Origin of the sequence: Leifsonia sp. TF02-11 (assembly GCF_017565305.1) — a bacterium.
Classification (GTDB): Bacteria; Actinomycetota; Actinomycetes; order Actinomycetales; family Microbacteriaceae; genus Leifsonia.
The window spans coordinates 54,928-110,707 of the sequence record NZ_JAGEKP010000013.1 but is presented as its reverse complement, the minus strand read 5'-3'; the positions used below and the strand labels follow the sequence as shown (position 1 = coordinate 110,707).

52 protein-coding genes (2 of these 52 running past the window's edge) are annotated in these 55,780 nt (G+C 71.3%); 30 read left to right on the top strand and 22 right to left on the bottom strand.

Translation table 11 applies throughout. The annotated features are described in order from the left end of the window. Window positions 1-179, bottom strand: the beginning of a protein-coding gene (locus tag JNB50_RS16240) for an NUDIX hydrolase family protein (protein ID WP_208041225.1). Its footprint begins 403 nt before the window's first position; only the first 179 of its 582 coding nucleotides appear in the window; its start codon is at window positions 177-179; its stop codon lies beyond the left edge, outside the window. 111 nt (window positions 180-290) lie between these two features. Here JNB50_RS16240 and JNB50_RS16235 point away from each other — a divergent pair, with 111 nt between their 5' ends. The 3 genes from JNB50_RS16235 to JNB50_RS16225 all read left to right on the top strand — a co-directional run bounded on the left by JNB50_RS16235 (window position 291) and on the right by JNB50_RS16225 (window position 6,521). Further along, on the top strand, window positions 291-947 hold the full coding sequence (locus JNB50_RS16235; protein ID WP_208041224.1) for an alpha/beta hydrolase: 657 nt from the start codon (window positions 291-293) through the stop codon (window positions 945-947). A gap of 86 nt (window positions 948-1,033) precedes the next feature. After that, window positions 1,034-5,737 (top strand): DEAD/DEAH box helicase, encoded by a 4,704-nt coding sequence (locus JNB50_RS16230; protein ID WP_208041223.1) that lies wholly within the window; start codon window positions 1,034-1,036, stop codon window positions 5,735-5,737. 7 nt (window positions 5,738-5,744) lie between these two features. Beyond that, on the top strand, window positions 5,745-6,521 hold the full coding sequence (locus tag JNB50_RS16225; protein WP_208041222.1) for an Fpg/Nei family DNA glycosylase: 777 nt from the start codon (window positions 5,745-5,747) through the stop codon (window positions 6,519-6,521). Window positions 6,522-6,609: 88 nt separating this feature from the next. On the opposite strand, the gene JNB50_RS16220 is transcribed toward JNB50_RS16225, so the two are convergent. Continuing rightward, window positions 6,610-7,191 carry an NADPH-dependent FMN reductase gene (locus JNB50_RS16220; RefSeq protein WP_208041221.1) on the bottom strand — a complete coding sequence of 194 codons (582 nt, stop codon included), beginning with the start codon at window positions 7,189-7,191 and terminating at the stop codon, window positions 6,610-6,612. A gap of 99 nt (window positions 7,192-7,290) precedes the next feature. Here JNB50_RS16220 and JNB50_RS16215 point away from each other — a divergent pair, with 99 nt between their 5' ends. The 3 genes from JNB50_RS16215 to JNB50_RS25815 all read left to right on the top strand — a co-directional run bounded on the left by JNB50_RS16215 (window position 7,291) and on the right by JNB50_RS25815 (window position 10,262). Continuing rightward, a complete protein-coding gene (locus JNB50_RS16215; RefSeq protein ID WP_208041220.1) occupies window positions 7,291-7,845 on the top strand; it encodes a hypothetical protein in 555 nt (184 codons plus the stop codon). A 26-nt stretch (window positions 7,846-7,871) separates the two neighbouring features. Further along, a complete protein-coding gene (locus tag JNB50_RS16210; protein ID WP_208041219.1) occupies window positions 7,872-8,366 on the top strand; it encodes a MarR family winged helix-turn-helix transcriptional regulator in 495 nt (164 codons plus the stop codon). Window positions 8,367-8,495: 129 nt separating this feature from the next. Beyond that, entirely contained in the window at window positions 8,496-10,262 is a 1,767-nt protein-coding gene (locus tag JNB50_RS25815) for an LCP family protein (RefSeq protein WP_208041218.1), read from the top strand. Window positions 10,263-10,350: 88 nt separating this feature from the next. Here the strand turns inward: JNB50_RS25815 and poxB are convergent, their stop codons facing one another. Beyond that, complete coding sequence (gene poxB / locus JNB50_RS16200) at window positions 10,351-12,084, bottom strand: ubiquinone-dependent pyruvate dehydrogenase (protein ID WP_208041217.1); 1,734 nt, start codon at window positions 12,082-12,084, stop codon at window positions 10,351-10,353. A gap of 146 nt (window positions 12,085-12,230) precedes the next feature. On the opposite strand from poxB, the gene JNB50_RS16195 reads away from it, so the two are divergent. Together JNB50_RS16195 and JNB50_RS16190 are read left to right on the top strand one after the other, a co-directional pair. Next, window positions 12,231-12,863, top strand: a complete 633-nt coding sequence (locus JNB50_RS16195) for a ScbR family autoregulator-binding transcription factor (protein ID WP_208041216.1) — start codon at window positions 12,231-12,233, stop codon at window positions 12,861-12,863. Between the two features lie 229 nt (window positions 12,864-13,092). After that, a complete protein-coding gene (locus JNB50_RS16190) occupies window positions 13,093-13,470 on the top strand; it encodes a DUF3566 domain-containing protein (RefSeq protein ID WP_208041215.1) in 378 nt (125 codons plus the stop codon). On the opposite strand, the gene JNB50_RS16185 is transcribed toward JNB50_RS16190, so the two are convergent. Next, window positions 13,451-14,125 (bottom strand): TetR/AcrR family transcriptional regulator C-terminal domain-containing protein, encoded by a 675-nt coding sequence (locus tag JNB50_RS16185; RefSeq protein WP_208041214.1) that lies wholly within the window; start codon window positions 14,123-14,125, stop codon window positions 13,451-13,453. The two genes, JNB50_RS16190 and JNB50_RS16185, sit on opposite strands and share 20 nt — an antisense overlap. A 72-nt stretch (window positions 14,126-14,197) precedes the next feature. On the opposite strand from JNB50_RS16185, the gene JNB50_RS16180 reads away from it, so the two are divergent. The 6 genes from JNB50_RS16180 (at window position 14,198) to JNB50_RS16155 (ending at window position 19,256) form a co-directional block, all read left to right on the top strand. Beyond that, window positions 14,198-14,845 carry a biotin transporter BioY gene (locus JNB50_RS16180; protein WP_208041213.1) on the top strand — a complete coding sequence of 216 codons (648 nt, stop codon included), beginning with the start codon at window positions 14,198-14,200 and terminating at the stop codon, window positions 14,843-14,845. Beyond that, window positions 14,842-15,942: a class I adenylate-forming enzyme family protein gene (locus JNB50_RS16175; protein ID WP_208041212.1), complete on the top strand. Its 1,101-nt coding sequence runs from the start codon at window positions 14,842-14,844 to the stop codon at window positions 15,940-15,942. Before JNB50_RS16180 ends, JNB50_RS16175 begins: the two co-directional genes overlap by 4 nt. Before the next feature lie 249 nt (window positions 15,943-16,191). After that, a complete protein-coding gene (locus JNB50_RS16170) occupies window positions 16,192-17,310 on the top strand; it encodes a thiolase family protein (RefSeq protein WP_208041211.1) in 1,119 nt (372 codons plus the stop codon). 313 nt (window positions 17,311-17,623) lie between these two features. Beyond that, window positions 17,624-18,325 (top strand): energy-coupling factor ABC transporter ATP-binding protein, encoded by a 702-nt coding sequence (locus JNB50_RS16165; RefSeq protein WP_208041210.1) that lies wholly within the window; start codon window positions 17,624-17,626, stop codon window positions 18,323-18,325. After that, entirely contained in the window at window positions 18,319-18,930 is a 612-nt protein-coding gene (locus JNB50_RS16160) for an energy-coupling factor transporter transmembrane protein EcfT (protein WP_208041209.1), read from the top strand. Before JNB50_RS16165 ends, JNB50_RS16160 begins: the two co-directional genes overlap by 7 nt. Next, window positions 18,927-19,256, top strand: coding sequence for a CHY zinc finger protein (locus tag JNB50_RS16155; protein WP_208041208.1), 330 nt, complete (start codon window positions 18,927-18,929; stop codon window positions 19,254-19,256). The genes JNB50_RS16160 and JNB50_RS16155 overlap by 4 nt, the downstream gene beginning before the upstream one ends. Before the next feature lie 66 nt (window positions 19,257-19,322). Here the strand turns inward: JNB50_RS16155 and JNB50_RS16150 are convergent, their stop codons facing one another. The 6 genes from JNB50_RS16150 to JNB50_RS16125 form a co-directional block, all read right to left on the bottom strand. After that, on the bottom strand, window positions 19,323-20,291 hold the full coding sequence (locus JNB50_RS16150) for an NAD(P)-dependent alcohol dehydrogenase (protein WP_208041207.1): 969 nt from the start codon (window positions 20,289-20,291) through the stop codon (window positions 19,323-19,325). An 8-nt stretch (window positions 20,292-20,299) separates the two neighbouring features. Further along, the gene (locus JNB50_RS16145; protein WP_208041206.1) at window positions 20,300-20,518 is read right to left on the bottom strand and encodes a helix-turn-helix transcriptional regulator; all 219 of its coding nucleotides are present in this window, start codon (window positions 20,516-20,518) and stop codon (window positions 20,300-20,302) included. Beyond that, window positions 20,512-20,928, bottom strand: coding sequence for a hypothetical protein (locus JNB50_RS16140; protein WP_208041205.1), 417 nt, complete (start codon window positions 20,926-20,928; stop codon window positions 20,512-20,514). The genes JNB50_RS16145 and JNB50_RS16140 overlap by 7 nt, the downstream gene beginning before the upstream one ends. Before the next feature lie 491 nt (window positions 20,929-21,419). Continuing rightward, window positions 21,420-21,908, bottom strand: a complete 489-nt coding sequence (locus JNB50_RS16135; protein WP_243768558.1) for a DUF2087 domain-containing protein — start codon at window positions 21,906-21,908, stop codon at window positions 21,420-21,422. A 292-nt stretch (window positions 21,909-22,200) separates the two neighbouring features. Next, entirely contained in the window at window positions 22,201-26,988 is a 4,788-nt protein-coding gene (locus JNB50_RS16130; protein ID WP_208041204.1) for an ExeM/NucH family extracellular endonuclease, read from the bottom strand. Between the two features lie 147 nt (window positions 26,989-27,135). Next, complete coding sequence (locus tag JNB50_RS16125; protein ID WP_208041203.1) at window positions 27,136-29,214, bottom strand: VWA domain-containing protein; 2,079 nt, start codon at window positions 29,212-29,214, stop codon at window positions 27,136-27,138. Between the two features lie 73 nt (window positions 29,215-29,287). On the opposite strand from JNB50_RS16125, the gene JNB50_RS16120 reads away from it, so the two are divergent. Further along, on the top strand, window positions 29,288-30,160 hold the full coding sequence (locus JNB50_RS16120; RefSeq protein ID WP_208041202.1) for a LysR family transcriptional regulator: 873 nt from the start codon (window positions 29,288-29,290) through the stop codon (window positions 30,158-30,160). Window positions 30,161-30,284: 124 nt separating this feature from the next. On the opposite strand, the gene JNB50_RS16115 is transcribed toward JNB50_RS16120, so the two are convergent. Together JNB50_RS16115 and JNB50_RS16110 are read right to left on the bottom strand one after the other, a co-directional pair. Continuing rightward, window positions 30,285-30,869 (bottom strand): TetR/AcrR family transcriptional regulator, encoded by a 585-nt coding sequence (locus JNB50_RS16115; RefSeq protein ID WP_208041201.1) that lies wholly within the window; start codon window positions 30,867-30,869, stop codon window positions 30,285-30,287. Between the two features lie 96 nt (window positions 30,870-30,965). Further along, on the bottom strand, window positions 30,966-31,445 hold the full coding sequence (locus JNB50_RS16110; protein ID WP_208041200.1) for a hypothetical protein: 480 nt from the start codon (window positions 31,443-31,445) through the stop codon (window positions 30,966-30,968). Between the two features lie 147 nt (window positions 31,446-31,592). Between JNB50_RS16110 and JNB50_RS25570 the strand changes: the two genes are divergently transcribed. The 3 genes from JNB50_RS25570 to JNB50_RS16100 all read left to right on the top strand — a co-directional run bounded on the left by JNB50_RS25570 (window position 31,593) and on the right by JNB50_RS16100 (window position 33,555). After that, a complete protein-coding gene (locus tag JNB50_RS25570; protein ID WP_279554827.1) occupies window positions 31,593-31,721 on the top strand; it encodes a hypothetical protein in 129 nt (42 codons plus the stop codon). Beyond that, window positions 31,718-33,052: a glycosyltransferase gene (locus JNB50_RS16105; RefSeq protein ID WP_208041199.1), complete on the top strand. Its 1,335-nt coding sequence runs from the start codon at window positions 31,718-31,720 to the stop codon at window positions 33,050-33,052. The genes JNB50_RS25570 and JNB50_RS16105 overlap by 4 nt, the downstream gene beginning before the upstream one ends. Window positions 33,053-33,141: 89 nt before the next feature. Further along, complete coding sequence (locus JNB50_RS16100; RefSeq protein ID WP_208041198.1) at window positions 33,142-33,555, top strand: NUDIX domain-containing protein; 414 nt, start codon at window positions 33,142-33,144, stop codon at window positions 33,553-33,555. A gap of 41 nt (window positions 33,556-33,596) precedes the next feature. Here the strand turns inward: JNB50_RS16100 and JNB50_RS16095 are convergent, their stop codons facing one another. Further along, window positions 33,597-34,085, bottom strand: a complete 489-nt coding sequence (locus tag JNB50_RS16095) for a helix-turn-helix domain-containing protein (protein WP_208041197.1) — start codon at window positions 34,083-34,085, stop codon at window positions 33,597-33,599. Window positions 34,086-34,207: 122 nt separating this feature from the next. Between JNB50_RS16095 and JNB50_RS16090 the strand changes: the two genes are divergently transcribed. Together JNB50_RS16090 and JNB50_RS16085 are read left to right on the top strand one after the other, a co-directional pair. After that, window positions 34,208-34,699, top strand: coding sequence for an SRPBCC domain-containing protein (locus JNB50_RS16090; RefSeq protein ID WP_208041196.1), 492 nt, complete (start codon window positions 34,208-34,210; stop codon window positions 34,697-34,699). 86 nt (window positions 34,700-34,785) lie between these two features. Continuing rightward, window positions 34,786-35,967: a toxic anion resistance protein gene (locus JNB50_RS16085; RefSeq protein ID WP_208041195.1), complete on the top strand. Its 1,182-nt coding sequence runs from the start codon at window positions 34,786-34,788 to the stop codon at window positions 35,965-35,967. Here JNB50_RS16085 and JNB50_RS16080 read toward each other — a convergent pair whose 3' ends face one another. The 3 genes from JNB50_RS16080 to fdhD form a co-directional block, all read right to left on the bottom strand. Then, window positions 35,968-36,213 carry a hypothetical protein gene (locus JNB50_RS16080; protein WP_208041194.1) on the bottom strand — a complete coding sequence of 82 codons (246 nt, stop codon included), beginning with the start codon at window positions 36,211-36,213 and terminating at the stop codon, window positions 35,968-35,970. It lies immediately after the preceding gene. 62 nt (window positions 36,214-36,275) lie between these two features. Then, the gene (locus JNB50_RS16075; protein ID WP_208041193.1) at window positions 36,276-38,567 is read right to left on the bottom strand and encodes an FdhF/YdeP family oxidoreductase; all 2,292 of its coding nucleotides are present in this window, start codon (window positions 38,565-38,567) and stop codon (window positions 36,276-36,278) included. Then, entirely contained in the window at window positions 38,567-39,481 is a 915-nt protein-coding gene (gene fdhD / locus JNB50_RS16070; protein ID WP_208041192.1) for a formate dehydrogenase accessory sulfurtransferase FdhD, read from the bottom strand. The genes JNB50_RS16075 and fdhD overlap by 1 nt, the downstream gene beginning before the upstream one ends. 78 nt (window positions 39,482-39,559) lie before the next feature. Between fdhD and JNB50_RS16065 the strand changes: the two genes are divergently transcribed. From JNB50_RS16065 to JNB50_RS16045, 5 genes are all read left to right on the top strand, one after another. Beyond that, window positions 39,560-40,750 carry a molybdopterin molybdotransferase MoeA gene (locus JNB50_RS16065; protein ID WP_208041191.1) on the top strand — a complete coding sequence of 397 codons (1,191 nt, stop codon included), beginning with the start codon at window positions 39,560-39,562 and terminating at the stop codon, window positions 40,748-40,750. 81 nt (window positions 40,751-40,831) lie between these two features. Beyond that, on the top strand, window positions 40,832-43,171 hold the full coding sequence (treS, locus tag JNB50_RS16060) for a maltose alpha-D-glucosyltransferase (protein WP_208041190.1): 2,340 nt from the start codon (window positions 40,832-40,834) through the stop codon (window positions 43,169-43,171). A gap of 72 nt (window positions 43,172-43,243) precedes the next feature. Then, window positions 43,244-43,642, top strand: coding sequence for a metalloregulator ArsR/SmtB family transcription factor (locus JNB50_RS16055; protein WP_208041189.1), 399 nt, complete (start codon window positions 43,244-43,246; stop codon window positions 43,640-43,642). Next, the gene (locus JNB50_RS16050) at window positions 43,639-44,751 is read left to right on the top strand and encodes a cation diffusion facilitator family transporter (RefSeq protein WP_307794756.1); all 1,113 of its coding nucleotides are present in this window, start codon (window positions 43,639-43,641) and stop codon (window positions 44,749-44,751) included. The genes JNB50_RS16055 and JNB50_RS16050 overlap by 4 nt, the downstream gene beginning before the upstream one ends. Then, window positions 44,748-45,356 carry a cation transporter gene (locus JNB50_RS16045; RefSeq protein WP_208041188.1) on the top strand — a complete coding sequence of 203 codons (609 nt, stop codon included), beginning with the start codon at window positions 44,748-44,750 and terminating at the stop codon, window positions 45,354-45,356. The genes JNB50_RS16050 and JNB50_RS16045 overlap by 4 nt, the downstream gene beginning before the upstream one ends. Before the next feature lie 58 nt (window positions 45,357-45,414). Here the strand turns inward: JNB50_RS16045 and JNB50_RS16040 are convergent, their stop codons facing one another. Continuing rightward, window positions 45,415-46,485: an alcohol dehydrogenase catalytic domain-containing protein gene (locus JNB50_RS16040; protein ID WP_208041187.1), complete on the bottom strand. Its 1,071-nt coding sequence runs from the start codon at window positions 46,483-46,485 to the stop codon at window positions 45,415-45,417. Between the two features lie 171 nt (window positions 46,486-46,656). On the opposite strand from JNB50_RS16040, the gene JNB50_RS16035 reads away from it, so the two are divergent. Both JNB50_RS16035 and JNB50_RS16030 read left to right on the top strand, forming a co-directional pair. Then, the gene (locus tag JNB50_RS16035) at window positions 46,657-47,082 is read left to right on the top strand and encodes a hypothetical protein (protein ID WP_208041186.1); all 426 of its coding nucleotides are present in this window, start codon (window positions 46,657-46,659) and stop codon (window positions 47,080-47,082) included. Continuing rightward, window positions 47,079-48,473 carry an MBL fold metallo-hydrolase RNA specificity domain-containing protein gene (locus tag JNB50_RS16030; RefSeq protein WP_208041185.1) on the top strand — a complete coding sequence of 465 codons (1,395 nt, stop codon included), beginning with the start codon at window positions 47,079-47,081 and terminating at the stop codon, window positions 48,471-48,473. Before JNB50_RS16035 ends, JNB50_RS16030 begins: the two co-directional genes overlap by 4 nt. Here the strand turns inward: JNB50_RS16030 and mgtA are convergent. Beyond that, a complete protein-coding gene (mgtA, locus tag JNB50_RS16025) occupies window positions 48,445-51,081 on the bottom strand; it encodes a magnesium-translocating P-type ATPase (RefSeq protein ID WP_208041184.1) in 2,637 nt (878 codons plus the stop codon). The two genes, JNB50_RS16030 and mgtA, sit on opposite strands and share 29 nt — an antisense overlap. Beyond that, on the bottom strand, window positions 51,078-51,986 hold the full coding sequence (locus JNB50_RS16020; RefSeq protein ID WP_208041183.1) for a universal stress protein: 909 nt from the start codon (window positions 51,984-51,986) through the stop codon (window positions 51,078-51,080). Before JNB50_RS16020 ends, mgtA begins: the two co-directional genes overlap by 4 nt. A 122-nt stretch (window positions 51,987-52,108) precedes the next feature. Here JNB50_RS16020 and JNB50_RS16015 point away from each other — a divergent pair, with 122 nt between their 5' ends. Then, window positions 52,109-52,663, top strand: coding sequence for a flavodoxin domain-containing protein (locus tag JNB50_RS16015; RefSeq protein WP_208041182.1), 555 nt, complete (start codon window positions 52,109-52,111; stop codon window positions 52,661-52,663). Window positions 52,664-52,671: 8 nt separating this feature from the next. Here JNB50_RS16015 and JNB50_RS16010 read toward each other — a convergent pair whose 3' ends face one another. From JNB50_RS16010 to JNB50_RS16000, 3 genes are read right to left on the bottom strand one after another with little or no spacing between them, the layout of a single operon-like run. Continuing rightward, window positions 52,672-53,160, bottom strand: a complete 489-nt coding sequence (locus tag JNB50_RS16010; protein ID WP_208041181.1) for a universal stress protein — start codon at window positions 53,158-53,160, stop codon at window positions 52,672-52,674. Between the two features lie 25 nt (window positions 53,161-53,185). Further along, window positions 53,186-53,605, bottom strand: coding sequence for a pyridoxamine 5'-phosphate oxidase family protein (locus JNB50_RS16005; protein ID WP_208041180.1), 420 nt, complete (start codon window positions 53,603-53,605; stop codon window positions 53,186-53,188). Beyond that, window positions 53,592-54,554 carry a universal stress protein gene (locus JNB50_RS16000; RefSeq protein WP_307794755.1) on the bottom strand — a complete coding sequence of 321 codons (963 nt, stop codon included), beginning with the start codon at window positions 54,552-54,554 and terminating at the stop codon, window positions 53,592-53,594. The genes JNB50_RS16005 and JNB50_RS16000 overlap by 14 nt, the downstream gene beginning before the upstream one ends. Before the next feature lie 106 nt (window positions 54,555-54,660). Between JNB50_RS16000 and JNB50_RS15995 the strand changes: the two genes are divergently transcribed. Then, window positions 54,661-55,653 carry a zinc-binding alcohol dehydrogenase family protein gene (locus JNB50_RS15995; protein ID WP_208041179.1) on the top strand — a complete coding sequence of 331 codons (993 nt, stop codon included), beginning with the start codon at window positions 54,661-54,663 and terminating at the stop codon, window positions 55,651-55,653. Between the two features lie 12 nt (window positions 55,654-55,665). Beyond that, window positions 55,666-55,780 carry the 5' portion of a universal stress protein gene (locus JNB50_RS15990; protein ID WP_208041178.1) on the top strand. Its footprint extends 785 nt past the window's final position, so 115 of the gene's 900 nt are visible here — the first part of the coding sequence; it begins with the start codon at window positions 55,666-55,668; its stop codon lies off the right edge, out of view.

The window sequence follows — 55,780 nt, the reverse complement described above, 5'->3', positions numbered from 1 at the left end:
ACCTCGGTGACCTGGCCCAGACCGTCGACCCGCACAGGCACGGCCTCCACGTAGAGCAGCGGAAGGCGGCGACGGATCTGCTCCAGCTCGATGTCACTCAACCAGGCAGGGCCGGGCCGGGCCCCTGAGCCGTCGAGCGGGTCGGGAGTCGGGTCCGGGTCGGGGGTGCGCACGCTCATGCACCGATCCTACGGATGCCGACGCCCGGGTTCACGCAGACAGACGGATCTGTGGACTGCGCCGCGATCTGGGGACTGTGGAGGACGGTCGGGCCGTGCACACAATGGAACATGCCGTTCCCCGCCCCCGAGCTCCGCCTCGACCGCGACGCCGTGCTGTGGTCCGCTGGAGAGGCCGACCGGGTCGGCCGCCCCCGGCTCATTCTGCTGCACGGATACGCGTCCGACGAGGCCGATCTCTTCGGCATCTCGGCCTACCTTCCGCTGGAGCCGGTGATCGCGTCGCTGCGCGCGCCGATCCCCGAGGGGCCGGGCTTCGCGTGGTTCTCGCGGTTCACCAACGTCTCCGGCGACCCGCTCGCGGCGAACGCCAACGCCGCGGCCGGCGCGGTGCTCGACTGGATCGACGAGCAGGACGACGTGCCGACCGGCCTCCTCGGTTTCTCGCAGGGCGGCGCGATGGCACTGCAACTGATGCGCCTGGCGCCCGAGCGCTTCGACTTCGCCGTGGTGCTGTCCGGCTTCGCGGTGCAGGGCGCGGAGGACGGCGATGCGGTCCTCGCCGCGCGTCGGCCGCCGGTGTTCTGGGGTCGCGGCACGCACGACGACACCATCCCCTCCACCTCCATCGCGCGGGCCGAGGAGTGGCTGCCCGGCCACAGCAGCCTCGACGCCCGCATCTACGAGGGTCTCGGACACGGGATCTCGCCGCTCGAGCTGGGCGACATCTCCTCGTTCATCCGGGCGAACCTCCCCCGCGGCCGCTGACCGGGGAGGCACGACCGCCGCGGGCGAGCCCTCCCGCTGGCCCCTCCCGCTGGCCCCTGTCGGTGGCCGGGGGCAGGATGGAGTCGATGAGCGACGTGCTCGACAGGTTCTCCCCCGCGACCCGTGAATGGTTCCGCGGGGCCTTCGCTGCGCCCACCGACGCGCAGGCCGGGGCGTGGGAGGCCATCTCGCACGGCAGGCACGCGCTCGTCATCGCGCCGACCGGCTCGGGCAAGACCCTCGCGTCCTTCCTCTGGGCGATCGACCGGCTGGCGACGCGCGAGCCCAGACCCGACGACCGCAAAGGCACCCGGGTCCTGTACATCTCGCCGCTGAAGGCGCTCGGCGTGGACGTCGAGCGCAACCTGCGCGCACCCCTGGTCGGCGTCACCCAGACCGCGAGGAGACTGGGCGCCGAGCCTCCGCACGTCAGCGTCGGCGTGCGCTCCGGCGACACCACGTCGGCCGACCGCCGGGCGCTCGTCGCGTCCCCTCCCGACATCCTGATCACGACGCCGGAGTCGCTGTTCCTCATGCTCACCTCGCAGGCGCGCGAGACGCTCGCGACCGTCGAGACGGTGATCGTCGACGAAGTGCACGCCGTCGCCGCCACCAAGCGCGGCGCCCACCTCGCGCTCTCGCTGGAGCGCCTCGACGCGCTGCTGCCCACTCCCGCCCAACGCATCGGGCTGTCCGCGACCGTGCGACCGGCGGAGGAAGTGGCGCGCTTCCTCGGCGGCCGGGCACCGGTGGAGGTCGTGGCCCCGCCCGCGGGCAAGCGCTTCGACCTCCGCGTCGTCGTGCCCGTCGAAGACATGAGCGAGCTCGGCACCTCGACGTTCGCGAGCGGCAACGACGACGGCTCCGCACCGCAGGCCGGCTCGATCTGGCCGCACGTGGAGGAGGCGATCGTCGACCGCGTGCTCGAGCATCGCTCCTCCATCGTCTTCGCCAACTCGCGGCGGCTGGCCGAGCGGCTCACCGCCCGGCTCAACGAGATCTACGAGGAGCGGGTGCTCGGCGGCGAGGCCGGCGTCGCCCCGCCGGCGCGACCTCCCGCCGAGCTGATGGGCGGCTCCGGTCAGACCAAGGGTTCCGCCGCCGTCGCCGATCCGGAATCGCTCGTGCTCGCCCGCGCGCACCACGGGTCGGTGAGCAAGGAGCAGCGCGCTCTCATCGAAGACGACCTCAAGTCGGGGAGGCTGCGCTGCGTTGTGGCGACCTCCAGCCTCGAACTCGGCATCGACATGGGCGCCGTCGACCTCGTGGTGCAGGTCGAAGCCCCGCCCTCCGTCGCGAGCGGGCTGCAGCGCGTCGGCCGCGCCGGCCACCAGGTGGGCGAGGTCTCGCGGGGCGTGGTCTTCCCCAAGCACCGGGCCGACCTCATCCACTCGGCGGTCGCCACCGAGCGGATGGTCGGCGGTCTCATCGAGACGCTGAAGGTCCCGACGAATCCGCTCGACATCCTCGCGCAGCAGACCGTCGCAGCGACAGCGCTGGAGCCCCTGGACGCCGATGAGTGGTTCGACGCCGTGCGCCGCAGTGCGCCGTTCGCCACGCTTCCGCGAAGCGCGTACGACGCCACCCTCGACCTCCTCGCCGGCCGCTACCCGTCCGACGAGTTCGCCGAGCTGCGTCCGCGCATCGTCTGGGATCGCGACGCCGGAACCCTCACCGGCCGGCCGGGCGCGCAGCGGCTGGCGGTGACCAGCGGCGGCACCATCCCCGACCGCGGCATGTTCGGCGTGTTCATGGTCGGCGAGCGAGCGAGCCGCGTCGGCGAGCTCGACGAGGAGATGGTCTACGAGTCGCGGGTCGGCGACGTGTTCGCGCTCGGCTCGACCAGCTGGCGCATCCAGGAGATCACGCACGACCGGGTGCTGGTGACGCCGGCCTTCGGGGAGCCGGGGCGCCTGCCGTTCTGGAAGGGCGACGGCCTCGGCAGGCCGGCCGAGCTGGGCGCCGCCGTCGGCGCGTTCGTACGCGAGCTGAGCGCCGCCTCCCCCGCCGATGCCGAGCTGCGCTGCGTGGAGGCCGGGCTCGACGCCTTCGCCACGGCCAACCTGCTGGCGTTCCTGCGCGAGCAGAAGGAGGCGACCGGCCACGTGCCCACCGACCGGACGCTGGTGGTCGAACGGTTCCGCGACGAACTCGGCGACTGGCGGGTCGTCTTGCATTCCCCGTACGGAATGCAGGTGCACTCGCCGTGGGCGCTGGCGGTGCAGGCGCGGGTGCGGGAGCGGTATGGGATCGACGCCGGAGCCATGGCGGCCGACGACGGCATCATCGTGCGTATTCCCGACACGGAATCCACACCTCCCGGCGGCGAGCTGTTCGTCTTCGAGCCGGCCGAACTCGACGAGCTGGTGACGCTGGAGGTCGGCGGCTCCGCGCTCTTCGCGTCGCGGTTCCGGGAGTGCGCGGCCCGTGCGCTGCTGCTGCCCAAGTACAACCCGGGCAAGCGGTCGCCACTTTGGCAGCAGCGGCAGAAGGCCTCGCAGCTGCTCGACGTCGCGCGCAAGTACCCGAGCTTCCCGATCATCCTGGAGACGGTGCGCGAGTGCCTGCAGGACGTCTACGATCTGCCCGCCCTCGACGAGGTCGCGCAGAGCATCGCGCGGAGGAGCATCACCATCGTGGAAGCCGCGACCGAGACCGCGTCGCCCTTCGCCCGTTCGCTGCTGTTCGGGTATGTCGCCGCGTTCATGTACGAGGGCGACAGCCCGATCGCGGAGCGGAGGGCGGCGGCGCTGTCGCTCGACGCCGGGCTTCTCGCCGAGCTGCTCGGCCGCGCCGAACTGCGTGAGCTGCTCGACCCCGCGGTCATCGAGCGCGTGGAGTTGCAGCTGCAGCGTCTCGACCCTGACCGGCGGGTGCGCGGCGAGGAGGGCGTGGCCGACCTCCTGCGGCTGCTCGGGCCGCTGACGGTCGAGGAGGTCGCGCAGCGGTTGCAGGGCAGCGCGGAGGCGACCGAGGCCGAGACCGAGCCCGAGACCGAGCCCGAGCCCGACGCAACCGAGGACACCGACGCCGCTCCCCCACCCGCCACCACGCAGACGGCGGCCGCCCACCTCACCTCGCTGGTCGCCGCCAAGCGGGCACTCGCGGTCACGTACGCCGGTACCGAGCGCTATGCGGCCATCGAAGACGCGAGCCGCCTGCGCGACGCCCTCGGCGTCCCGCTCCCGATCGGCGTTCCCGTCGCGTTCATCGAGCCGGTCGACGACCCGCTCGGCGACCTCGTGAGCCGCTACGCCCGCACGCACGGCCCGTTCGAGATCGGCGAGCTCGCCACGACGTTCGGACTGGGCCCGGCGATCGTGCAGGACGCGCTCCGGCGCCTCTCGTACGACGGCAGGGTCGTGGAGGGCGAGTTCCGTCCTCACGCGCACGGCTCGGAGTGGTGCGATGCAGAGGTGCTGCGGCGTTTGCGCCGGATGTCGCTCGCGGCACTCCGCCAGGAGGTCGAGCCGGTCGAGACCGCGACCTTCGCCCGGTTCCTCGGCGACTGGCAGCACCTGGGCTCCACCCTGCGCGGGGTCGACGCGGTCGCGTCGGTCATCGAGCAGCTCGCCGGCGCCCGCATCCCCGCCTCCGCCTGGGAGTCGCTGGTGCTGCCCACCCGGGTCTCCGACTACAGCCCGGCGATGCTCGACGAGCTCACCGCGACCGGAGAGGTCATCTGGTCGGGCGACGGCGCCCTCCCCGGCAACGACGGATGGATCAGCTTCCACCTCGCCGACGCGGCGCCGCTCACTCTTGCCCCGCCCGCCGAGCGCGAGCCGGACGAGCTGCAGCGCGGCATCCTGGCCGCGCTGGCCCGCGGCGGCGGCTACTTCTTCCGCCAGCTGTCCGACGCGCTGGGCGCCGAGCGAGGAGAGGCGATCGACGACGCGGAGCTGGTGACGGCGCTGTGGGACCTGGTCTGGTCCGGGCTCGTGACCAACGACACGCTGGCGCCGCTGCGGACCCTCACCGGCGGCGGGGGCGCGCACAAGCGTCCGCGGCAGCCGACCCGATCGCGCATGTACCGGGGCCGGGTTGGGGCGCCGCGCCAGTCGGCGATGGTCACCAGGATGGGCCCGCCGACCGTGGCCGGCCGCTGGTCGCTGCTCCCCGAGCGCGACCTCGAATCCACCGTGCGCGCACATGGCCAGGCCGAGACGCTGCTCGACCGCTACGGCGTCGTGACCCGCGGCTCCGTCATGAACGAGGGCACGCCGGGCGGCTTCGCCCTCGCCTACAAGGTGCTCAGCGGCTTCGAAGACACCGGGAGGGCACGGCGCGGCTACTTCGTCGAGACGCTCGGCGCCGCCCAGTTCGCCAGCGGCCCGACGGTGGACCGCCTCCGCACCTTCGCGCGCGACCACACGCAGCCCCGGCCGTTCGACGGACTCGCGATCGCCGCAACCGACCCGGCGAACGCCTACGGCGCCGCGCTGCCGTGGCCACCCGTCCCCGTGTCAAGCGGTGGCGTGGAGGGCGGCACCGGGCACCGGCCCGGCCGCAAGGCGGGGGCGCTGGTCGCCCTCGTCGACGGCGAGCTCACGCTGTACGTGGAGCGCGGCGGCAAGAGCCTGCTGTGCTTCGTCGACCAGGCGGACGAGGCCGAGCGGCCGGCGCTGCTCGCGGCGTCACGTGCCCTGGCCGGGTTGGTGACCTCCCGGCGCGTCGACAAGCTCGCCGTCGAGACGGTCAACGGTGCGCCCGTGCTCGGCTCTCCGCTCGGCTCGGCCCTGGGCGACGCCGGGTTCCTCGCGACGCCGCGCGGTCTGCGCCTGCGCGGGTGATCGGCGGATGCCCGAGGGTGACACCGTCTTCCAGACCGCCGCGCGCCTGCGGCGTGCGTTGGCGGGGCACGTGCTCACGCAGACGGACTTCCGGGTTCCCGCGTATGCGACGGTCGATCTCAGCGGGCAGCGCGTCGACGAGGTCGTCAGCCGCGGCAAGCACCTGCTGATCCGAGTCGGCGGCCACAGCATCCACAGCCACCTGAAGATGGAGGGATCGTGGGAGGTCTACCCGCCCGGCGGTCGGTGGCGCCATCCCGCCTTCCAGGCACGGGCGGTGCTGCGGACGGCGGAGGCGCAGGTCGTCGGATTCCTGCTCGGTGTGCTGGAGGTGGTCCCCCGTTCGCAGGAGGACTCCGTCGTCGGGCATCTCGGACCGGACCTCCTCGGGGCCGACTGGGATGCCGCGGAGGCCGTGCGACGGGTGGAGGCGCATCCCGAGACGCCGATCGCGGTCGCGCTGCTCGACCAGCGCAACCTCGCCGGGGTCGGCAACGTCTACGCCAACGAGATCTGCTTCGTGCGGGGGATGCTGCCGACGCGGCCGGTCGGTGAGGTCGACGTCCCCGCGGCGGTCGAGCTGGCGCGGCGCATGCTGGTCGCGAACCGCGACCGTCCCGTGCGGGTCACGACCGGCGACACCCGCCGTGGCCGCAACACGTGGGTGTACGGCCGCGAGGGCCGCCGGTGCCTGCGCTGCGGCACAATGATCCGGCGTTCCGAGCTCGGCCGCACCGAGCTGGAGGAACGCGTCACCTACTTCTGCCCCACCTGCCAGACCTGACCGCGGACCCGACGAGCGAGGGGCACGTTGTTGTCCCCTTCGGCGCGCGAAGGGGACAACAACGTGCCCCTCGGGAGGGCGTGCCGGGTTACGCGGCGACGTCCTCCTCGGCGGAGGTGTCGCGCACCGTCGCGAGCGCGGCCGACCACGACTCGAGCTGGTCGAAGAGCGGGGTGAGGCCGGCCTCCGCAGCGGCGGTCGGCTTGAGCGACCAGTTCTCGAAGTCGTGCTGGAGGCTCAGCCCGACGAACGCGCTGACGGTCGCGACCTGCAGCTGCGACAGCACCAGGCGCAGGTGCTCCACCGCACGGGCACCGCCGTAGACGCCGTAGCTGACGAAGCCGGCCGCCTTGTTGTACCACTCGGAACCCACGAAGTCGATCGCGTTCTTGAGGGCGCCGGAGGTGCTGTGGTTGTACTCCGGGGTGACGAACAGATAACCGTCGAACTCGGCGATCTTGGCCGCCCACGCCTTGGTGTGGTCGTTGGCGTACTGCCCCGCCGCCGCCGGCATCGGCTCGTCGAGGTGCGGGAGGTTCCACTCGGCGAGGTCGACGAGCTCGTACTCGACGCCGTCGCGCTTCTCGGCGTGCTCGAGGACCCAGCGGGCGACGGACTCTCCGTTGCGGCCCGGGCGGGTGCTGCCGATGATGATGGCGATCTTGGTCATGTCAGCCTTTCCGTTTTGATGACGTATCACCCTTCGCGAACCCGGGCGGTGCCTCCGCTATTCCCGACTGCGAAGCCCGCGTGCCGCTAGGCTCGCGGCATGTCCCACCCGCACGACCGCGCCGGCCGGCAGCCCGACGACGCGCACCTTCCCGACGATGCCTCCCCGCAGGAGCGTCAGGAGGCCGGCGACCGGCTGCGCGAACGCATCTATGTGACCTTCACCGCGCTCGCCATCCTGATGGCCCTCAACGCGCACGGCGAGCACCTCGACTCCCCGACGGTGCTGTGGACGCTCATCATCTCCGTGGTCGGCGTGCTGCTCGCCGGGCTCGCCTCCGACCTCGTGTCGCACATGATCGTGCACGACACCCTGCCGTCCGCCCGCGAGTTCCGGCACCTCCTCGCCGTCGCCTCCCGGGCGCTCACCGTTCTGGCCGTGCCCGTGATCGTGCTCGCTCTGGCCTACTTCGGCGTGATGCAGGCCCGCACCGCCGTCGTCATCGCCATCGCCGCGCTCATCGCCTCCCTCGCGGTGATCGCGCGGATCGCCGTCTCGCGCACTGGCCTCGCGGGCTGGAAGCAACTCATCGTGCTCGTCGGCATCGTGCTGCTCGGTGTGATCGTCGTGTTCTTGGAGCAGCTCGCGCACTGAGCTCGCGGCGCGTGCAAGGATGGCGTATGGCGACCCTGCGCACGAAGCCCGACCCGCGCAAGCTCAGCGCCGCCGAAGAAGAGCTCTTCCACACCTTCTATCTGATGAGGCGCGGCTTCGACCGCGCCCTGGACGCCCAGCTGCAGCGCGATGACGGCATCTCGATCTCCGAACTGGAGGTGCTGATGACGCTCGTCCGCGCGCCGGGGCGCCGGTTGCGCGTGCGCGACCTGGTCGCGCTGACCGGCTGGGAGAAGAGCCGGGTCTCGCACCAGGTCACTCGGATGGCGGCGCGCGGCCTCGTCGAGCGCGAGGACTGCGCGGAGGACCGCAGGGCGACCTGGATCCGGCTCAGCGGCGACGGCCGCCGGGTCGTCGTCCGCGCCCTCCCCAAGCACACGGCCACGATCCGGCGCATCCTGTTCGACGCGCTCAGCGACGAGCAACAGGACGAGCTGCTGGCGATCTCCCGCAGGATGACCGAGGCCATGGACGTGGAGCAGACCCGCCACGAACCGTGAGGGTTCTCGCAGCCACGGCGAACCTTTTTCCGTGAGCGCGCTGGGAACTGCTGCCGGATCCGCTGGCCATTCCCGGCAACACCGCCCGAAACCAGCCGGTTCGCAGGCCGCACACTCTAGCGTTCTCGTGTGCGACGCCCGAACTTTCCCGCTGGAGACGACTCCGCCGACGGCCGCGAGCGCCCCGAGCCGCCGACCGAGGTCTACGGACGCGTGCCCGCAGCCGACCCGCGCCGGCCGGTGCGGGCGACGCGGCCGGCGTCGGGCGTTCCCTCGGGTCGCGGAGCGGCCGCCGCGGGAGCCGCCGCCGGAGCCGCAGGGGCGGGTGCCGCAGCGCGTGGCGCGGGAGCGGCGGGCTCCGCGCAGAACGACCCCGCCTTCGACCTGTTCGGGCTCTCCGGCTCGCCGGCGCCTGCGCGCGGAGACGGCGGCTTCGGCGACGACGGAGGCGGCACAGGAGGCGGCACTGGCGGCGGGCGTGGCGGCACGGGAGGCCGCGGGGGCCGCGGCGGGAAAGGCCCGCGCAAACACCGCCGCGCCAAGCGCATCATCGCCTGGACCGCAGCGACCCTCGCGGTGCTGCTCGTGGTCGTCGGCGGCTACGCGGCGTACAGCTACTTCCGCTTCGTCGGCGGCGTGAACCACGTCGACGTGATCGCGTCCCCCGGCAACGGGCAGACGCAGAACATCCTGCTCGTCGGCGACGACCACCGGCCCGACAACGCCACCCAGGCCCAGCTGGACCAGCTGAGCACCACGCAGGACGGCGGCGGCACCAACACGGACACGATGATGATCCTGCACATCCCGGCCAACGGGAAGTCGGCGACCCTCGTCTCGCTGCCCCGCGACTCCTGGGTGAATGTGCCGGGTCACGGCATGAACAAGCTCAATGCGGCGTTCTCGCTCGGCGGAGGCGGCAGCAACTCGACCAGCGGCGCGAAGCTGCTCATCCAGACCGTGCAAGAGCTCACCGGCCTGACCATCGACCACTACGTGCGCGTCTCGCTGCTCGGCTTCTACACGATCGCGCAGGCGCTCGGCCCGGTGCAGGTGTGCCTCAACAACGCCGTGGACGACCCGTACTCCGGCGCGAACTTCCCCGCCGGCGTCTCGACGCTCGACGCCAAGCAGGCCCTGTCGTTCGTGCGCCAGCGCCACGGCCTCCCCCGCGGCGACCTCGACCGCGTGGTACGCCAGCAGTACTTCCTGTCGGTGGAGGCGCACAAGTTCCTGTCGGCAGGCACCCTGCTCAACCCCGGCAAGCTGACCGCCACTCTGGATGCCGTGAGCGGCTCGCTCGAGACCGACCCCGGCCTCAACTTCCTCCAGCTCGCGGGGCAGCTGCAGGGGCTCACCGGCGGCAAGATCAAGTCGGCGACCATCCCCGTCTCCGGCACGCCGACCATCACGGTCGACGGCCAGGACCTCTCGATCGTGCAGGTGGACACCGCGGCGATGCCGGCGTTCATCCAGAGCCTGGAGGGCGTCCCGTCGGCCTACGACAGCGCGACGGCGGCCAAGCCGGCGAACACCACGGTGACCGTGCTGAACGGCGGCAGCCAGAACGGTGCGGCGGGCACGGCGACGCAGACCTTCGCCGCTGCCGGATTCAAGACCGGAACAGCCGGTGACGCCGCCACGACCGCCACCACGACGATCCAGTACCCGAAGGGCCAGGAGTCGCAGGCCAAGGCGGTCGCCGCCCTGCTCCCCGGCGCCGCGGTCCAGGAGACCGGTAGCGTCAAGGGCGTCACGGTCGTGCTCGGCGACGACGGGCTGATGCCCGCGGCCCCCAGCACCGGCGGTGCCTCCAGCGGCACCACCGCCCCCGCCCCGTCGCCCACCCCCTCCGGCGTCGGCACCAACTACGACTCCAAGGTCTGCATCAACTGACCCCTGCGGCAATCGCTTCCTCAGTTCCTGCCGCTCTCACCCAGCGTGTTGCGAGAGAAAGTGAGGAAGCGATGGCTGCTCGAGCCGGTCAGTCGAAGAGGCGACGGAAGACGTTGGTGTCGGCGAGGTCGATGAGTTCGTCGCCGCGGCCCGACATGATGGTGCGCAGCGCGTAGAGGGTGAAGCCCTTGACCTGTTCCGCGGTGATCGCGGGCGGGATGCTGAGCTCCTGACGGGCGGTCACCACGTCGACCAGGGCAGGACCGTCGTGCGCGAAGGCCGTGCGCAACGCGCTCTCGAGCTCGTCGGGCTTCTCGACCCGCTGACCGTGGATGCCGATGGCCTCCGCGACCCGCGCGAAGTCCGGGTTCTCGAGTCCCGTGCCGTAGTTGACGAACCCCGCGGCCTTCATCTCCACCTCCACGAAGTTCAGCGAGGAGTTGTTGAAGACCACGATCTTCACGGGCAGCTTGTTCTGCACCAGCGTGAGCAGCTCGCCGAACAGCATCGCGAGCCCGCCGTCGCCGGCCAGGGCGACCACCTGGCGCCCCGGGAACGACGCCTGCGCCCCGACCGCCTGCGACAGGGCGTTCGCCATGCTGCCGTGGTTGAACGATCCGATCAGCCGGCGCGAGCCGTTCATCCGCAGGTAGCGCGCCGCCCAGACCACCGGCGAGCCGACATCGGGGATGAACACGGCATCCTCGCTGGAGAGCTCGCTGATCAGGCGCGCGACATACTGCGGGTGGATCGGCGTACGGTTGCGGTCGTTGACCGCCAGATCGTCGAGGCTCTTGCGCGCCTTCAGGTAGTGCGAGCGGGACGATTCGAGGTGCTTGGTGTCCGTGCGCTCCTTCAGCAGCGGCAGAAGCGCCTCCACCGTGTCCTTGACGCTGCCCACCAGCCCGAGGTCGATCGGCGTCCGCCTGCCGAGGTTCTCGCCGCGGATGTCGACCTGGATGATCTTCGCCTTGGACGGATAGAACTGCTGGTACGGGAAGTCCGTGCCGAGCATCAGCAGCGCGTCGCAGGCCTCCATCGCGCGGTAGCCCGACGAGAAGCCGAGGAGGCCGGTCATCCCGACGTCGTAGGGGTTGTCGTACTCGACGAACTCCTTGCCGCGCATCGCGTGCACGACGGGAGCGCGCAGCGCTCCCGCGATGTCGATCAGCTGCGGGTGCGCGCCTTCCACACCGGCGCCGGCCAGGATGGTGACGCGCTTGGCCCCGTTGAGGATGTCGGCGGCGGCCGCGAGCTCGGCGTCGGCCGGCCGGGTCACGCGCGGGCTGTAGACGATCGGCGCCGACGGGCGGCGGCCGACGCTGTCCTTGAGGAACACCTCGCCGGGGATGACCACCACGGCCACCCCGCGCCGCTCGATCGCCGTGCGCATCGCGATCTCGAGCACGCGCGGGAGCTGTTCGGGGTAGCTCACCAGCTCGGTGTAGACGGCCGCCTCGCGGAACAGGTCCTGCGGGTGCGTCTCCTGGAAGTAGGTGCTGCCGATCTCGGGGCCGGGGATCTGCGCGGCGATCGCGAGCACGGGCACGCGGCTGCGATTGGCGTCGAAGAGCCCGTTGATGAGGTGGAGGTTGCCCGGCCCGCAGCTTCCTGCGCAGACGGCCAGCTCGCCGGTGAGAGCGGCTTCGGCCGCGGCGGCGAAGGCGGCGGCCTCCTCGTGGCGCACGTGCTCCCAGGTGATGCCGTCGGACCGGCGCAGCGCGTCGGTGAACCCGTTGAGCGAGTCACCGGGGATGCCGTAGACCCGCTGGACCCCGGCCTCCTTGATGATCTGGACGATGGTGTCGGCGACGGTTGTCATGCGGCGTCCTCCTCGGTCGGCACGGCGGCGGTCGGTGTGGCGGCGTTGATCCTCACGCTACTCCGGAGCCGCTCGCGCGTCAGGATCCGTCCTCTGCGAACGCGCACATCACGCACAGAGGTGCGCGGCATTAATGTGTACCCGACATGGTCTCCCAATCCCGCGCCCTCGTGACGCGCGACGCCATCCTCCGCGGCGCCGCCGAGGTGTTCGGTGCGCGCGGCTACGGCCTGGCCTCCATCGCCGACATCGCCGCTGCGGCCGGGCTCACCAAGGGCGCGCTGTACTTCCACTTCGCTTCGAAGGACGAGCTCGCCTACGCCGTGATCGCGGAGCAGCATCGCCGCACCATGGCCGCGTCGAACGCGATCCTGGCAGAGGGCCGGCCGGCGCTCGAGACGCTGATCCTGCTGTGCCGCGCCCTCGCGCAGCAGTTGTTGGAGGATCCCATCGTGCAGGCGGGCATCCGCCTGACCACCGATGTGGCATCGGCCGACCACCCGATCGTGGAGCCGTACGAGGACTGGTTCGCCGCGATCGAGGAGCTGATGCGGCGCGCGATCGCCGAGGGCGACGTCGCAGACAGCGTCGATCCGGCGGTGTTCGCGCATTTCGCGTCGCCGGCGTTCACCGGGGTTCAGCTGGTATCGGCCACCCTGACCGCGCGCGCCGACCTGCTGCAGCGGGTACGGGAGATGTGGGTCGTCCTGCTGCCGGGCATCGCGGCGGAGGGCCGCATCGACGCGCTGCGCGAGCTGCCCGACCTCATCGTGGAGTGAACCGGGCAACGGGGAACCGCCCGACCGACATCCCCCCAGTTGCCGAAGCGTGTACGTCGGTCGGGCGCTCACCCCCGCCCATCCATATTACATGCATAACCGGTCGATCGGTTTGTTTCGCGGGGCTCACCCGGGTCCGTCGCCCCGGGGTTCCGCAGGTCCGTCGGTTAGACTCACCGGTGGGGGAGCCGCGTGAGCGGCACGCAATGGCACCATGGGGAGGTCGTCGATGTCGGCACGGACGAATCAGAAGAAACGGGCGTCGATGCGCCTGGTCTACATCGACTTCTGGTCCGCGCTGAAGATGTCGTTCCTGATCAGTCTGGTGCTGGCCGTGGTGACCGTCGTGCTGACCCTGTTGGTCTGGTCGGTGCTCGACAAGGTCGGCCTGGTGGCCTCGATGAGCAGCTTCCTCGAGAGCATCGCCGGGGCACAGGGAGCCCAACTCGTCGCCGGACTGACATTCGGCAACGTGATGACCTTCACGCTGGTGGTCTCTCTGCTCGAGGTCATCGTCGTCTCCGCGCTCGGCGCGATCTTCGCCGCCCTCTTCAACCTCGCCACGAACGTCGTGGGCGGCTGGAAGGTCACGTTCGGGAGCGACTGAGCGAGCCGCTCCGGCTCTGGTCGCCGAGGCGTTCGAGTCCGCCGACCAGCAGGTCGACGCCGAAAGCGAAGGCGGCCGCCGAGCCCGAGACATCCAGCGGGTCGGCGGCCTCCCCCGTCGCCAGCACACCGATGCTGTCGAACTGCATCCGCTGCTGTTCGTGCGAGACGTGGCCGAGCACGAAGTGCAGGAGCGCGGTGGCCGCACGATCGGAGGTCTCGGCGTCGAAGCCGCCGGAGGCCGCGGCGGCCGCCAACCGGTGCTGCGCCGCGGAGTCGCCGAGGCCGAGGGCGTAGGTGCTGGCGACGACCTCCGCGCCATCGCGGTAGGCCAGCAGCGCATCGCGGAGGGCGGCCGACTCGGCGCGGAGGCGATCGGGCCAGGCTGTGGCGTCGGGCCCGGTGGCGAGGCCGGGGCCGGTGGCGGGGTCGGCGCTCGGGACGCCGACTCCGCGCGCGACGATGCGGTCGGCCAGGTCGGCGAGCAGCGTCTGCTTGTTGGGGAAGTGCCAGTACAGCGCGCTCGGCTGCACGTCGAGGGCGGCGGCGAGGCGGCGCATCGTGAGGTCGGGGAGGCCGTAGTCGTCGAGGATGCGCAACGCGGTCTCCGCCACGTCGTCGCGCGTGTGCCTGCGGCCGCTTTCGTTTCCCGTCACGCGACCACTATAGTGAACGCTGTTCAGGTGAACACCGTTCAGGTGACGGCCCCGCCCCCGAAGGACTGACCCATGACCGACTCCCGCCCTCTCCCCCGCGGCGCCCGCAGGCTCGACGCGACCGACGTCGCCCGGGTCGCCGTCGTCGCCGCGATCGTCGCCGTCCTCGGCCTCCCCGGAGGTTTCAGCCTCTTCGGAGCCGTGCCGATCACCGCCCAGACGCTGGGCGTGATGCTCGCCGGCGCGCTCCTCGGCCCGTGGCTGGGCGCGCTGTCCATGGCCGTGCTCCTCGCGCTCGTCGCGGCCGGGCTCCCCCTGCTCGCCGGGGGTCGCGGCGGGATCGGCGTCTTCGTCGGGCCATCGGCCGGCTACCTGTTCGGCTGGATCGTCGGCGCCTTCGTCATCGGACTGATCGTCCACTGGGGCAGTCGCAAGCCGGTCGCCTGGCGCACGTTCACGGGTGTGATCGTCGGAGGCATCCTCGTGGTCTACGCCATCGGCATCCCGGTGCAGAGCCTCGTCACCCGGCTGCCGCTCGCGGAGACCGCGCTCACCAGCCTGGTGTTCGTGCCGGGCGACCTGGTGAAGGCCGTGATCGCCACGGCCGTCGTCACCACCCTCGTGCGCGCCTACCCGCGGGCTTTCCGGCGCACGTGGGCCACCACGCCCGCCACCGTCGCCACGGGCAAGCGGGATCGAGACGGCGCCCCGGTCGCGTGACGACGCTCGCCCCCCTGCGCGACGACGACCCGGCGCTGCTCGAACGCCTGGCGTCGGCGCGCGACGCCGGCCAGGTGCCGCTGGTGCTCGACGCCCGCCGGCCGGCCGAGCAGGTGCGTGCGGCCGTGGCGACGGCCGAACGCGCCGACCTGGCCGGCATCGGCTGGGCGACCCTCACCTCCGGCAGCAGCGGCACGCCGCGCATCGTTCTGCGCACACCGGAGTCGTGGGAGCAGTCGTTCACGGCCGTCGGCGACCTGCTGGATTCGGCGAGCGCTGTCGCCCTGCCTGCCCCGGCCTCCTCGTCGCTGACTCTCTTCTCGCTGGCGCACGCGCTCAGCGGAGGACCGCGACCGCTCCTCCACGATGCCGCGGCGGCGGACGGCTTCCACGGCACGCCGGAGGGACTCCGTCGCGCGCTCGAGTCGGGATCCGCGCCCCGGCTCCGCACCGCCCTGGTCGGCGGCTCGCACCTCGACCCGTCGTTGCGTGCCCGCGCGGAGGAAGCGGGCATCCGAGTGACCGCCTATTACGGTGCGGCCGAGCTGTCGTTCGTCGCCGTCGACCGCGGCGACGGGCTGGTCCCGTTCCCCGGCGTGGAACTGCGCGTCGTCGACGGAGAACTCTGGGTGCGCTCGCCGTTCGTCGCCTCGGGATACGCGGGGGCTAGCGGTCCACTGCGGCGCGACGGCGCGTGGGCGACGGTGGGCGATCATGCCGAGCTGGTGCCGGCCGCCGGGGGCGGTGAGCGGCTTCGGCTGCTCGGGCGGGCGGACGACGCCATCCTCAGCGCGTCGGCGACGATCGTCCCCGACGAGGTGGAGGCCGCCCTGCGGGCCGTCCCCGGCGTGCGCGATGCGCTCGTCTTCGGCCTGCCCACCGGACGCGTCGGCGCACTGGTGGCTGCGCTGGTCGAGCCATCAGACGCGGACCTCGCGCTGTCCGAGCTGCGCGCCGCCGCCACCGCTCGGCTTGCGCCGGCGCACCGGCCACGGCGCTGGTTCCAGGGTGCCCTGCCGCGCACCGCGTCCGGAAAGCCCGCGCGCGCGGAAGCGCTTCGCCGGGTGCTCGCGGGAGAGGTGCGTCGGCTTGGGTGAGGCAACGGTTTGCGGCGCGTGCAGCCGTTCGCGCCGGTGGGCGGGGGCGTGCGCGGGCTCGCCCCGGGAGGTGCTTCCACGCGCAGCTGTCGTCATCGGCACCCGTGGACGTGTGCAGGACGCCGCCCCTGTGCGCAGGCTGGCTCGGGGAGTGCGTCCACGTGGCTGAAACGCTCGTCGTCACAGTCAGCTGCGGACCTGCGCTGGCCCACGCCCGCCTGCACAGGTTCCCCCGGGAGGCGCGTCCAGGTGACTGAAGCACCCGTCGTCATCGCCGCCCGCCGCACGCCGATCGGCACGCGGGGCAGGGCGCTGGCCGGCGTGCACGTGCACGAGCTCGCCGCTCCCGTGCTGCGGGCAGCGCTGGACGATGCCGAGACCGCGACAGGGACTGCGGTGGAGATCGCCGATGTGCTCCTGGGCAACTGCATGGGGCCGGGTGGCAACCCGGCGCGCCTGGCCGCCCTCGCCGCCGGACTCGACCCGGCAGTCCCCGGCGGAACGGTCGACCGGCAGTGCGGCAGCGGCCTCGCGGCCATCCTCGATGCCGCCGCCGCGATCCGCGCGGGCGACGGGAGGGCACGGCTCGCCGGCGGTGCGGAGAGCGCGTCCACCGCACCGGTGCGGTCGATCGACGGCGTACCGTACGACCGGGCGCCGTTCGCGCCCGCAGGTTTCCCCGACCCGGACATGGTCCGCGCGGCAGAGGACCTCGCCGCGCACGACGGCATCGCGCGCTCGCGGCTGGACGCTCACGCCGCCCGCAGCCACGCCCGCGCCCGCGCCGCGTACGCGGAGGGTCGCTTCGCCGCCGAGCTGGTGCCGCTCGCCGGCCTCGACCACGACGACGCCGTCGGCGGGGCGGAGCGGGTCCTCCCCCGGCTGCCCGCGCTGTTCCCGGGCGGTGCACTGACAGCCGGTACGTCGACGCGCATCGGTGACGGCGCTGCCGCTGTGGTCGTGGCTCCGTCCGGAACCGCACCCGGCCTCGCCCTGCGCGCGGGAGCAATCGTGGGCGGGGATCCCGCACTGCCGGGCCTCGGCGCTGCTCCCGCGATCCTCCGGGCACTGTCGGCCGCGGAGTGCGACGTGCGCACGATCGCGGCCTTCGAGCTGGTGGAGGCGTTCGCGTCACAGAGCATCGCCGTGCTCGACCGCCTCGGCATCGCCGACGACGACCCGAGGGTGTGCGCCGACGGCGGCGCGCTCGCCCTCGGCCACCCGTGGGGCGCGAGCGGCGCGGTCGCTGTCGTCCGGCTGTTCAGCCGACTGGTCCGCGGCGGCGCACCGGCCGGCACGCTCGGCGTCGCCGCGGCCTCGGTCGGCGGCGGCCTCGGCGTCGCCGCGGTCTTCGAGGTGGTGCGATGAGCGGGCTGCTGCTGTGGTCGAGGGGAACCGCCACTCGCGGAGTGCGGGGTGGCGCGACGAGCGCGCGCCGCGCAGGGTCAGAGAGCACGTCGTCGTCCCGTTCGGGCAGCGAAAGCGGCAATGGCGTGCCCCTCGCCGGCGGCCCGGCCACCCACGACGTAAATGGAGGGGCGACGAGCACACAGCACGGACCATCGAAGGGCACGTTGTTGTCCCTTTCGGGACGCGAAAGCGACAACAACGTGCCCCTCACCACCACCGCGACCCACGCCGCCGGCGCGGCCGGCGCGGCCGCAGTGTGCGAGGTCGCACGATGAGCGGGCTGCTGCTGACGGGGGTCGGGGTGCGGCTCGGCGATGTCGACGTGCTCCACGACATCGACCTCGACCTGGATGCGCGCACGGTCGCCGTGATCGGCGAGAACGGGTCGGGCAAGTCCACGTTCGCGCGACTCCTGGGCGGGCTCGTCTCCGCCTCCACGGGCGACGTGCGGATCCTCGGGCTCGATCCGGCCACGCAGGCCGGCGAGCTGCGGCGGCGGACGGCGGTGGTGTTCAGCAACCCGGACGCGCAGATCATCATGCCGACCGTGCAGGAGGACGTCGCGTTCTCCCTCCGCCCCGAGCGCCTCGGCAGGGCGGCGACCGCCTCCCGGGTCGCGGAGGCTCTCGACCGTTTCGGGCTCACCGCGCTCGCCGAGCGGCCCTCCCACGACCTCTCCGGAGGGCAGAAACAGCTGCTCGCGCTGTGCGGCGCGTTCGTGCGGCGTCCGGAGCTGGTCGTCGCGGACGAGCCGACCGCGTACCTCGACGCCCGCAACTCCCGCCGGGTCGCCGACCACCTGCTCGAGGACACCGGCCACCGCCTCGTCCTCGTCACCCACGACCTCTCGCTCGCCGCGCGCTGCGACGCCGCCGTGCTCTTCGCGGGCGGCACCGTCGACGCGGTCGGAGAGCCGGCGGAGGTCGTGGCGGCGTACGAGCGCCTGCTGGCCGAGGGGAGCCGACCGTGCTGACCCTCTACCGTCCCGGCAGCGGGCCACTGCACCGGATGCCTGCCGGACCGAAGCTGCTGCTGGTCGTCGTCGCCGTGCTCGGCGTCTCGTTGCTTCCCGCCACCTGGGCCGGGGCGGCCATCGCCGCGGTCGTGCCGGTGCTCGCGTACGCCGCCGCCGGTCTCGGCGACGGACTGCTCGGGATGCGCGAGCTCGGCCGCCAACTGCTCGCCGCGCGCTGGATCATCGTGATCACCGTCGCCGGCCAGCTGCTGTTCCTCGGTCCCGAACCCGCGGTCGCCAACACCGCACGCGTGGCCTCGGCGATCGTGCTGGCCGCCCTGCTCGTCCTCACCACCCGGGTCGCCGACCTCCTCGACGCGCTCGAACGTGGTCTGCGACCGCTCGCCGCGCTGCGCATCGACCCGGCGCGGGTGGCGCTGCTGCTCACGGTCACCCTCAGCACGGTTCCCGTGCTCGCGGGGCTCGCCCGTGACGTGCGCGACGCGCAACGCGCCCGCGGCGTCCGAGCGGGACTGCGGGCGTTCGCGGTGCCGTTCCTGGTGCTGGCGTTCAAGCACGCCGACGAGCTCGGCGACGCCCTGACCGCGCGGGGCGTGCGATGAGCGCCGCCTCCCGCCCGCGCGTCTTCGGGCCGACCGTCGACGACCAGACCCGCTGCGTCCACTACCGCACCCCGCTGGATGTCGTCGCCATCCGCTTCGCGTGCTGCGGCGAGTACTACCCCTGCCACCTCTGCCACGCCGAGGCCGCGGATCACCCGGCGCAGCAGTGGCCGGTCGCCGAACGCGACGAGCGTGCCGTGCTGTGCGGGGTGTGCGCCGCGACGCTGACGATCACCGACTACCTGGAGGCTGTCGCGTGCCCGGCGTGCGGGGCCGCGTTCAATCCGGGGTGCAAGCTCCACACGGAGTTGTACTTCGAAGTGTGATGATGTGCGGCAAATGTCGCGTCTCGCGCACCCGATCGGCACATTTGCCGCACATCTCGGACACCCTCACACGGTCACGACGACCTTGCCGCGCGCCCTCCCCGCCCCGATGTGGGCGACGGCTTCGGCGGTGCGCTCCAGCGGGTAGACGGTGTCGATGACCGGGCGAACCACGCCGGACTCGATGAGGCGCGACAGCTCGGTGAGGTGCTCCGCGCGCTCGCGCGATAGCAGGCCGATCAGCCGTTGCCGGGTGGTGGCGTTGCGGAGGCCGGCCGCTGCGATCCGCTCGGTTCCGCCGAGGACGCTGCCGCCGGACTCGCCGCCGACCAAGACGAGGGCACCCTCCGGGGCGAGGCTCCTGCGCAGGAGGCTCAGCGGCCGGTTGCCTGCGATGTCGATGATCGCATCCCAGATGCGGCCCAGCCCGAGCACGTCGGTCGTCGTGTAGTCGATCGTCTCCGTCGCGCCCAGCTTGCGCACCAGGTCGTGCTTGCCGCTGCTGCACACGCCGGTCACGATGCCGCCGCGCGCCACAGCCAACTGCACGGCGTAATGCCCGACCCCGCCGGCCGCGCCGAGCACGAGAACGCGGTCGCCCGCCACGATTCGCGCGGCGTCCACAGCCTGCAGAGCTGTCGCCGCCGAGACCGGCACGGCCGCAGCCTCCTCGAAGCCGAGGCCGTCCGGGATCGGCACGACCGCCGCACGCTGTGCCCTGACGTATTCGGCGAGTGCTCCGGCCGCCGATCCATAGACGCGGTCGCCCGGGTGGAGGTCGCGCACGTCCGCGCCGACGGCCTCCACCTCGCCCGCGAACGCCAGGCCCCGCACGCGCGGCTTCGGGCCGCGGAGGCCGAACCCCATCGCGCGCATCAGGTACGGGCGCCCCGTTGTCAAGTGCCAGGTGCCGGCGTCGATGCCGGCGGCCCGCACCCGTACCAGCACGTCGGCCGCCCCGATCTCGGGGACCGGGACCTCCTCCACTCGCAGCGCGTCCGCCGTCCCGTACGCGTCCTGCACGACAGCTCTCATCGTCGTCCTCACTCCTCGGGATACTGGAACACGTCATCGAGCGGCACCCCGAACACTCGCGCGAGTTGGAAAGCCATCTCCAGCGACGGCGAGTACCGCCCCTGCTCGATGGCGATGATGGTCTGGCGGGTGACGCCGACCCGCTCAGCGAGCTCGGCCTGGGTCATCTCCCCCGCCCCGAACCGCAGCGCCCGGATGCTGTTCGTCACCCGCGTCGGCTTCACCATGCCGGGAGCCCCTTGCGGTAGGCGACCAGGGTCGCGATCGAGCCGACCACCGCCGACAGGACGAACGCCAGATACACGGCGTTCGCGATCCAGAACCAGGACGCCTCGAACAGAGCCAGCACGAGCGCTGCGAGCGCGCCGATGATGACGAACGCCTGGCCGACCCGCTCGCCGAACACCTTGATCTCGCGGTCGCGCTGATCGCGCTTGTCGGCCTCCCGCGGGTTGGCGATCGAGATACCGATGCGGGCGAGGATGTTGGCCACGATGGCGCCGACGACCGTGCCGATCAGCAGCGGGACGTAGGCGCCGGGGCCGTTGACGCCCAACAGGATCAAGTAGACGGCGTAGCCCAGGACGGCCACCGCCAGGTAGGCCCAGGCGACCTTCTCATCGAAGGAGACGGACATCGCACACCTCACATGTCAAGAATTGTAGACATGACGAGTGTAAAGCGAGTCGTACCGCAAGTCAACAATTCTTTACATGGTGGTGGGACATTCGTGACGAATGTCGCGATTCGTGCCACGAATGTCGAGATTCGTGACGAATCTCGTTGGCAGCGGCGACGAAGGGGATTCGTGACGAATCTCGTAAGTGGCCAGCGGCTAAGAGGGATTCGTGACGAATCTCGTAAACGGCCAGCGGCTAAGAGGGATTCGTGACGAATGTCGTCATTCGTGCCACAAATGTCGGGATTCGTGACGAATCTCGTAAGTGGCCAGCGGCTAAGGGGGATTCGTAACGAATGTCGCGATTCGTGGCACGAATGTCGGGATTCGTGACGAATCTCGTGGGCGGCCGGCGGCTAAGAGGGATTCGTGACGAATGTCGCGATTCGTGGCACGAATGTTGGGATTCGTGACGAATGTCGAGGCGCGGCGCGCGCGGCGCGGGCGCGTCAGGAGGTGGCCGCGGCGCGGGCGTACTCGGAGCCGGAGCGGGAGCGCTCCAGGAGACCGGCGTCGACCAGATAGCGGCGGAGGGCGGCGGGATCCGCGCTGAACCGCGCCAGGCGCGCTGTGATCTCGCGCTCGCCGGCCACCTCGCCAGAGGCCAGGGTGCGGTCGGCCACCCAGGACAGCAGCTCCTCCCGGCCGGCGCGGGCGGACGGGTACCGGTCGATGCGCCCGTCGGCGTCGAGGAAGCGCTGCACGCCGGTGGGGCGAGCCCGACCTCCCGCGGCCAGCGCGGCACGGATGCCCTCCTCGGACACGACGTGACCTTCCTCGGTCGCGGTCACGAGCCCCGCGGCGGCGAGCGCGGCGAGCGCCCGCGCCTCGCGAGCTCCGCCCTCTGGAGGCTGGCCCAGCGTCACGCGTGCGAACGTGGCACGGGTCTCGGCGTTGGCGAGCGCGGCGAGCATCCGCCGCCAGTCGGTATCAGCCATGCGGCCACGCTACCGCCGGCACCGCCGACTGCCGCGCAGTCGACGCCGCACAGCCGCACAACCGACGCGACCTCGCCGACCGCCGCCCAGCCGACCACCGCCCGGCCGACCGCCGCCCAGCCGACCACCGACCACCGCCCGGCCGACCGCCAGCCACACAGCCGCCCGGCGCACAACCGACCGCCGCCCAGCCGCACAGCCACGCCACCGCCCAGCACCACGCCCACACACGACGACGGCCGCCGGACGCGCGGAGCGCCCGACGGCCGCCGTGTTCAGCGACGAGGTGTCGTTACTGCTGCTGCCAGCCCCAGAGCCAGCCGGTGAGCCAGTTCCAGATGAGCGTCCAGATCCAGTGGCCGACCGCGTTGCCGTTGGAGACCTTGAGGTCGTCCCAGCCGATCACCGTGTTGGTGCTGTCCTGAACGGACAGCTTGTGGTCGCCCTTGGCGAGCGGCTTCGGGAGGGTCAGGTGCAGGATGCCGTCGGCCGGCACCTTCACCCAGCCTCCGCCGACGCTCACCGGCTGCGAGTAGACCCACACCGACACCCACTGGCCCACGCGCGCCTTGCCGACCGTCACGTCGATCGGGTCGCCCGCGTGGTAGGCCTTGTCCTTGAACGAGATCTTGCCGTTCAGGGCCTTGGTCAGCTTCGACTCCGCTGCGGCCTTCGGGTCGCTGGTCGGCTTGCCGTCGGTCGGGGCGTCGGCGACGGTGAGCGGGATGCGCACCGTCGTGCCGGACTCCTTCGCGGTGAGCACCAGGGTGCTCGCACCCGCAGCGCTCGCCGGGACCGTGAAGGTCACCGTCGCGTTGCCCGACGCGTCCACCGGCACGGTGCCGATGACGGCCGAGCCGCCCCAGCTCAGCTCGAGCGACGTGTTCGCCGGGCTGCCGAGGCTGGTCAGGTTGAGCTTCTGGACTCCGAAGCTCACCTGCTGGCCGCGCTGCAGCGTCGTCGTGGGGACGTCCGTGACGGACACCCCGCGGCGGGCGAAGCTCGGCGACAGCGGGCTGTGGGCGGTGATGTAGCCGATCCAGGCGTCCCGGTCGATGAGACCGGAGTCGCGGGTGTCGGTTCCGGCCGCGAACGCCCGGAAGTTGTCTCCACCCTGCGCGAGGAAGGAGAACGTGCCGATCCGGTACGACTTGGCCGGGTCGATCGGTGCGCCGTTCACGATGATGCTCGTGATCCGGTCGCCCTCGGCGCGGGTCGCGTCGTAGGTGTAGCTGACGTTCTTCGACAGGCCCAGGTTGAGGAACGGCCGGCTCGGCACGGTGCCGTCGGCGTTCCGCTGCCACTGCTGCTCGAGCGCCTGCTTGAACTGCGCTCCGGTGAGGGAGGTCGTCCACAGGTTGTTCACGAACGGCAGCACAGCGTTCGCCTGTGCGTAGGTGACCGATCCGTCGGTGCCGTACAGCAGCTCCGCGCGGAGGCCTCCCGGGTTCACCACGCCGATCTCGGCGCCGCCCAGCTGGGCTGGCGACAGGGTCGACAGCAGCGAGTCGGCGACCAGGTTGCCGAGGGTGGACTCGCTCATCCGGTCGTCACGCGCACCGTTGAGGTACGCCGTGGTGATGTCGGAGGTGACGGAGCCGACCTTCTGGTTGCCGATGACAGCCGCGTCGGCGAGCGCCTTGTCGACGATCGACTTCACCTTCGCGACCCGCGGGTAGGCGGCGACGAGGCTGGTGTCGCTGTCGGTGGTGCGCGCCACGTTCCGTGCCGCGTAGGAGGTCACCGTGGCGGTGTCCGGGTCCACGGTCAACTTCACCTGGCCGACGTTCTCGCCGTAGCTGCCGGTCTGGACGATCGGACGGGTCGCGCCGGCGACACCCGGGACGGGGCCGTCCCAGCTGTACAGCTTGTGCGTGTGACCGGTGAAGATCGCCGAGACCTTCGCGCTCGTCTTGGTGACGATGTCGGCGAACGCGCCGCCCGCCGCGACCTCCTGGTCGAGCGTCGCGCCCTCCGGCGTGCCGAAGCCGGCACCCTCGTGGTACTCCGCGATCAGCACGTCGGCCTCGCCGTTGGACGGGTCGCCGTCGGTCAGCTGGGCCGCGACGCGGTTGACCGCTTCCACCGGGTCGCCGAAGTCGAGCGTCGAGACGCCGCCGGGCGAGACCAGGGTCGGGGTCTCCTGCGTGACGGCGCCGATGACGCCGACCCGGAGGCCGTCGACCGTGAACACCGCGTACTCCGGCAGCGCCGGGGTCTTGGTGCCCTTCTGGTAGACGTTCGCCCCGAGGTAGCTGAACTTCGCTGCGTCCTTCACCCGGCCGGTCAGGTCCGCGAAGCCCTTGTCGAACTCGTGGTTGCCCACCGCGCTCGTCTTCAGGTCGAGGGCGCCCAGCACGTCCAGGGTGGGGACGTCGCCGGCCGAGGCCGACGCGAACAGGGAGGCGCCGATGTTGTCGCCGTCGGAGAGGAAGAGCGTGTTGCCCTCCCCGCCGTCCGCGCGCAGCTTCTCGACGGTGCCCGCGAACTTCACGGTGTTGCTGTCGATCCGACCGTGGAAGTCGTTGATGTTCAGCAGGTTGAGCGTCACCGGCGCCGACTTCAGTCCCAGGCCGATGATGACCGGGTCGTGGTCGCTGGAGCGGTACGGGCCCGCCTCGTAGAAGTTGGTGACGTTGTAGTTGTAGCGGCTGTACTCCAGGGCCACCGACTCCACCGAGTTGATGTTCCAGACGTCCGCGCCGGTGATCGCCGCGTTGGCCGCAGGCGACGCGAGCACGTGGTCGAGCGAGCCGACGGTGCCGCCGAAGGAGTAGGTCGCCTTCGTGGTGCGCGTGCTGACCTGGTCGATGTAGCCGGCGTCGGTGAGGACCTTGATCGGGTCCTCGTTGAGGTAGGCGTTGAAGTCGCCGATCAGCAGCACCTTGTCGGAGCCGAGCGTGGTCTTGCGCTCGTTCGCGAACGCGACGAGGGCGGTGGCCTGCTTGACGCGGGAGGCGTTGGACGCGCCCTGGCCGTCGCCCTGGTCGGCGTCGGCGCCCGTTCCAGAGCCCTTCGACTTGAAGTGGTTCACGATGGCGATGAAGGCGGACGAGTCCTGCGCTCCGACCTTCTTGAAGGCCTGGGCGAGGGGCTGGCGGGCGTTCGAGAACGCCGCGTCGTCGAGGATCTTCGAGGCGCCGACCGGGGCGGCGACCGCCTTCTTGTAGATGAACGCGGTCCGGATGACGTCCTCGCTGGAGGGCACGGTCGCCGGCGAGGGCACGAACGCCCAGACCTCGCTGCCGGCCGCAGTGTTCAGCGCGGCGACCAGGGTCTTCAGCGCGTCATCCCTGTCGAGGCCGAAGCGCTTCGAGTTCTCGATCTCCTCGAGGGAGACGACGTCGGCGGTGAGGGCGTTGATCGCGGCGACGATCTTGTCCTGCTGGCGCTTCAGGTTGGTGGCGTCGGCGGCGCCGCGGGCGTCGCAGCCGGAGTTGACCGTGATCTTGTTGCCGTCGCGGTCGGTGTAGAACGTGCAGCCGGTGAGCTGATCGCCGGTGGTCGGGAAGTAGTTCAGCACGTTGAACGTCGCCAGGCGCAGGTCGCCTCCCACGTTGGCTGGGGCCGCGGTGCGGGTGTTGCCGAACGTGACGGGCTGCACGGTCGCGGCGTTGGCCGGCGTGAGCTCGGAGGTCGGCTGGAACTTCCAGGCGTCGTTGCGGTAGTCGAGGATGACCGGCTTGGTGAAGGTGACGGGGGCGCCGACGCGGACCGGGCTGGTCAGCGACAGGTACGGCAGCGGCTTCGACTTGTTGGCCGCGCTGAGGAAGTTGGTCGACGCGCCGTCGTCGAGGGTGACGGAGCGGGCCTTGTTGTCGGCGACGGCGGCAGCGTACTCCGCGGTGCCGGGGCGGGCGGTCTCCGTCGCCTGGACGAGCGGCTTGTCTCCCGCCGCCAGACCGATCTCGCCGTACTGGTTGGCCGAGTAGACGTCGGTGACGGTGAATGCGCCCTGCGGTGCGATCAGCATGCCCTCGAGGCTCTCGCGCTGCGCGTCGGTGGTCGGGAGGGCCACGGTCGCGGGAGTGGGAGCGGTGACGGTGCTCGCGTCGAGCTTGTCGACCTTCGTCGGGGTGATCTCGGTGAGCCCGTTGAATTCGCTGACCGCGCCGGTCACCTTCACGTAGTCGCCGACGGCGACACTGGAGGCGAAGGAGGAGCCGAACGCGAAGATCGCGTCGGACGCCGTGTGGGTCGCGAGGTCGATCGCGCCGCCGGTGCCCGGGGTCTGCAGGTAGAAGCCGTTGAAGCCTCCTGTGGGGTAGGCCGCGGTGACGACGCCGACGGTGCTGACCGTCTGGCCCGCCTTCGGGCTCGTGGCACCGGTGCCCTGGATCTCGGCGATGGTCACCGTGCCGGGCGGACCGGGGTCGGTTCCGGTGCCGGGGTCGGTGCCGCCTCCGCCGCCCGGGTTGCCGGGATCGGCGGGCGACGCGGTGTTCTGTGGCGTGATCGTCGCGCTGAGCGTGAAGTCAGCCGCGTTGTCGTCGGTGTCCTTGAACGCCGTACGGTTGAGAGACTTCACCTCCGTGTTGCCGCTCGGCGCCGTGGCCGGCTTGCTGCCTTCGAACGTGTTCGAGGTGCCGTAGCCGACGAGGTCCGCGACGCTCGCGTTGCCCGTCACCGAACCGGTCGGCAGGGTCAGCGCGGTGGCCGACTTCGCGAGGATGAGCGTGCCGGTTGTGCCGCTCGGGTTGAGGGCGTTGCTGGCCGCGTCGGGGGTGGGCAGGGCTGCACCGTTGGTGCCGTTGGAGGCGCCGGCGACGAGGTAGAAGCCCTTGGCGGCGATGCTGCCGCTCAGCGGCACCACACCGCTCGCGGCGCCCGTGCCGGTGGCCGGGCGGTACTGGAGGCTCCACCCGGTGAGGGCGACCGCCTGGTCGCCCGGGTTGTAGAGCTCGACGAACTTGTTGGTGTAGGCGGCTCCGGCGCTGCCGCCGGACAGGTAGGCCTCGTTGATGACGACACCGGTGCCGTCCGTGCTCGCGAACGCGGGGCTCGCGACGAGGGAGCCGGCGGCGAGTCCGGCTCCGACTGCCACAGCGGTGGCGGCGCGCAGCAGTGTGCGCAGTCTCATTGACATCTCTCTCCTCGGTCGGAAGGGGGGAACTCGTGCGAGTCCGCCGCAACCTTAGGAATCGAGGAGAACTGCACGCTGTCTCGTGAGTGAACGTACAGAAAACTCGTACAGGGGTAGACCGCTCATTTGAGCAGACCCCGTTCCCTAGCCTCGAACGCGGGTCATCCGGAGGGCGACGCCCGCTCCGACGAGCACGAACGCGGCCAACGCGCCGAGAGGCATCCAGCCGGTGTCCGAACCGGTGTCGGACAGCAGCTCCGTCCCCGCGGTGGCGGACGAATCACCGGGCGGCGTCACGGGCGCCGTCGGGCAGCTGACGACATTGGTGACGGTGTAGTGGGAGGCGGCGGCCGTCAGTGTCGGCGCGTACGGCAATGCGGAGTCCACCGTGGCGCCGTCGGCCTCGGTGACCCGCGCGCTCACGAGCGAGCAGCCCGTCGAGGCCAGCGACGTCGACTCGGTGAACGAGATCCGGTCGCCGATGGCGTAGCCGGGCACGACCGCCCCGAACGACTGACCGGCCGGAGATCCGCCTCCGGGCGGCGACAGCTGGAGCGCGGCGGAGATCCCGGCAGGCTGCGAGCCGTTCGCGTACGTCACGCCGTCGACGACCCAGGTCTTGTCGACCGCCACGGTCGCCGGGTCGAGGAGGCGGTTGTAGACCATGCAGCCGACGGCCTGATCGGCGCCGACCGCCACCTGGAAGCCGAGAGCGCCGTCGTTCGTCACCGCCAGCGGCGTTCCGTCGGCGAGGTCGGTGCAGACTGCGTTGACGCCGCCCTGGGTCACGAGGGAGTAGCCGGGCTGCTGCGTCTCGGCGACGCTCAGCTGCGCCTCCGTTCCGCCGGTCGGCAGCCCTGCACGGAACGCGACCCCGCCGGTGCCGTCGGCCTGCGTCGTCGCCGTTGCCGGCGTCACGGTCGCGCCGGGCGTGAGCGCCGTCGCGTCGAACGTCCAGCCTGCGCCGGCGGGCGTCGCGCCGGTGATGTCTTCGCCGATCGTCGTGCCGGGCACGATCTGCTTGATCACGGTGAGGGACGGCGTGCAGTTGGCCAGTGCGAGCTTGCGGAGCTCGTCGCCCGCTCCCGAAAAGTCCGGGATCTGGAAGTAGTCGGCTGTGGCCACGTTGCCCGCTGCGGCGTCGAAGGCCTCCTGGCCGGAGATCGCGGCGAGGTTGAGGCCGCTGAGGCCGGACACACCGTTGCCGACGCCGAAGGAGATGACCCGTGTTCCCTGCGCCTTGAGCACGTTCGAGGAGAAGATCGCCGCCTCCGTATCGGTGAAGTGCGTGCTCGACCCGTCGCCGTGCAGGGTGGTGCCGCCCCAGCGGGTCGGGTTGCCGTCTGTGAGCACGACCACTGCGTCGTAGTGGACGCCGGACTCGGCGACCCGCTGGAGCGCGGCGTCCCAGTTCGTTCCCGCGCCGAGACCCCAGGAGGCGTACTCGGCCTTGAACGCATCGGCGCCGGCCTGGGTCGACACCGACTGCAGCGCAGGCCGGTTCGTGTCGACGGTGCCAGTGGCGGCCTCCGTACTCGGCGACTGGGCCGAGAAGCTGTACACCGCCATGCGGGAGGGCGTACCCACGAAGGCGTCGGCGAACGCGTCGGCCGCGCTCTTGAGGGTGGGCAGGTTCGAGCCCACCGAGGCCGAGAGGTCGAGCACGAGTGCGACGTCCATCCCGCAGCTCGCCGGCAGCGGCGGATTGACCCGCGACTGCTGCCAGACGCCGTTCGACCGGGTCGGGAGGGAGTTGGAGCTGCTCTTCATGAAGTCTGCGGTGGACCGGTAGGTGTTCGTCGCGACGAGCGTCGGGGTCTGGAACTGGTACGGGCTCGCGACGCTTCCGCTTCCGCTTCCCGGGCCCGTGCGCAGAGTTTCGTTGGCGAACCAGCCGGCCGGAGCGGCGATCTCCTTCACCCACGGCGCGGTGCCGAGGACGGCGCCGGTCACGACGAACGAGCAGTCGCCGTCGGCATCGGAGGTGCAGGTGAGCAGCGGCGTCGTGTCGGCCGGGTCTGCGAACAGCCCGAGCTCGACCCCCGCGAGACCCGCGATCGTCGTGTCGGACGTCCTGTCGCCTCCGACGCTCACGGTGACGACGGCCGAGGTCGGCCCCGGTGCAGGTACCGCAGCCTGCGCGGGCGCCGCCATCGCGAGCGACGCCGCGAGCGTCACGGCTCCGACCAGGACGACCGACGCGAAGCGAACCCTGTACCCCATACCGACCACCCTCACCCGCGCGGCGCTTCGACGCAAGACCCGGCCGCCTCCCGCCTGCGCCATGATGGTCTTCATGCGGATCGACGAGATCGCCCACTTCCGGGCGCTGGCGGCGGAGGGCCACCTGGCCCTCGCGGCCGAATCGCTCGGCGTCTCGCAGTCGACGCTGTCCCGCTCCCTCGCCCGACTGGAGGCCGAGGCCGGGGTGGAGCTGTTCGACCGGCGACGCGGTCACCTCGAGCTCAACCGCTACGGCGAGATCCTGCTGGCCCACGCGCTCAGGGCCGAGGCGGAGCTCGAGACCGGCCGGGCCCGCATCGACGCGCTGCGCGACCCCGCCGCCGGGATCGTGTCGCTCGCCTACGTCTCGTCGTTCGGCAGCTGGCTGCTGCCGCGGGTGGTCAGCGAGTACCGCAGCCTGTTCCCCGACATCCGCTTCGCGCTGCGCGGCGGAACGGCCGACACCGTGCTCGACGCGCTGCGGGAAGGCTCAGCCGATTTGGCGTTCCTGAGCCCCGACCCGCGCGACCCCGACATCGACTGGGTGCCGCTGACGGCCGAGCGGCTGGTGCTGGGCGTACCGGAGGGCCACCCGCTGGCCTCCCGCGCCCAGGCGGCGTTCACGGATCTGGCGGAGGCCGAGCTGGTCGCCCTGCGTCCGGGCTCCGGCCTGCGCACGATCGCCGACGCGTACTTCGCGGCGCACGGGGTGGTCATGGCCCCGGTCATCGAGGTGACCGAGCTGTCGACGCTGCGGGCGCTCGTGCGCGACGGCGTCGGGGTGGCGCTCATCCCGGACACGCCGGCAGAGCCGGGGATCGTCGCCGTTCCGCTCGCCGACGAGGCCGAGCGGGTCGTCGGTCTCGCGCGCAACCGTCTGCGATCGCAGTCGGCGGCGGCCGAGCAGTTCGCGCGCTTCGTGCGCGAGGAGCTCACCGCGCTCTGAGCGCGCTCCGCGGCCTCCCGCTGTCGCCGAGGGGCACGTTGTTGTCCCTTTCGGCGCGCGAAAGGGACAACAACGTGCCCTTCGACGGAGGCGTCGACGCGCTGGAACCCTGGAATAGGGGCGCTCAGGCGCCCTTCGGCGCCGGACGGGTGGCGCCGAGCGCCCGCCAGAGGCGGTCGATGTCGCCCGGCAGACCGTCGAGGCGTCCGCGCTCGGCGGCGATCATGTATGCGCCGAAGAACCCCTGCACCGCCACGATCGCGAGCTCCCGCGGCGGGAGGTCTCCCGGGAGCGCATCCTCCTGCGCCAGGTAGCGCTCGATAACGCCCACCCAGTGATCGTAGGGGTCGGCGTCGGGACCGGGCGGGAGGATGGTCTGTGACAGGGTCATCGCTGCGCGCACCCGCACATCGGAGGCGAAAACCGCGCCGACGCGTCGGGTGAGCTCGACGGCGGCCTCTAACCCGCGGAGGTCGCTGCCGTCGATCTCGGCGACGATCCGCGGCCAGTTTCCGTACTTCTCCTCCAGCAGCGCCTTGGCCAGGTCGAGCTTCGAACGGAAGTGGAAGTACACCGCACCCTTGGTCAGCCCCGTGCGCTCGACGATCCGCTCAAGGCGTGCGCCGGCATAGCCGTGCTGATCGAACTCGTCCGCCGCAGCCTCCAGAATGGCGGCACGGCTGCGCTCTGCGCGCTCCTGGCGTGGCATGGCAGGTCCTCGATCCGCTCGAACCGGTGGTCCCCCAGCGGCCAACTCTAACCAAACTCGGGATGCGCCCCCGCGCGACGAGCCGAGGAACGCGGATCAGCAGGAGTCGGCGAAGAGCCTGCGCGGGCGCTCCGGGTCGGCGTCGTCGAAGAGCACGGAGGCCACCTCGCGCGGCGCCCCCAGCGGGTCTTTCCTGCCCGTCGAGACGAACGACCAGTCCGCGTCCCGCTCGGGATCGTGCTCCGTCCACACCGAGAAGTTCCAGAAGCCGCGCAGCCCGTCGCTGAGGAGACCGGGGCCGTCGACGACCAGCACACCTTCGGGCGAATGCGACCGGAACGGTGTCACCACCTCCGCGCGCAGCTCGTCGGCTCCGCTGTCGGCCGCGACGTGGAAGCGCTCGACGCGCTGGCCCGCCGCCCGCAGTGCGTCCGCGAACGCGTCGGCCGCCGCGGGGAGGTCGGCGGCGGCCACGCCCGTGATCGCGACGAACCGCGGCCCCGTCCGGTAGTGCTGGAGGAACTCGGCGGCCAGCCCGTCGAAGAAGGTCGCGCGGTCGGTGGTGGTGCTTCCCATGCCGCGAGTATCCCACCATGGCGAGCGCCCAGCCAGCTCGGAGACCTCTGACATTGAACATCTGGAGTCGTACTTCTAAAACCTGTAGTATCAACCTTCGTGCGAACGTCTCCCGCGATCGCGACTCCCCCGTAGAGAAGGACCCCCATGGACCCCTCCGAAGTCCCCGTCATCGAGTGGGCGCTCGCGCTCAGCGGCATCCCCCTGGTCCTGGTCGGCGCTACGCTCTGCAAGGCGATCCGCCCGCGGCGCCCCCGCACCGATCCGGCCGAATGAGCCGGACACCGCTTCCCACCGTCGCCTACGGGAAGCTCCGGTATCTCTTCGTCGGCGCGATCCTGCTCGTCCTTGCCGCCGCGACGATCTTCCTGAAGATCGCGACGAACGCCGGCGGCGTCGCTGCCGTGATCTACATCGTCTTCCTGATCTGGGTCGTCGTTCAGATCGCGCTCGCGATCGCCGACCGTCCACGCTTCGCCACCGGAGCGGACAGCACAGCCGGGCTCACGATCGCGGCGCTCGTGCCGGTCTACAACGAGGACGTCCCCGCGTTGCGCGGCTGCCTGGAAGGCTTCCTCACGCAGACGAGGCGACCCGACGCGGTCGCGGTGGTCAACGACGGCTCGTCCGCCGAGCTGGACTACTCGGAGGTCCGGGACTGGTTCCTGGCCGAGTGCACGGCCGTCGGCATCCGGGCGCACTGGATCGATCAGGCGAACAGCGGCAAACGACACGCGCAGATCGCCGGGATGCGGTGCGAACCCGATGCCGACATCTACCTGACGGTCGACAGCGACAGCATCCTCGACCTCAACGCCACGAACGAGGCGATGAAGGCGTTCGCCGACCCCGAGGTGCAGTCGGTCGCCGCCGTCATCCTGAGCACGAACTACCGGTCGAGCCTGCTCACCCGCATGATGGACGTCTTCACCGTCGGCCTGCAGCTCTTCGAACGCTCGGCGTTCTCTCGACTGAACTCGGTCATGGTCAACTCCGGAGGCTGCGCGTTCTATCGCGGCGACGTGGTCCGCGACAATGTCGAGCTCTACCTCAACGAGACGCTCGCCGGACGCCGCGTCAACTTCTCCGACGACAGCCTGCTCACGCTGTTCGCCCTCCAGCGCGGCAAGACCGTGCAACAACCGACCGCGTTCGCCTTCACGCTGATGCCCGCGAAGTTCTCGCACCACGTGCGTCAGCAGCTGCGCTGGATGCGCGGGTCGTTCATCCGGTCGGGCTGGCGCATGCGCTTCCTGCCGATGACGGGCGCCGCCTACTGGCTGCACATGATGAAGTGGATCGCCTACGGCACGATGACGAGCACGCTCATCATGCTCGTGGTCACCGGGAAGCTCCTGAACCCGGGGATGCTGGCCTCCGGGATGCTCGCCGCCGTCACCCTCTACGTGCTGACGGCCTTCCGGTACCTCGCCGTGGTGCGCTCAGACCAGTCCACGGCCCAGCGCTGGCTGACCTTCGCGACCGCGCCGCTGGCTGCGATCTGGGGGCTCACCTTCCTGCGGGTGCTGCGCTGGTACGCGATGGCGACCGTCCTCAACCTCGGCTGGGGCACGCGCGCAGTCGTCGAGGTGCGGGCAGAGTCGTGAGTCGGGTGTGGCGCGGGGGCGATTCGAACCGGTGAAGCCTGCATGATCGACACATGTCTGTCGACCGTTCCTACATCCGTGTGAAGGCCATGCTCATCGCGTCGAGCGTCGACGGCGATCATCATCTCGTCAGCGTCAACGCTCCCACCGAGGAGAACCCGCTCGGCTACCATCGCCTGATCGGCGGCAGTGTCGAACTCGGGGAGACACACCGCGAGGCGATCGTCCGCGAGGTGGATGAGGAACTCGGCGCCCGGATCCTCGACCTCACCCACCTGCGCATGGTCGAGAACATCTTTTCCTTCAACGGTGAGCTCGGTCATGAGATCGTCGCGTTGTACTCGGGCACGCTGGATCCAGCACCGGGCCCCGAAGGCGGCACGCTCACCGAGTCCGACGGCTCGCAGAGCCCTGTGGTCTGGCGTCCGTTCGATGACGCCGACATCGACATACCGCTGTACCCCTCGGGGGCACGCGAGTGGATCCACAGTTCACGCGGGTAGGACCGTGAAGGCGCGAGCGCGGACGTGGCCGGCGCGCGCCCTCACGCCGTTCTGGCCTCCCGCGCGGCGAAGATCTCGCCCATGAGGTCGAGGCGCGACTGGGGCATCCCCGGCCCTGGTACGCCGACGACCTCACTCGCGTCGGAGAGGGTGCCGCAGTGCTCGCACACCAGCGCACTGTGCACGGGTGCGTCGCAGACGCTGTGGTGGTAGTCGATCGGCGGGCCGTCCGGCGCCGACCAGCGGTCGCCCCACTCGGTGAGCGCGATCAGCGCGGGGGCCAGGTCGCGGCCCTTCTCGGTGAGGAGGTAGTCGGCGCCGTCTCTGCGCATGATCCCGGCCTCCACGAAACCGTCGAGCCTCGCCTGGAGGACGTTGGTGGCGATGCCGAGGCTGCGCCGGAACTCCGAGTAGCGCGTGGAACCGGCGAAGATCGCGTCGCGGATGATCAGGATGCTCCAGCGCTCGCCGACGACCTCGAGCGATCGCGCGATCGAGCACGCCTGGGAGTCGTACATGGTGCCGAGCATGACCCGATCATACCTCGGGGCTTGCATGATGCAAGTCTGCGGGCGTACGCTCAGCTTGCATCAAGCAAGCTCAGACATCGATCGCTCCGACAGGGCGGTCGCAGAATCCAACGGAGGTCATCATGAGCGAGCAGGACTACACCACAACCATCCGGGTCCCGGCGGCACCGACCGACGTCTCGACAGCGGTCGCCGACGTGCGTGGCTGGTGGGGAGCGGACGTGCAGGGCGGGACGTCGCGAGTGGGCGACATCTTCGACTACGACGTCGACGGCATCCATCACAGCCGCATTCGCGTCGAGGAGGCCGTGCCGGGCGAACGCGTCGTCTGGCGCGTGCTCGAAAACCACCTGGCGTTCGTGCAGGACCAGAGCGAGTGGGTGGACACCACCATCCGGTTCGACCTCATACCGGTCGACGGCGGAACGGAGCTGACGTTCACCCACGTCGGCCTGGTGCCGTCGTACGAGTGCTACGACGTCTGCTTCGACGCGTGGGGGTTCTACATCCGCACGAGTCTGGACGAGCTCATCCGCACGGGCGTCGGTCGACCGCACCGCTCGGGCGAGAACGGACCCCGCGAGGAGGACGTCCGCGCGATGCTGGCGCAGTAGCGCACCGCCCGCCAGAAGTCACCCCACTCCCAGCAGAGGCGGCCTACCCTGGGACCACGTGACGCTCGTGGCGGGAGGAGCAGCGCATGAACTCGGACCCCGGGGACGATCTGCGGCCACCGGAGGCGATCGCCGAGCTCGGCGAGGACCAGGCGGTCGGCATGGTGGGGGTGCCGCCGGAGCGCGCGGCCGAGCTCGAAGAGCGGGCGCGCGCCTGGATCGCCGAGCTCGCGGCCGCCGACCCGGACAGCGACGCCTTCCGACGCAAGATCGTGGGGTTCTCGCGACTCGGCGATGCGGAGATGCGGGAGTCGAGCGACGCCTCCCGCCAGATGCTCAGCCGCCCGGCCGCATCCCTCGCCGCCGCCCGCGGCAAGAAATCGATGCGCACCGACCCGCAGTACGGCGTGCTGCGCACCCTGCAAGAGCTGCGCTCCACCGTCAGCGACTTCGACCCTCAGCACCTCGCCGGCCGGTACCGCACACTCTCGAAGCTGCCGGGCGGCCGGCGGCTGCGCCGCTACATCGAGCGGTTCGAGTCGGCGCAGAGGCAGCTCGACACCATGGTGGCCGCCCTCGACCACGGCGAGGAGGCGCTCCGCCGGGACAACGCGGCGATCGCCGAGGAGCGTGCGTCGCTGTGGAGGACGACGGAACGGCTCAACGAGTACGTGCTGCTCGCCGGTGCGCTCGACCGGGCGACGGTCGAGCACGCGGCGCGGTTGCGCGTCACCGACCCGGGCAGGGCCAAGACGCTGGAGGACGAAGCGCTGTTCCCGATCCGCCAGCGCCGACAGGACCTCACGACGCAGATCGCCGTCTCCGTGCAGGCGTACCTGGCACTCGACGTGATCGCGAAGAACAACGTGCAGCTCATCAAAGGCGTCGAGCGGGCCAAGACCACGACCGTCTCGGCGCTGCGCACGGCGGTCGTGGTCGCGCAGGCCCTCGACAACCAGCGCATGGTCATCGACCAGCTGGACGCCCTCCACCAGAGCACGAACACGCTGATCGGCCGCACCGGCGATGCGCTGCGCGACCAGACCGAGCAGATCCAGAAGGACCAGACGTCCTCCGCGGTCGACGTGGAGACCCTGCAGCGGGCGTTCGACAACGTCTTCGCAACAATGGACAGCATCGAGACCTACCGCGGCCAGGCGATCGACAGCATGGCGAACACCGTCGACGCTCTGGAGAACCAGGTGGCGCGCTCGCGCGGCTACCTCGAGCGGTCCCGGCGCGGTGCGCAGCCTCCTCCCGCGCGGTGATCAGTTGAAGATCGCCCATTCCGCGCGGTCGAGCCGGGCCGAGACGCCCCGGACGACGAGGTACCAGTAGCGCTCGTCACGGTGCACGTACTGGCCGAGGACGGTCGTGTAACACCAGTCGCCGTCGACCCGGCTCCAGCGGATCAACGAGACGGACTGACCGTGCCGCAGGAACGGGACCGCCGCGTGATCGTCGCGGGTGAGGTCGTACGACCGGGACCCGTGCTCCGCGCTCGGAGTGCTCATGATGCAACGATCCGTCGCCGGCTGCCGGCCCGGTAGGGACCAAAGTCATGTGCGACGGCGGCTCAGTCGCGTGGCACCAGCCGGACGATCACCGCCTTCGACACCGGGGTGTTGCTTCCGATCGCCGCGCTCTGCAAGGGCACGAGCACGTTCGCCTCCGGGTAGTAGGCGGCGGCGCAGCCGCGGGCGGTCGGGTAGGAGACCACACGGTAGTTCTCCAGCACCCGGTCCGGCTCGTCGCGCCACTCGCTGTGGATGTCGACGCGCTGACCGTCGGTCAAGCCCAGCTCGGCGAGGTCGAACGGGTTGACGAAGATCACGTCGCGGCCGTTCTTGATGCCGCGGTAGCGGTCGTTCAGGCTGTAGATCGTCGTGTTGAACTGGTCGTGCGAGCGCAGCGTCTGCAGGATGAGCCTGCCCTCCGGGCGCTCCAGGTGCTCCAGTTCGTTCACGGTGATCATCGCCTTGCCGGTCGCCGTATCGAAGCGGCGCTCGTCGCGCGGGCCGTTCGGGAGCACGAAGCCGCCACTGCGGCGCACGTCCTCGTTGAAGCGCTCGAAGCCGGGGACGACCCGGCTGATGTGCTCGCGGATGACGTCGTACTCGGCCTCGAAACCGGCCCAGTCGATGCCGAGCTCCGGGTCGAGGGTCGCCGCGGCGAGGCGGCAGACGATGGCGACCTCCGACAGCAGGCCGGGAGCGACGGGCGGCACCTTGCCGTGCGTGGCGTGCACCGCGCACACGCTGTCCTCCACCGACAGGAACTGCGGGCCGCCCTTCTGGAGGTCGACCTCCGTGCGCCCGAGCGTCGGCAGGATGAGCGCCTCGTCACCGGTCACCACGTGCGAGCGGTTCAGCTTGGTCGACACCTGCACAGTCAGCCCGGCCCCGCGCATGGCGGCCTCGGCCGCGGCGGTGTCCGAGATCGCACCGACGAAATTGCCGCCCATCGCGAAGAAGACGTCGATGTCACCGCGCTGGAGGCCCTCGATGGTCTTCAGAGCGTCGAAGCCGTGCGCGCGCGGCGGGTCGAACCCGAACTCGCGCTGCAGCGCATCGAGGAACGTCTCGGGCATCTGCTCCCAGATGCCCATGGTGCGGTCGCCCTGCACGTTGCTGTGGCCGCGGATCGGGGAGGCGCCGGCGCCCGGCTTCCCGATGTTGCCGCGCAGCAGTAGCAGTGTGATCAGTTCCTTGAGGGTGGCGACAGCGTTCTTCTGCTGGGTGAGCCCCATCGCCCAGGTGATGATCGTTCGGTCGGAGCGCACGTACAGGTCGGCGAGCAGGTCGATGTCGGCCAGGCTGAGGCCGGTGGCCTCCAGCACCGTCGCGTCGTCGAGGGTCGCGATATGCGCGCGGAACTTCTCCAGCCCGAGGGTGTGCTCGGCGAGGAAGGCGTGGTCGAGAACGGTGCCCGGCGCGGCGTCCTCTGCCGCCAGCACGCGCTTCGACACGGCCTGCAGCAGCGCCATGTCGCCGCCAGAGCGGATCTGCAGGAAATGGTCGGCGATCTGGGTGCCCTTGCCGATGATGCCGCGCGGCCGCTGCGGGTTCTTGTAGCGGATCAGCCCGGCCTCCGGCAGCGGGTTCACCGCGACGATGGTCGCGCCGTTGCGCTTGGCCTCCTCCAGCGCGGTGAGCATGCGCGGGTGGTTGGTGCCCGGGTTCTGCCCCATCACGATGATCAGCTCGGCCTTGCCGAAGTCGTCGTAGGCGATCGTCGACTTGCCGATGCCGATGGTCTCGCTCAGCGCGGTGCCTGTCGACTCGTGGCACATGTTCGAGCAGTCCGGGAGGTTGTTGGTGCCGAACGCGCGCACGAAGAGCTGGTACACGAACGCGGTCTCGTTCGCCGTGCGACCGCTGGTGTAGAAGGCGGCGCGGTCCGGCGTGTCCAGGCCGTTCAGCCGCTCGGCGATGAGGGCGAACGCGGCGTCCCAGCTGATCGGTTCGTAGTGGTCGGCGCCGCGGGGCTTGTGGACGGGCTCGACGAGCCTGCCCTGCATCCCGAGCCAGTACTCCGACTTGTCGAGCAGGCTGGTGAGCGAGTTCTCGGCCCAGAAGCTCGTCGGCACCGTGACAGGGGTCGCCTCCCACGTGACCGCCTTGGCGCCGTTCTCGCAGAACTCGAGGATGTTGCGATCGCCCGGGTCGGGCCACGCGCAGCTCATGCAGTCGAAGCCGTTCTTCTGGTTGATGGCGGTCATCAGCTCGGCGGTGCGCACCGGGCCCATTTCACGCAGGGCGGGGCCCATCGAGTGCAGGATCCCCGGCACGCCGACGGCCCAGTCCTTCTTGTGGCCGACCTCGAGGTCCGGGTAGTCGGTGCCCGGGTTCACATCGGTTTCGTGCATCAGACGAGGGACTCCTGACTCTGCGGTTCGTGCGCGGGCGGTTGCTGTGTCGGCGGTTCCTGTGCCGGCGGTTGCGCGGCGGGCGTCGGAACGATGCGCTCGGCGCCGGAGTAGACGACCATCGACGACCCGCGCAGGAAGCCGACGACGGTGAGGCCGAGCTCCCGCCCCAGGTCGACCGCGAGCGACGACGGCGCCGACACCGCGGCGAGCACCGGGATGCCGGCCATCGACGCCTTCTGCACGAGCTCGAACGAGGCCCGGCCCGACACCATCAGCACGGTTCCGCGCAGCGGAAGGCGGCCCTCCTTGAGCGCCCAGCCCACGACCTTGTCCACCGCGTTGTGCCGGCCGACATCCTCGCGCAGGGCGAGCAGCGCGCCGGTCGACGCGTCGAAGAGCGCAGCGGCGTGCAGGCCGCCGGTCTTTTCGAACATGGCCTGACCCTCCCGCAACCGGTCGGGCAGAGTCGTCAGGAACGTGTCGGCCACCCGCACGTCGTCGCCCTCGACGGGATGGGCGGAGCGGGTGCGGACGGCGTCGATGCTGGCCTTGCCGCACAGCCCGCACGAGCTCGTCATGTAGAAGTTGCGGTCGAGGCTCACGTCCGGGCGGGGCACACCCGGCGCCAGCGTCACGTCGAGGACGTTGTACGTGTTCTCGCCGTCGGCCGGGCCTCCCGCGCAGTAGCGGATGGCGTTCAGCTGATCGGAGTGCGCGATGACGCCCTCGGAGACCAGGAAGCCGGCAGCCAGTTCGAAGTCGCTTCCCGGGGTGCGCATGGTGATCGAGAGCGGCGCGCCGGCGACCCGGATCTCGAGCGGCTCCTCGACGGCGAGCACGTCCTCGCGCCTGCTGAGCGATTCACCGACGACGATGCGCGTGATCTGTTTTCGCGATGTCGTTCGACTCATGTTCCAGGCTTACCACGGGCCGCCCCGGCCCCATACTCGAATGATGTGGGGAAGAGCATCACGCATGGACATGCCACGGTGACGGAGCGCCCGAGCTGGCGGCACGCGCGCGCGATCGCCGCAGCCGCGGGAGCGTCTGCCGTGCTTCCTCCTGAGCTCATCGCGCTCGATCGCGCCGTCGGGCGCCGGATCGCCGCCGACCTCGTGACGCCGATCGACCTCCCGCACTTCGCCTCGGCGGCGATGGACGGCTGGCTCGTCGTCGGCGACGGGCCGTGGGAGCTCGTGACGATCGAGCTGCCCGCCCCCGGGCAGGCGCGGGCGATCGTCACCGGAGCGCACGTGCCCGCCCCGACGGACCCCGGAGTGCAGCTCGCCGTGCTGCGCAGCGAGAGCGGCGTCGTGGAGGCCGGTGTGCTGCGGTCGACGGTCGCCGACGAGCCGCGGCCCGGCCACCACATCCGGCTGCCGGCGACCGAGGCCGAGCGCGGCGAGCTGCTGATCGCCGCCGGCACCCGCCTCAACCCGGCGCACGTCGCGCTGGCCGCGGCGACCGGTACCGATGCGCTCGCCGTGCAGGCGGCCCCGACGGTCGCGCTGGTGTTCACCGGCGACGAGGTGATCGAGTCGGGCCTGCCGACGGCCGGGCGCGTCCGGGACAGCTTCGGCGTCCAGTTCCCCGCGTTGATCGGGATGCTCGGCGGCCGGGTCGTCGGAGCGTCCCGCGTCCCCGATCATCACGACGAGACCGTCGCAGCGCTCCGCGACGCCCGAGCGGACGTGATCGTCACGACGGGCGGCACCGGAGGTTCGTCCGCGGACCACGTGCGCGCCGCACTGCTCGCACTGGGCGCGCGGCTCCTCGTCGACGGGGTGGCGATGCGGCCGGGAGGTCCGACCCGCATCGCGGAGCTGCCCGACGGGCGCCTCGTCGTCGCACTCCCCGGCAACCCGCTCGCCGCGATGGTCGCGGCGATCACGCTGGTGGAGCCGTTGATCGCCGGTCTGGCCGGTCGCGAGCCGATTCCGCCGCGGGTCATGCGCGGCCCCGCGGTGGAGGGGCGGGCCGGCTCGACCGTCCTGGCGCCGTACTCGGAGGTCGACGGCCGGGCCGTCGTCGCGACCTGGCGGGGCGCTGCCATGCTGCGCGGCCTCGCCGGTGCGACCGGGATCCTGGTCGTGCCGCCTGAGGGAGTGCGCGAGGGCGAGGGTGCCGAGAGCCTGCCCGTGCCGTGGCTCGTCGCGCCGCACTCTGCTGTGGAGAACTGAGTTCTCCACCGGTTCACACAGCCGGGGGTTCGAGGGCCCGGGAGCTGGGATAGCGTGGCAGGCGTGCCGGGAGGAGAACAGATGGACGAGTCGGTAGAGGCCGAGACGCAGGCCGAAAAGGCGTCGGGCCGCGAGGCCGCGGCCGCCAGCACCGCAGCTGACGCGATCGGCGCGGGCGAGGCCGGGGTCGCCGAGGCCGAAGCCCCGGAGATCACCTACGACGAGCAGCTGTACCCCGCCCGGCCGCGCCGACTGCGTCCGCGCGCCAACCTGCGGGGCGGCAGCATCCGCCGCACCGTGTCCGACCCGCGCGCGGCGAATGGGCTCAACCCGGCCTACGTTCAATGGCTGGTGCGCCAGTCGATGCTCAAAGACGCCGACGTGCTCAGCCGGCAGCTCTCCGGGTCGCCGAGCATGTGGCGCAACCCGTACGCCCGTCCGGACGCCCGGCGGGCCGTCGCGACCTCCGACGTCTGGTTCACGGCCTACCCGATCTCGCTGATCACCCGGCAGGATCAGAGCTTCCTCGCCGCTCTCGCCGACCCGGAGCTCTGGACCGCGTTCCAGCGCATCGGCATCAACGGCGTGCACACCGGCCCGGTGAAGCGCGCGGGCGGTATCCGCGGCTGGCAGGAGACTCCGAGCGTCGACGGGCACTTCGACCGGATCGGCACGCAGATCGACCCGATCTTCGGCGACGAGGAGACCTTCCAGCGCATGACGGACGTCGCGGAGGAGCACGGCGGCGTCGTCATCGACGACATCGTGCCGGGGCACACCGGCAAGGGCGCCGACTTCCGGCTCGCCGAGATGGCGTACAAGGACTACCCGGGCATCTACCACATGGTCGAGATCCCGCCGGAGGAGTGGCACCTGCTGCCGGAGGTCCCGGAGCACCGCGACTCGGTCAACCTCGACGCGGCGACCGAGGCGTCGCTCGCCGAGCGCGGATACATCATCGGCGAGCTGCAGCGCGTCATCTTCTACGCGCCCGGTGTCAAGGAGACCAACTGGAGCGTCACAGCGCCCGTGGTCGGCGTCGACGGTGTCACGCGGCGCTGGGTGTACCTGCACTACTTCAAGGAGGGACAGCCCTCCGTCAACTGGCTCGACCCCACCTTCTCGGGCATGCGGCTGGTGATCGGCGACGCCCTCCACTCGCTCGGCGACCTCGGCACGAGCGCGTTGCGACTCGACGCCAACGGCTTCCTCGGCGTCGAGAAGAGTGCGGAGGGCCTCCCCGCCTGGTCGGAGGGCCACCCGCTCTCGCACGCCGCCAACCATGTCATCGCGGGCATGGTGCGCAAGGTCGGCGGCTTCACGTTCCAGGAGCTCAACCTGACCGTGGAGGACATCCGCGACACCGGCGCCGTCGGCGCCGACCTGTCGTACGACTTCATCAACCGCCCGGCGTACCACCACGCGCTCGCCACCGGCGACACCGAGTTCCTGCGCCTCACCCTGCGCACCTCGCTGGCGCTCGGGGTCGAGCCGGTGAGCCTGGTGCACGGCCTGCAGAACCACGACGAGCTGACCTACGAACTGGTGCACTGGGCGACCCTGCACAAGAACGACCTGTACCCGTTCCGGTATCAGGAGCTGACCGGCGGCGAACTGGCCGAGCTGATCCGGTCGGAGCTGGTGGAGAAGCTCACGGGTGCATCCGCCGACTACAACCTCGTGTTCACGACCAACGGGATCGCCTGCACCACGGCCTCCCTCATCGCCGCGACGCAGGGCCACGCGACGCTCGACTCGATCACCGAGGCGGACGTGCCGGCGATCCGCGACGCGCACCTGCTGCTCGCCGCGTTCAACGCGTGGCAACCCGGCGTTTTCGCCCTGTCGGGGTGGGATCTGCTCGGGGCGCTGACCCTCCCCCGCGGCGAAGTCGCCGATCTGATCGCCGACGGCGACACCCGCTGGATCGAGCGCGGAGCGCACGACCTGCTGGGCGTGGCGCCCGACCAGGAGCGGTCGGCGTCCGGGATGCCGCGGGCGCGCTCCCTCTACGGCACACTGCCCGAGCAGCTGAAGCGCCGCGACTCGTTCGCGAGCGGGCTGCGCGATCTGCTGCGCATCCGCTCCAAGTACGGCATCGCCTCCGCGCGCCAGGTCGACGTGCCCGACGTCGCGCATCCCGGGATGCTGGTGCTGGTGCACGAGCTGGAGGCGCTCGACGAGCAGGACCTCCCGATCGTGCAGCTGACGGTGCTGAACCTGAGCACGGACGCGGTGGACGGCACCGTGCGCTCCGACGCCATGCCGCTAGGCGCTGCGGTCATCGACGCGGGCGACGACGCCGAGATCGCGACCGTCGACAACCTGAGCAGCTTCCCGCTGAGCATCGGGCCGTACGGCGTGCGGTTCCTGGTGCTGCGTCGTCCCGCGCCGGCGGAACCCGCCGCCGCACATTCGTGACGAATCCATCGATTCGTGCCACGAATGTCGTGATTCGTCACGAATGTGCGGGGGGCATGGTTTAATCTGCGTATGGATGCAGATAAGCCGATATGCGGGCGTTTGCCCGACAGCCAGTATGTCGAGTTGGCCGTGGAGGTGTTCGGGATGCTCGCCGACGCCACGCGCGTGCGGATCATCCTGGCGCTGAGGGACGCCGGGGAGCTCTCGGTGAACCACCTCGCCGACATCCTCGACAAGCAGCCGGCGGCGGTCTCGCAACACCTCGCGAAGCTGCGGCTCGCCCGCATCGTGGCGACGAGACAGGACGGCCAGCGCGTCTTCTACCGGCTCGAGAACGAGCACGCGAGCCGGCTGGTGAGCGACGCGATCTTCCAGGCGGAGCACTCGCTCGGCGGCACGCCGCGGCACCACCACCAGGCGGCGGCGAGCGGGGCGGACGCCGTCGGCGAGGTGGAGGCGTCGGCGTGACCAGCGAGACGCACTCCCGCGGAGAGGTGGGGCGGCCGCACGAGCGCGGGCACACGCACGACCACGGCCACGACCACGACCACGACCACGGTGAGCACACGCACGACCACGACCACCCGCACGACCGCGGCCACGGCCACGGCCATGAGCACCACCACCCCACCGGATTCAGGGGTTTCCTCTACGGCCTCTTCGTCCCGCACTCGCACGATGCCGCCGACTCCATCGACGACGCCCTCGAGGCGAGCACCGAGGGTGTCCGCGCGCTGAAGATCAGCCTGTTCGCGCTGCTGGGCACCACGTTCCTGCAGGCCCGCGTCGTCGCCGTCAGCGGGTCGGTCGCTCTGCTGGCCGACACGGTCCACAACTTCTCCGACGCCCTGACCGCCGTTCCGCTGTGGGTGGCTTTCGTGCTCGGCCGCCGCGTGGCCTCCCGGCGGTACACCTACGGCCTGGGGCGCGCAGAGGACCTCGCCGGGCTCTTCATCATCGCCGTCGTCGCGCTCTCGGCCGTCGTCGCCGCCTGGCAGTCGATCGATCGCTTCGTCCATCCGCACCCGCTGGAGAACCTCGGCTGGGTCGTCGTCGCGGGCCTCATCGGCTTCGCCGGCAACGAGGCGGTCGCGATCTACCGCATCCGGGTCGGCCGGCGGATCGGCTCCGCCGCCCTGGTCGCCGACGGCGTCCACGCCAGGATCGACGGTTTCACCTCGCTGGCGGTCGTCATCGGCGCGGTCGGAGTCATGCTCGGCTTCCCCCTCGCCGACCCGATCGTCGGCCTGCTGATCTCGGCGGCGATCATCGTCCTGCTCTGGGGCACCGTGCGCAGCATCGGCCGGCGCCTCCTCGACGGCATCGAGCCCGAGCTCGTCGACCGGCTCGAGCATGCCCTGCAGGAGACGCCCGGAGTCACCGCGGTGCCACGCGTCCAACTCCGCTGGGTGGGCCACCGGCTGCACGGCAGCGCACGGCTGACCGTCGCCGCGGCCTCCCTCGACGACGCGCAGCGCATCACCGAGGCCGCCCGCGCTCACGCGGGAGAGCACCTCCGCAACCTCGACGACCTCCAGCTCGAACTCACACCGGCGACCGCGGGCACGCCGCGATGAGCGGCGCGGCGCTGAACGACACGGCGCGGCGCCGCCTGATCCGCTTCGGCATCGGCCTGGAGGCGATCACCCTCGGCTGGAACGTCGTCGGGGTGGTCACCCTCGCCGTGCTCGCCTACACGAGCGCCTCCGTCGCCCTGCTCGGCTTCGGGCTCGACAGCCTGATCGAGATCGGCGCCAGCACGGTCGTCATCTGGGAGCTGACCGGAACAGGCGAGCAGCGCCAGCGGGTCGCCCTCCGGCTCATCGGCGTCGCGTTCGTGCTGCTCGCCGTCTACCTGCTCGTGCAGGCCGGTCTCGCGCTGCTCACGGGCCACCGAGCGACGCCCAGCCCCGGCGGGGTCGTCTGGACGGGCGCGACAGCGGTCGCCATGTTCGCCCTGGCGTACGGCAAGGCCCGCACCGGCCGGCGGCTCGGCAACCCCGTCCTCGTCACGGAGGGCCGGGTCACGCTGGTCGACGGCATCCTCGCCACCGCCGTGCTCGTCGGCATCGCGCTCGACGCGCTGCTCGGCTGGTGGTGGGCCGACCCGCTCGCCGGGCTCGTCATCGTGGTCTACGCGGCACGGGAGGCCGTGCAGATCTTCCGCGGAGACCACGACTAGACGGTCGTCCCTGGCGTAGCCGCCGCGAGATCCGGCGGCATCGCCCCCGGCCCGACGCTCACCCGAGATCGGGCGTCTCGCTCGCCCCGCGTTCCTCCACTTCGACCGGCAGTCCCGAGTCGTAGACGAACACCAGCCGCGCTGGCACTTCGCCGGCGAGCACGCTCGCCACCGCCTCGTTGACGTCACCGAGGTCGCGGCGCGCGGCGACCACCCTGGTCCGGCCTGCGGCGTGCAGTGCGAACACCTCGGTGAGATCCTGCCGGGTGCCGACGATCGAACCGATGATGGAGATCCCCTTGAGCACGGTGTCGAAGACCGGCACGGTGAGCGTGCCGTCGGCGGGCAGGGAGACCAGCACGAGCCGGCCGCCGCGGTTGAGCGAACGGAACGCCTGGTCGAAGACCTGAGGCGCCACCGCCAGCACGATGGCGACGTCCGCCCCGCCGAGGTGGTGGATGGCGGTGGCCGGGTCGACCTCGCGCGCGTCGATCGCGTGGTCGGCTCCCAGTTCGACGGCCAGGTCGAGCTTGGCCTCGTCGATGTCGACCGCGACGACGCGCGCGCCCACGAGCCGGGCGTACTGCACGGCCAGGTGGCCGAGGCCGCCGATCCCGAACACCGCGACCCGCTCGCCCGGGACGACGTGCGCGGCCTTGACCGCCGCGTACGTCGTCACCCCGGCGCAGGTCAGCGGCGCTGCGTCCATGGGCGACACGTCATCGGGCACCGGCACGGCGAACCGGGCGTCCGCGAGTGCGTACTCGGCGTAGCCGCCGTCGACGGCGTACCCGGTGTTGTACTGCTGCTCGCAGAGGTTCTCGCGCCCGTCGATGCAGTAGCGGCACTCGCCGCAGGCGTGGCCGAGCCAGGGCATGGCCACACGCTGGCCGAGCGTGCGGGAGGTCACGCCGTCCCCGAGACGCTCGACGATCCCGACGCCCTCGTGACCGGGAACGAACGGGAGCGTCGGCTTGACGGGCCAGTCGCCGTCGATGGCGTGGATGTCGGTGTGGCACAGACCGCACGCCTCCAACCGGACGAGCACCTGCCCCGGCCCCGGAGTGGGGATCGGGCGCTCCTCGACGGTGAGCGGCTGGTTGAACTGGGTCACGACGGCTGCGCGCATGGCGGCTCCTCATTCCTGGACCTGGATCGGTCGGGTCGGCGCCAGTCTCGTCCGCGTGCGAGCGCTCGGGATGGGCCGAAGGTCCCTCAGGGCCGGCAGCGGGCGGCAGGCCTTTCGGCCCTGGCCGTCCGCCGGGAGCGTGACAGGCTCGAGCAGAGGACGGGAGCTGTCATGAAACGCTGGATCCGCATCACCCTCACCGTGCTGGCCGCGATGGTGGGCGTCACGGCCATCGCCGGCGGCGTGGCCTTGGTCGTCGGGGCCGCGACATCGTCGACGGCCGGCGGTGCCGTCCCCGACAGCTCCTACCTGGGCGGGAGTCCGTTCCCGTCGTACCTCGTCCCGGGAATCGCGCTGGCCGTGATCGTAGGCGGCACCCACGTGCTCGCCGCGATGCTGACGGGACGAGGGTCGACCGCCGGACCGTTCGCCGCGGTCGTGGCCGGCTTCGGCCTGCTGATCTGGATCTTCGTGCAGATGATGTTCATCCCGTTCAGTGCGCTGCAGGCGATCTACTTCGCCGCCGGACTCGCCGAGGTGGGCCTGGTGCTGCTCGCGTTGGGCGTGCTGCGGCGCGATCGGGTAGCGACGCCGTGAGCGCCTCGCTGCGCTTCCTGGGCGCGACGGACACCGTCACCGGCTCTCGCTACCTCGTCGAAGCGCACGGCCGGCGCATCCTCGTCGACTGCGGGCTGTTCCAGGGCTACAAGGTCCTGCGCGAACGCAACTGGAGGCCGTTCCCGGTCGAGCCGTCGAGCATCGACGCCGTCGTGATCACGCACGCCCATCTCGACCACACCGGCTATCTGCCCGCGCTCGTGCGCGACGGCTTCCGCGGCCCCATCCACGCGACGCACGGCACGACGGAACTCAGCAGGCTGATCCTTCCGGACAGCGGACGGCTCCTCGAGGAGCAGGCCGCCTTCGCCGACCGGCACCACACCTCGAAGCACGCGCCGCCGCTCCCCCTCTACACCGAGAAGGACGCGGCGCGGGCCCTGGAACGCTTCGAGTCGCACCCGTTCGACGAGGAGCTGGAGGTCGCCGGCCTGGGCGCGCGGTTCGTGCCGGCGGGCCACATCCTCGGTGCCGCACAGGTGCGTCTGGTGGCCGACGGCGCGAGACTCCATTTCACCGGCGACCTGGGGCGCGTGGACGACCCGCTCATGCAGCCGCCGCGCTCGCTGGAGGAGACGGACGTTCTCGTCTGCGAGTCGACGTACGGCGACCGCGTGCACCCGGGCACGGATGCCGGCCCGCTCCTCGCGCGAATCGTCAACGACGTCTGCGGGCACGGCGGAGTGGTCATCCTGCCCGCGTTCGCGGTCGGTCGCGCGGAGACGCTGCTCCTGCACCTCAGCAGGCTGCGGGCGCAGCACGCCATTCCGGACGTGCCGGTCTTCCTGAACAGCCCCATGGCGGTGAACGCCGCCGAGATCTACGCACGCCACCCGGAGGAGCACCGGATCCGACCCGCCGAGTTCGAGGCCATGTACCGGATGGCCACCCTGGTGCGCACCGTCGACGAGTCGAAGCTCCTCAATCTGCGCGGCGGGCCGGCGATCATCATCTCGGCCAGCGGAATGCTCGAAGGCGGCCGAGTGCTCCACCACATCGCCGCGTACGGGGGAGACCCGCACAACGCCATCGTGCTGACGGGCTTCCAGGCCGGGGGCACTCGCGGTGACGCTCTGCGCCGCGGCGAGCGCAGCCTCCGGATCTACGGACGCGACGTGCCGATCCGCGCACAGGTCCACACGCTCGACATGCTCTCCGCCCACGCCGACGCCGGACAGCTCGTCGACTGGTTGAGCACCGCGCCGCGAGCACCGCGGGCGGTGTACCTGACGCACGGGGAGCCGCACGCGGCGGACGCGCTCCGGGTCCGCATCCTTCGCACGCTCGGCTGGGAGGCCAGGGCAGCCGAGTTCGGGGAGACCGTTCCGGTCGCGACCGCGGTCACTCCACCCGCGGCGAACGCGCTGTGAACCGGGCGGCCCGGCGGGCCACCCGGTGCGGGTACGCCCTCGACCGCACCGCCGGGGCGGTCGGAGCGGCCAGCCGCGCGTAGTACCAGACCTTCGCGATCTCCACGAGCACCAGGTAGAGCAGCACCAGGGCGACCAGCGCCAGGAAGAACAGGACGGGCAGCGGTGTGAAGCCCAGCAGGCCGGAGACCGGCGAGTACGGCAGCCACACGCCGATGGCCACCACGGCCAGCACCGACACCGTCAGCGGCAGCGAAGCGCGGCTGCGCAGGAACGGCACCTTCCTGGTGCGGATGGCGAACACGATGAGCGTCTGCGTGGCGATCGACTCGATGAACCAGCCCGACCGGAACTCCGCAGGCGCGGCGTTGAAGGCGAACAGCATCAGACCGAAGGTGGCGAAGTCGAAGAGCGAGCTGATCGGGCCGAACAGCAGCATGAAGCGGCGGATCGCCCCGATGTCCCAGTGCGACGGCGACTTCAGCTGCCCCGCGTCCACGTTGTCGGTGGGGATGGCGAGCTGGCTGGAGTCGTAGAGCAGGTTGTTCAGCAGGATCTGGCCGGGGAGCATCGGCAGGAACGGCAGGATCACCGAGGCGATCGACGCGCTGAACATGTTTCCGAAGTTGCTCGACGTGCCCATCAGCACGTACTTGATCGTGTTCGCGAAGATGCGGCGCCCCTCGGTCACGCCGTCGGCGAGCACGTCGAGGTCCTTGTCGAGCAGGAGGACGTCGGCCGCGTCCTTGGCGACGTCGACGGCCGAGTCGACCGAGATGCCGATGTCCGCCCTGTGCAGGGCCAGTGCGTCGTTGACGCCGTCGCCGAGGAAGCCCACGGCGCGGCCCTTGCGGCGGAGGGCCAGGATGATGCGTGCCTTCTGCTCGGGCGAGACGCGCGCGAAGATCGTCGCCGCGCGCGCTGCTTCGGCGAGCGCCGCATCGTCGAGGGCGTCGATGCGGTCGCCGGTCAGCGTGCCGCTCGTCGTCATGCCCAGCTCGCGGCAGACCCGCTCCGCCACAACGGCGCCGTCTCCGGTGGCGATCTTGACCTCGATCCCGAGGTCGGCGAGGCGCTGCAGCGAGGCGCGAGCGTCCGGTTTCACGCCGTCGACGAAGGCGAGGTAGCCGCGCAGCGTGAGGCCGGTCTCGTCTGCGGGCGTGAGCGCCGTCAGCTCGTCCGCGGGACGCGTCGCGATCGCGATGACGCGCGAACCCGCCTCGTAGAGCCCCGTCAGCACCGATCGTGCCGACGCATCCGCCTCCGTGCAGAGCGGCAGCACCGACTCCGGCGCCCCCTTCACCACGACGATCGGGGCGGAACCGGTGGCGGCGACGAGCGCTCCGGCCATCCGCCGCTCGTGGTCGAACGGCACGGCGTCGAGGCGGTGGTACGCCGACACCGGTGCGGTCGCGGCCGCGTCGCTCTGCCAGAGCGCGGCGTCGAGCGCGTTCAAACCGACCGTCTGCGGCGCTGCCGGGTCGGCGTCGGTGGCCAGGAGGCCCAGCAGCAGGACCTCGTCGGCGTCGACGCCGTCGAGCGGCACCGGCCGGTCGAACACGATGCGCCCGGTGGTCAGGGTCCCGGTCTTGTCCGTGACGAGGAGGTCGAGGTCGCCGAGATCCTCGATGCATACCATCCGCTTCACCAGCACCCGGCGCCGGGCCAGTGCCCGCGAGCCGGCGGCGAGGCTCGTGCTGACCACGGCGGGCAGCAACTGCGGGGTGATGCCCACCGCGATGGCGAGCGAGAACAGCAGCGACTCGATCAGCGGCCGGCCGAGCAGCAGCGCCGCCACGAAGATCAGCGTCGTCAGGATGAGGGCGACGAACAGCAGGAAGGTCGAGAACTGGCCCAGCCCGCGCTGGAACTCGGTCTGCGGCTCCTGGGCGCCGAGCCCGACGGCGATCCGCCCGAACTCGGTCTCGCCTCCGGTCGCGACCACGACTCCGCTGCCCCCGCCGGCGTGCACGACGGTGCCCATCAGAGCGCAGGAGCCGAGATCGCCGACTCCCGCGCCCTCGGCCACCGGGGCGAGGGATTTCGAGGCGGCGCGCGCCTCGCCGGTGACGATGCTCTCGTCGCACTCCAGGCCGGTGACCTCCACCAGCCGCAGGTCGGCCGGCACCACCGTGCCGACGCTGAGCACGACCAGGTCGCCGGGAACGAGCTCGGTCACGTCGACGCTCCGGCGCACTCCCCCGCGGACGACCACCACGGTGTGCCTGAGGCGGTCGTGGAGGGCGTCGGCCGCCTGCTCGGCGCGGAACTCGTTGACGAAGCCCAGGCCGACGCTGACCACGAGGATGACGCCGATGATGACCGCCTCCGTCGCCTGACCGACGAACGCCGAGATGATCGCCGTGGCGAAGAGCAGGATCAGGATGGGGCTGCGCAGCTGGCGCCCGAGCACCCGCCACGGGCGCGCCCGATGGCCCCGCACCGCGTTGGGCCCGTACCGGACCAGTCGCGCCGACGCCTCGGCGTCCGTGAGGCCGGCTTCGGAGGTGGCCAGGGCAGCCAGCACCGCCGAGTCCTCCTGGCGGGCAGCGGTCCGTACCGCGCTCGGCTGCGCGGTGGCGACAGCCGTGCCGACAGCCCCGCTCACTCGAGCTCTCGGTGCTCGCGTGCGACGACGACCGGCACCCGGACGTTCAGCAGCACGTCGTGACTCACCGACCCGAGCATGATGCGCTTGGCGCTCTGCCGATTGTGTGTCCCCACGACGAGCATTCTGTGCCCTTCGGCGGCTGCGACCAAGCCCCTCGAAGGGGCGTCTTCGATCACCTCCGCCCGCACCTCGACCCCGGGACGGAACGCGCGCGCGGCATCGGCTGCTGCGTCGACGATCCGCTGACGGTGGTCCCCGAGCGACACCTCCGGGACCAGCCCGGCGAGCAGCGGGTTGGCCGAGTAGCCGACGCAGACGATCCGGAGGGGCTCGTCCAGCGCGGAGGCCTCTGCTGCGGCGAACGCGGTCGCGACGTCCGACTGCGGCTGGCCGTCGACTCCGACGACCACGCCCACTCCCGACCGCTCCCAGCCGTGCGGCACGACGGCGACCGAGCACGCCGCGGTCGCCGCGACACGCACGTGGAGCGTCCCGGCGAACCCGTGCTCCCGGTCGGCGCCGGAGCGCGCCCCGACGACGAGCAGGTCGGCGTCGCGCGAGGCCCGGGTCAGCTCTGCGCCCACGTGGCCGTAGAGGGAGCGCGTCGAGACGGCCAGCGGAGGCCGCGCGACACCACCGGGATGCGGGCCGCTCATCGCCCGCGCGCGGGCCGGCGCCCGCTCCGCGAACCGGAGGGCGGACTCCTCCGCCGACGCCAGCAGGGACTTCGCCGCCTCGACGAGCAGGGCGCCCGGCCCTTCGGCTGCATCACCCCAGGAGCGATCGATCACGTACACCAGCTCCAGGTTCGCTCCCTCACGCACGGCGCGCTCGGTCGCCCACCTCAGGGCCGCCCGGTGCTCCGGCCTCCCGTCCACCGCGACCATGATCGTGTCCGTCATCGTGTCCTCCCGCGCTCGTCTGCTTCGAGCCTGGCCGTCAGGGCGGCGCCGTCGCAGTGCCGAAAGTCCCGCGTGACTTTCGGCCCTGCCTGCGGGACAGCGGGCGCGGAAGGGTGGCGATCATGAACGACACCAGAGCTGCCGCGCGCGCGGCCATCGTGTACGAGTCCATGTTCGGGAACACCCGCCGGGTGGCCGAAGCAATCGCCGAGGGGCTCGGTGACGCCGTGACGGTCACCGTCCTCCGCGTCAAGGACGCACCGGAAGCCTTCGCCGACGTCGACCTGTTGCTGGTCGGCGCCCCGACGCACGTCCACGGGCTGAGCCGGCCCTCCACGCGCACGGAGGCCGCCACCTGGAGCGACGACCCCGACCGCTCGCTGGCCCTCGAGCCGGACGCCGAGGGCATCGGCGTGCGCGAGTGGCTGGAGACCTGCGGCGCGCCGCCGCCCCTGTTCGCCGCATTCGACACCCGAGCCGACATGACGGAGCTCTTCACCGGCTCCGCCGCCTCCACCATCGACAAGCGCCTGCGACGACTCGGCTCCCGCCGTCTGCTGAGCAAGCGCAGCTTCCTGGTCGACAAGAACAGCGACCTGGTCGCCGGGCAGCTCGACGATGCGCGCGCGTGGGGTCGCGAGCTCGCGGAAGCGCTGACCGCCCAGCGCGTGGTGTGAGGCGGCGCTCACGAACCGTGGATGACCAGCACCGGGCAGTCCGCGTGCTCCGCCACCGAGCGTGAGACGGAGCCGAGCAGCAGGCCGGTGAATCCGCCCAGACCTCGGCTGCCCACGATCAGCATCTCGGCGTCCTCCGCTTCGGCGATGAGCTGCCGGGCGGCGGAGCCCGAGCGGACGACCGTCGAGTACCAGCTCGGCGGCTTCGCCCCGAAGACTTCGCGTGCGGCGTCCTCCGCGACGGTGTGCGCGTCCCGCTCGGGATCCCAGCCGCCCATGACGTATCCGGGCCACGACGGCGGGTACTCCCACACGGTGACGCCGGCCAGGCTGCAGCCCAGCCGCTCGGCCATCCGCGCACCCCGGCGCAGCGCGGAGAGCGACTCGGCGGAGCCGTCGACGCCGACGACGATGCGGCCGCCGGGATGGATGCGGTCGTCCGTCTCGACGAGCGGGGTCTCGGCGAGCGGGGTCTCCAGAGGCGGGGTGTCGGTCATGGGCTGCTCTCCTTCCGGGAGGCGTTCACCAGCGGTCGGGCTCCGGCTCGCGGCGGAAACGCCGACCGGTCACCCGCTCGATGTCGATGCGGACATAGCGATACTTGAGGGTGGGGATCCAGGGTTGGAGCGGACTCTTGTCGGCCTCGTCGATCTCGGACTGCTGCTCCAGTCGCCGTGCGCGGCCGTGGGCGACGACGCTCCACGCCTCGTCGTCGGTCCACCCGTCGGTCTCGAACGCCACCGTGTCGTGCACGGTCAGCTCCACCAGCTTCGTGCCGGGAGCGGTGCGGATGAGGATGCTCGAACCGTCCGAGTAGTAGTTGACCGGGTAGATGTCGGGCTCGCCGCCCACTGCGGTCGCGAGCCTGCCGAGGCTCCCGCCTTTCAGGATCTCGCGGCATTCGTCGCGGTCCAGCACGCGGACCGGGTCATCCGATGACATGGCTCTCTCCTTCCGTCGTCGTCCGGTCGATGCCGGACTCTGGCTGCACAACCGGTGCGTGCACCACGATCGTGGGCGACGACAGGTTGAGCAGGACGTCGTAGGCCACCGCTCCCAGGCTGCCCAGCTGCGCACGGGCGCGCCGCGAGTCCCCGATGACCAGGAGCTCGGCGCTCCGGGCGAGCTCGTTGAGCGCCGCACCCGCCGGCCGGCGCACTACGCGGCTGCGGATCACGATGCCCGGCTGGCGTGCGCGTGCACGTGCGACCGCTGTCGCGAGGGATCCGCGCGCTTCGTCGTCCCTCCGGAGCTGCCAGTCCCTGCGCTCGTCGTCGCTGTCGACGTCGAGCGGCGGGTGCGACTGGGAGGACCGCACGGTCATCAGCTCGCAGTGGTGCTCGCACGCGAGATCCGCGGCGAGGTCGACGGCCGCGGCGCCGGCCGGGGTGTCGTCCACGCCGACGATCACGCCGCGGCGCATTCGCGAGGCCGCCTCCGGGATGATCGCGACGGGGCCGACGGCGAGGTTCGCCAGCTGCAGGCTGCGCGAGCCGAACGCCCGGCCGTAATGGAAGCCCGTCTTGTGCGTGCCGACGACGACCATCGTCGTCTCGTCGCTGAACGACGCCAGCTCGGCCATGGGACTGCCCCTCCGCAACTCGCCGTGGATCGCCACCTCGTCGCCGAGCGATCGCGCGTAGGCGACCTCGTCCGCGAGGCGAGCCTGCGCGTCCTCGTCGACCTCGTCGATGAGGACGCTTCCCACCGCTCCCCATTCGTCGTCGGCCACATGCACGAGTGTCACACCGACACCTCGCTCACGGGCTCCCGCGACGGCCCAGCGGATGGCCGCGCGCGCCGGCACCGATCCGTCCACCCCCACGACGTAGCTCCGGATCTCCATGGGCGACACCTCCAGCAGCAGTCTCACGAGACGAGCCCGGGTCACGAAGGGTCCTTAGTCCCGCGGGACCTTCGACCCGGCCTTCAGGGGATCGGAACGATTGACTCGTCCTCGGAGTGAGACGGAGCATCGACCGGACGGGGGAGGACTCATGAAAGCGTGGCGAACGACCGGGACGGCCGGCGGGCTGCAGCAGTCCGAGGTGCCGATGCCGGCGCCCGGCGTCGACGAGGTTCTCGTTCGCGTCGAGGTGTGCGGGATCTGCCGCACCGACCTCCACGTGATCGACCACGAGATCCCGGTGCACCGCCCGTCGGTCACACCGGGTCATCAGGCGATCGGGACGGTGACCGGTGTCGGCGACCTCGTCACGTCCCTGGCACCGGGCGACCGGGTCGGTGTCGCGTGGCTGCGGCGCACCTGCGGCCAGTGCGCCTTCTGCCGGAGGGGCGCGGAGAACCTCTGCCCGAACTCCGAGTACACCGGCTGGGACGCGGACGGCGGCTTCGCCGAGTATCTCGTCGCGCCGGCCGCCTACGTCTACCCGATCGCGGCGGATGCCGATGCGCTGGAGACCGCGCCGCTGCTGTGCGCGGGGATCATCGGCTACCGGGCGCTCCAGCGCGCACAGCTCCCGCCGGGCGGCACCCTCGGCATCTACGGGTTCGGGTCGAGCGCGCACGTGACGGCGCAACTCGCGATGGCAGCGGGGGCGCGCGTGTTCGCGCTGACGCGCGGGGTGGCCAACCGCGAGCTCGCCAGGGAGCTCGGTCTCGACTTCGTCGGCGAAGAGGAGGAGGAGCCGCCGGAGCCGCTCGACTCCGCGATCGTCTTCGCCCCGGCCGGCGGACTCGTCCCCGTGGCTCTCCACGCCACCGCGAGCGGAGGGACCGTGGTGCTGGCCGGCATCGAGATGTCCGACCTGCCCCCGCTCGACTACACGGACTCGCTGTTCCGCGAGCGCGACCTGCGCACGGTCACAGCGAACACCCGGGAGGACGGCACGCGCTTCCTCGCGCTCGCCCGCAACCTCCGTCTGCGGCCGACCGTCACGGCGGTGCCGTTCGACGGCCTGGCTGACGCCATCGACGACATCCGACGCGGCAGGGCCAGCGGCTCGCTGGTGCTGCGCGTCGCCGCGTAGAAGGGAACGGCGATGCCGGAACGCACTGTTGTCTGCTGGAACGGCTCCACGGGTTCGGAGGCCGCTCTCTCGTGGGCGCTCCGCCGCGCGCGGGCCACCGGTACGGCGATCGAACTGTTCGACATCG

Bases quoted from the DNA above. Each gene is read 5' to 3' on its own strand.
- JNB50_RS16235 (WP_208041224.1), top strand. From the start codon at position 291: ATGCCGTTCCCCGCCCCCGAGCTCCGCCTCGACCGCGACGCCGTGCTG.
- JNB50_RS16230 (WP_208041223.1), top strand. From the start codon at position 1,034: ATGAGCGACGTGCTCGACAGGTTCTCCCCCGCGACCCGTGAATGGTTC.
- JNB50_RS16225 (WP_208041222.1), top strand. From the start codon at position 5,745: ATGCCCGAGGGTGACACCGTCTTCCAGACCGCCGCGCGCCTGCGGCGT.
- JNB50_RS16220 (WP_208041221.1), bottom strand. From the start codon at position 7,191: ATGACCAAGATCGCCATCATCATCGGCAGCACCCGCCCGGGCCGCAAC.
- JNB50_RS16215 (WP_208041220.1), top strand. From the start codon at position 7,291: ATGTCCCACCCGCACGACCGCGCCGGCCGGCAGCCCGACGACGCGCAC.
- JNB50_RS16210 (WP_208041219.1), top strand. From the start codon at position 7,872: ATGGCGACCCTGCGCACGAAGCCCGACCCGCGCAAGCTCAGCGCCGCC.
- poxB (WP_208041217.1), bottom strand. From the start codon at position 12,084: ATGACAACCGTCGCCGACACCATCGTCCAGATCATCAAGGAGGCCGGG.
- JNB50_RS16195 (WP_208041216.1), top strand. From the start codon at position 12,231: ATGGTCTCCCAATCCCGCGCCCTCGTGACGCGCGACGCCATCCTCCGC.
- JNB50_RS16190 (WP_208041215.1), top strand. From the start codon at position 13,093: ATGTCGGCACGGACGAATCAGAAGAAACGGGCGTCGATGCGCCTGGTC.
- JNB50_RS16180 (WP_208041213.1), top strand. From the start codon at position 14,198: ATGACCGACTCCCGCCCTCTCCCCCGCGGCGCCCGCAGGCTCGACGCG.
- JNB50_RS16165 (WP_208041210.1), top strand. From the start codon at position 17,624: ATGAGCGGGCTGCTGCTGACGGGGGTCGGGGTGCGGCTCGGCGATGTC.
- JNB50_RS16155 (WP_208041208.1), top strand. From the start codon at position 18,927: ATGAGCGCCGCCTCCCGCCCGCGCGTCTTCGGGCCGACCGTCGACGAC.
- JNB50_RS16150 (WP_208041207.1), bottom strand. From the start codon at position 20,291: ATGAGAGCTGTCGTGCAGGACGCGTACGGGACGGCGGACGCGCTGCGA.
- JNB50_RS16145 (WP_208041206.1), bottom strand. From the start codon at position 20,518: ATGGTGAAGCCGACGCGGGTGACGAACAGCATCCGGGCGCTGCGGTTC.
- JNB50_RS16140 (WP_208041205.1), bottom strand. From the start codon at position 20,928: ATGTCCGTCTCCTTCGATGAGAAGGTCGCCTGGGCCTACCTGGCGGTG.
- JNB50_RS16135 (WP_243768558.1), bottom strand. From the start codon at position 21,908: ATGGCTGATACCGACTGGCGGCGGATGCTCGCCGCGCTCGCCAACGCC.
- JNB50_RS16130 (WP_208041204.1), bottom strand. From the start codon at position 26,988: ATGAGACTGCGCACACTGCTGCGCGCCGCCACCGCTGTGGCAGTCGGA.
- JNB50_RS16125 (WP_208041203.1), bottom strand. From the start codon at position 29,214: ATGGGGTACAGGGTTCGCTTCGCGTCGGTCGTCCTGGTCGGAGCCGTG.
- JNB50_RS16120 (WP_208041202.1), top strand. From the start codon at position 29,288: ATGCGGATCGACGAGATCGCCCACTTCCGGGCGCTGGCGGCGGAGGGC.
- JNB50_RS16115 (WP_208041201.1), bottom strand. From the start codon at position 30,869: ATGCCACGCCAGGAGCGCGCAGAGCGCAGCCGTGCCGCCATTCTGGAG.
- JNB50_RS16110 (WP_208041200.1), bottom strand. From the start codon at position 31,445: ATGGGAAGCACCACCACCGACCGCGCGACCTTCTTCGACGGGCTGGCC.
- JNB50_RS25570 (WP_279554827.1), top strand. From the start codon at position 31,593: ATGGACCCCTCCGAAGTCCCCGTCATCGAGTGGGCGCTCGCGCTCAGC.
- JNB50_RS16105 (WP_208041199.1), top strand. From the start codon at position 31,718: ATGAGCCGGACACCGCTTCCCACCGTCGCCTACGGGAAGCTCCGGTAT.
- JNB50_RS16100 (WP_208041198.1), top strand. From the start codon at position 33,142: ATGCTCATCGCGTCGAGCGTCGACGGCGATCATCATCTCGTCAGCGTC.
- JNB50_RS16095 (WP_208041197.1), bottom strand. From the start codon at position 34,085: ATGCTCGGCACCATGTACGACTCCCAGGCGTGCTCGATCGCGCGATCG.
- JNB50_RS16090 (WP_208041196.1), top strand. From the start codon at position 34,208: ATGAGCGAGCAGGACTACACCACAACCATCCGGGTCCCGGCGGCACCG.
- JNB50_RS16085 (WP_208041195.1), top strand. From the start codon at position 34,786: ATGAACTCGGACCCCGGGGACGATCTGCGGCCACCGGAGGCGATCGCC.
- JNB50_RS16080 (WP_208041194.1), bottom strand. From the start codon at position 36,213: ATGAGCACTCCGAGCGCGGAGCACGGGTCCCGGTCGTACGACCTCACC.
- JNB50_RS16075 (WP_208041193.1), bottom strand. From the start codon at position 38,567: ATGCACGAAACCGATGTGAACCCGGGCACCGACTACCCGGACCTCGAG.
- fdhD (WP_208041192.1), bottom strand. From the start codon at position 39,481: ATGAGTCGAACGACATCGCGAAAACAGATCACGCGCATCGTCGTCGGT.
- treS (WP_208041190.1), top strand. From the start codon at position 40,832: ATGGACGAGTCGGTAGAGGCCGAGACGCAGGCCGAAAAGGCGTCGGGC.
- JNB50_RS16055 (WP_208041189.1), top strand. From the start codon at position 43,244: ATGGATGCAGATAAGCCGATATGCGGGCGTTTGCCCGACAGCCAGTAT.
- JNB50_RS16045 (WP_208041188.1), top strand. From the start codon at position 44,748: ATGAGCGGCGCGGCGCTGAACGACACGGCGCGGCGCCGCCTGATCCGC.
- JNB50_RS16040 (WP_208041187.1), bottom strand. From the start codon at position 46,485: ATGCGCGCAGCCGTCGTGACCCAGTTCAACCAGCCGCTCACCGTCGAG.
- JNB50_RS16035 (WP_208041186.1), top strand. From the start codon at position 46,657: ATGAAACGCTGGATCCGCATCACCCTCACCGTGCTGGCCGCGATGGTG.
- JNB50_RS16020 (WP_208041183.1), bottom strand. From the start codon at position 51,986: ATGACGGACACGATCATGGTCGCGGTGGACGGGAGGCCGGAGCACCGG.
- JNB50_RS16015 (WP_208041182.1), top strand. From the start codon at position 52,109: ATGAACGACACCAGAGCTGCCGCGCGCGCGGCCATCGTGTACGAGTCC.
- JNB50_RS16010 (WP_208041181.1), bottom strand. From the start codon at position 53,160: ATGACCGACACCCCGCCTCTGGAGACCCCGCTCGCCGAGACCCCGCTC.
- JNB50_RS16005 (WP_208041180.1), bottom strand. From the start codon at position 53,605: ATGTCATCGGATGACCCGGTCCGCGTGCTGGACCGCGACGAATGCCGC.
- JNB50_RS15995 (WP_208041179.1), top strand. From the start codon at position 54,661: ATGAAAGCGTGGCGAACGACCGGGACGGCCGGCGGGCTGCAGCAGTCC.